Genomic DNA, 57,671 nt, shown 5'->3' with positions numbered 1-57,671 from the left:
ACCCGGCGCTCGCGGACTACTTCGACCGCGGGCAGCAGCGCAGGTGACCGGCGGGGGAGGGGCGCCGGGCCGCCGCCCGCGGCCCGGCCGCGGGGCTCACCCCTGCGGCCGGACGGCCCCGGTCAGGAATCCGGTGATGCTCCGGTGCAGCGAGGCGGCGTCCAGGCCGTGCGCGGCGACATGCTCCTCGATCTGTCCGTACCGCCGCAGCTCCTTCCTGCCCACCCCGAGGCCGAGCACCCGGTGCGGCCGGTCGGCCAGGGCGTCGTTCGCCGCGGCTGTCGACGTACCCGCCAGACACGGCTCGACCAGCACCACGTCGGCCCGGTCGGGGGCCTCGGTGGCCCAGCGGAGGGCGGCGCCGTCGAAGGGCCGCACGGTCGTCGCGTACAGCACGGTGACGTCCATGCCCTCCGTCGCCTCCAGAACTGCGTCCAGCATCGGCCCGACCGCCGCCACCACCCCGCCGTGACCCTCCCGGACCGTGTGGAATCCGCCCCCGGTGACCGGCTGCGGCCGCCGGTTGGCCTGCGCCGACAGCCGTACGTACACCCGGTCGTCCCCGCGCACGGCCCGGCGCAGCAGGGCCTCCGCCTCGTCGGGATGGCCCGGTACGTGCACGGTCCACCCGTCGAGCGTGTCGAGGAGCGCCACATCGCCTGGCGACATATGGGTGAAACCGCCGGCCGGCCAGTCGTATGATCCACCGGCGCTGACCAGCACGGCTCCCACACCCTGGTGCCCGAGGTCCAGCTTGACCTGCTCGAAGGGGCGCTCGACCAGGAAGCTGGCGAAGGTGTGCACGACCGGGCGCATCCCGGTCAGCGCCATCCCGGCGCCCGCACCGATCAGCAGCTGCTCCCGGATCCCCACATTGATCACCCGGCCGGGGTGGGCGCGTGCCGCGTCGGCGAAACCGTCGCGGGTGATCTCGGCCAGTACGACGGCGAGCCGCGGGTCCTCGTCCAGCAGCCGCGACGTGGTGGCGGCGAAGCGCTCACGCATGTTGTCCATGACAAATCCCTCTCGGATGGTCCCGCTCAGGCGTTCTTGGGCTCGACCCGGGCGACCACGGCGTGCGGCCGGCCCGGATGCGGTGCGGTGAAGGCGGCGTACAGCTGCTCGTGGTCCCGCCCGTCGACGGTCTCGACGGACCACCCGGCCGCCGCGAAACGGGCCGCGATCCCACCGGGGGTGCCGTAGCTGGCGGACGCGTTGTCGATCACGACGGTGTGCAGCTGATCGAGGCCGGCGGGCCCCGCGTAGGCGATGGCCTCGTGCACCGAGCCCTCGTCCATCTCGGCGTCCCCGATCAGCACCCACACCCTGGGCTCGGTGAGCCGCTGCGCCCGCAGCCCGAGCACCGTTCCCACGCCGAGCGGCAGCCCGTGCCCGAGCGAGCCGCTGCCGATCTCGGCACCGGGCACGAGCAGCCGGTCGGGGTGGTGGCCGAGCGGCGAGTCGTACGAGCCGAATCCCGTCAGCAGCTCGTCGGGGAAGAACCCCTTCGCGGCGAGGACCGCGTAGTACGCCATGGGGCCGTGCCCCTTCGACAGCAGGAAGCGGTCCCGGCCCGGCGCCGAGACGGTCTGCGGCGTGACCCGCAGCACCCGGTCGTACAGCACCCAGAGCGCGTCCAGGGTCGAGGTCGCCGCAGGCCCGTGCTTTTCGTCGCCCGTCATGAGGGCCATCAGCCGGTTCAGGTCTGTGTCCGTGTCCATGCGGCCGACGATCCAACATCAAGCGCACTTGAGGTCAAGCGGAACGGCCGGGGAATCGAGTTCGTGACCACCGGCTGAAGTGCGGTATCGTTTCGGTGCACGTTCGGCCGGGCAAGCCCGCGCCGGATAGGGCATCGGGACGTGGCGCAGCTTGGTAGCGCACTTGACTGGGGGTCAAGGGGTCGCAGGTTCAAATCCTGTCGTCCCGACTCGAAAGAGTCGCAAGGCAGGGCTGGTTTCGGAGGTATCCGAAACCAGCCCTTGGTCATTTCCGGGGTCCAGTCGCCTTGTCCGGCGTCAGCGGGTCATGGCCCCAGGTCGGGCATGGCGGAGCCACTTGGGCTCGGGGGTAACCCGAGCATGGGCTGCATCATCGCGAGCGTGAGCAGTTCGGCATCGCTCAGACGCGGTGCGATAGCAACGGCCGGGCGGTCGGGTGCCAAGTGGCCGTCTTGCCCCGCGGACGCATGAGCCAGAGCCTCCCGCCCACCGGCTTGCCGCGGATCCCGGCCCGCCACCAGCGCCGCCACCGCCCACAGCCGCGAATCAGCCAGAGCCGAACTGCACGTTCAGGCCGGTGGCGGTACGGCGTGGTCGTGGATGTGGGTGATCACGGCGTCCAGGGCCGCTTCGAGGGCGTCGGTGGTGTGCTGGGCTTGTGCGAGGACAAGCCCGCCCTGCACTGCCGCCAGCAGGGCGAGGGACAGTGTGGTGGCATCGGTCTCCGGCCGCAGGGCGCCGTTGTCGACCATGGCGTCCAGGCCGGCGTGAATCGCCTCGGACCACACGGTGAAGCTGGCGGCCAGGGCTTCGCGCGCCCACGGATGGTCGTCGGACAGCTCGCTGGACAGGCTGCCCAGCGGGCAACCCCCGGCCCCGTTCTGCCGGCGGGCGGCGTCGACCACTACTTCGCGCCACGACCGCAACGCCTCGATGCTGTCGAGCCTGGCCAGCAACGGTGCCTGGTGGGACAGGATCGCCTCGGACTGGAATGCGATGACCGCGCGGGTGAGGTCGTCCTTGTCGGTGAAGTAGTGATAGATCTGCGATGAGCTGACCCCGGCGGCATCGCGGACTGCGGGGGTGCTGGTGCCCGCCACGCCGTGGCGGTACATGAGGTCGGCCGCGGCAGCGACGATCCGCTCGCGCGTGGCGCGCCCCTTCCGTGTGCTGGGCTCCTCCTGCGGCGCTGCACGTGTCGGCATTGAACCTCCTCAAGGCTGGACTTGACTATCCAATCTACCCTCCCTTAGATTGGATAGGTCGATCCAATTTAAGGGAGGTGGTGAGTGAGTACTGAGTCGACAACGATTGCTGATCAAGGGTGGAACCGTGGAACCTCGGGCATCGGGCGGGCGACCGCGCAACTGTTCTGCCGACGCGGCCACGTTGATCGTCGGCCGCGACGAGGGCCGGGGCAAGGAGGTCGCCGCCGGGACCGGCGGGCGCTTCACCCGCGCCTATCCACGCGCTGACCGTCCGCTGCTGACCGTTCGTCACTGTCCTTCCGCAGTCGACCAAATGTGAGGGAAACAGCATGATTCTGGTTACCGGCGCGACCGGCACGGTCGGGTCAGAAGCCGTGCGGCTGCTGTCCGAACGGCACCAGCCCGCCCGGGCATTGGTCCGCGACCCGGACCGTGTGACGAACCGCACCGACCTCGCCGACGAAGTCGAGATCGTCACTGGCGACTTCGACCGCCCGGACACGCTGGACGCGGCCCTGCACGGCATCGACACCGTCGTGCTGGTGAGCCCGGCCGTGCCGGCCCAGGAGATCGCGGTCATCGACAGCGCGGTCCGGCAGGGCGTATCGCACATCGTCAAGATCACCAGCAAGGCGTCAGTCGATTCCCCGGTCGACCGGCGGCGTGGACAGGCGCGGATCGAGGCGTACCTCGCGGCCACGGGCGTGGCGCACACGCTGCTGCGCTCGAACGCGTACCTGCAGAACCTGCTCGCGCTGGCCCCGGTGATCCGCCAGACGCGGGGTTTTGTGATGTCGGCGGGCGACGGACAGGTCGGGATGATCGACGCCCGGGACGTCGCCGCCGCCGCGACGGCCATCGCCACCGCGCCGGGCGGGCACGCGGGCCGCACCTACTGGCTCACCGGCTCTGCTCTGATCACCTACTCCGACATCGCCAAAGAACTCTCCGCGACACTGGGACACGAGATCGAGTACCGCCAGATCCATCCGGACGAACACCGGGCGGCGATGATCGAGGCGGGCGTCCCGGAGCCCGTCGCGACCTCCAATACCCAGGCGTTCGGGCTGATCGCCGACGGCGACGCGGCCTGGCTGAGCGGCGACGTGGCGACCCTCACCGGCACTGCGCCGCGCAGCCTGCACGCCTTCACCACCGAGCACGCCGCGGCCTTCGCCTGAGGCGGGAAAGCAGCGAGATCCACGACTCCCGGGAGTGAGATGACTTCCCGGCTCCTCACCGGCCCGCCGCAGGCGTTCGGGCCTGAGTTGATCAGGCAACTGCTGGCTCGCGGGGCCGAGTCGCGGCCATCACCGACCTCTCATGCAGGTGTCGAGCATGGCGCGGCGTGGTCCGGGCGGCGGTCGGCCGGTCGGCGAGTCCCGGCAGGGAGGGGGCGAGACGGGTGGCGAGCGCGTGCCCGGTGCCAGTAGGGCCACTGGATCGCTCTGTCAGACGTTGTCGTTCATGCCTCACTCCTTGTTTGAAAGATGTGTTGCGTGGCAGCCACGCAACTATCGTCAGGGTAACTGACGAACAAGTCGATAAAGCTGACTACATCAAGGTGGAGTCGAAGCTTGCTGGCGCCCGCAGGACCCCCTGCGGCTCGGGGTGGACGGGAATCGAGGTCCGGCTCGGAGCGGTCGGGTCTACCGTGCGTAGGGGTCGGTGATCTCGCGGAGTTGCTCCAGGATCTGGTGCAGCAACGTGAAGTTGCGGGTGCCCAGGTAGGCCTTCCACTCCGAGAGGATCTCGTCGAGTGTCGCCGAGGCCACCTCGACCGCCCGCTTGCCGCGTTCCTCGATCACGATCAGCCGGGCGCGGCCGTCGGTGGGATCGGGGACCCGGCGGACGTAGCCCAGGCGTTCCAGCTGGTCGACCAGCACGCCGGCGCTCTGCTTGCTCATTTGTGCCTGGTCGGCGAGGTCCGTGAGGCGCGAGCCGTCCGGGGCGACGCGCTGGAACACCCGGCACTGGGCGAGGGTCCAGTCGTCGAACCCGGCATCCTGCAGGGCCTGGAACATCCGGTCCTCGGTGTACCGGTACGGGATGAACAACGACACCCCTAGATCAACCCGCTGCTCGTCGTTCATACCGCTCTCGGCTCCATTGCCCGCTTGATGCCACGAGGTTCACACCCTACGGCAGCCGCCGCCGGGCCGGATCGCCGCAGACTCCGGCCCCTGCCCCGTCCCCCGCCCCTGCCCCGGCCGTGGCGGCGCGTGCGCGGCTCAGTGCTCGCCGCGTTCCGCACACGTCGCCCACTCCTCGGTCATCTCGCCCGGGTTGCGGTTGCCGTCGGCGTTGCCGTATGACTACAGTAGTAAATGTTCCTGACTAAATCAGCTGGCGGCTCCATGAAGGGACGGCCGATGCGACCCCAGGGCTGTTCACATCCCGACAAGACAGAGAGGGCGCGGGTAGCGCGATGACATCGACATCAAGCCTGGCAGGCAAGCGAGTCCTGGTCACCGGAGGCAGCAGCGGAATCGGCGCCGCGATCGTGCGTCGGCTCGCTGCCCAGGGAGCCACGGTGGCGGTCAACTATCGATCCGATCAAGAGGCGGCCGAGGCGCTCGTCGGCGAACTCCGCGACAGCGGGTGTGCCGCGTCGGCCTTCCTGGCCGATATCGGTGACAGGGCGCAGACCCACGAGCTCGTCGGCGCGGTGGTGTCCGAGTTCGGCGGCCTGGACCTGCTGGTCAGCAATGCCGGGGTCGAGCACTTCGGAGCGCTGGAATCCATCACGCAGGCCGACTTCGACCGCCTCTTCCAGACCAATGTGGCCGGACAGCTGTTCGTCACCCAGGCGGCGGCAGCCGCGATGACCGACGGTGGCCGTATCGTGCTCAGCTCCTCGGTCAGTGCGCGCCTGGCGGTCCAGCAACACGCCCTGTACGCGGCGAGCAAGGCCGCCATTCCGGCCATGGTGCGCAATCTCGCCCCCGAGCTGGCCGAGCGGAACATCGCCATCAACGCGATCGCCCCAGGCGCCACCGCCACCCGCATGGCCGGCTATGCCCCCAACTACGTCCACCCCGCCCTCGCCGATGTGCCGTTTCCCGCGCTTATCCGCTCCATGAGCGCACTCGGCCGGTTGGCCCAACCTGACGAAATCGCCGCCGTGGTCGCGTTTCTGCTCTCCCCGGACGCATCCTTCATCACCGGCGTCACCATCGAAGCCGACGGCGGCTGGAACTGACTGACACACCGGCACTCGGCCGTCACGCAGGATTTTGAGCGTCGGAGCCGGTCGTATCGGCCGCCGGTAGGGCGGGCGGGGCGCCTCTGGCGCGGCGGGTCTGCCACTCGCCGCGCGGCACCGGTGATTCGCCCACGCCGCAGTGCACTCACACCGAACACTTGTCGAAGGGAAATACCATGTCCACTGTCATCACCGGAGCCTCGGGTCACCTCGGCCGGCTCATCGTCGATCAACTCCTCGCCGGCGGAACGCCGCCGGAGCAGATCGTGGCCACCGGCCGGGACACCGGCAAGCTCGCCGACCTCGCACGGAACGGGGTCATAGTGCGACGCGCGGACTTCGCCGACCCGGGCACCCTCGACGACGCTTTCGCGGGTGCCGACGCGATGGTGCTGGTTTCCACGACGACGGTGGGGGAGCGGTTCGACAACGCCCGCAACGCCATCGACGCGGCGCGCCGGGCGGGTGTCTCCCGCATCGTTTACACCAGCATCCTCAACGCCTCGACCGCGCAGATGATGCTCGCTGACGCCCATCGCCGCACCGAGGAGTACCTGCGTGACAGTGGGTCGCCGTTCGTCATCCTGCGCAACGGATGGTACCTGGAGAACTACACCGACCAGCTCCCGGTGATCACCCAGTACCACGCACTGCTGGGCAGCGCGCAGGACGGGCGTGTCAGTGCGGCCGGCCGACGTGACCTGGCCGCGGCCGCGGCCAGGGTGCTGACGCAGGACGGGCACCTCGGAGCGACCTACGAACTCGGCGGAACGCCGTTCACACTGACCGAACTCGCCGCCACGTTCAGCGATGTCCTGGACACTCACATCGCCTACCGGGACATGCCGGCCGCCGACTACACCGCGACTTTGACGGGCGCCGGGCTGCCTCCGGAGATGGCCGCCGCGGTGGCTGACGCCGACGCCGGGCTGGCCCGCGGAGAGCTGTTCACTGACAGCGACGACCTGGTCAAGCTCATCGGCCGGCCGGCGATCACGGCCTACGAAGCCGTCCGGAACGCGGCCGTCGAGGAGTCACGATGAGTGCTTCCGGGCCAGGCGTCGACACCCACGAGATGGTGCTGATCCACCGCGTCCTCCGGCGCGAGTTCGGTCAGCTTCCACGGTTGTTTCGCGCCGCGGCCGGTGACCGTGCGCGATCCAAGGTCCTCGGTGCGCACGCCCGGGAGATGCTGACTTTCCTCCGCACACACCACACCGGCGAGGACGAACTGCTCTTTCCGCTGCTGCGCGAGCGCGCAGCCCTCGATCCGGAACTCATGGACCGGATGGATGCGCAGCACGCCCAGGTCGACGACGCGGTCATGGCCATCGACGCGGAGTTGCCGGCGTGGACGGCGAGCGCGGACGCTGCCGCGGGCGAGCGGATGGCCGCGCGCATCGACGCCATGATGCCGGCACTGATCGAGCACCTGGCCGAGGAGGAGCAGGAAATACTGCCGATCGTCTCCGTCACACTGACACAGAGCGAATGGGACGCACTCGGCAAGCACGGCATGAGCGCGATCCCCCTCACGCGGCGGCTGGTCATCCTCGGCCACATCACCGAGGAAACCGATGACGCGGAACGGCGAAGGTTCATGAAGGTCCTCCCGGCCCCGGCTCGTGTCGCCTACAAGCTGATCGGCCACCGCCAGTTCACCCGCGAAACCAGCTTGATCCGCGGCTGACCCGCCCCACCACGCGACACCACACCACCGAACGCCCGCACTGACCGTGGTGCCGAGCCCGCAACACCACCAGCGGACCAGCAAACCGACGCGTCGAACACAGGGAACACCCTCAAGACCAAAACACAAACGCCCACCAGCACACCCGACATCAACGGCACCAACAAGGAGAGTCAATGGCAGAGCAGGATCTCGCGGGGCGCACGGCACTCGTGACCGGTTCGACCAGTGGAATCGGCGAGGCCACGGCCAAGCAACTCGCCGAACACGGGGCACACGTGATCGTGGTCGGCCGTCGCCGGGAACTCGGAGACGGTGTCGTCGCCGCGATCCGCGCGGCCGGCGGCAAGGCCGATTACGTTCGCGCTGAACTCAGCGACGCGGCGTCGGCCCGCGACCTGGCCCAACGGGCACTGGAGACTTCCGGGGGCCAGATCGACATCCTGATCAACAACGCCGGGACGGGGGTGTTCGGTCCGACGGCGGAGACGCTGGAGGAGAACTGGGAGATGATGTTCAACACGAACCTCAAGGGTCACTTCTTCCTCGTCGCTGAACTCGCGCCGAAGATGGCCGCTCGCGGCAAGGGCGTGATCGTCAACACCTCGACGATGGTCGGCCAGCTCGCCGTTCCGGGCATGGGGGTCTACGGCGCGACCAAGGCCGGACTGAACCTGCTCACCAAGTCCTGGGCCGCGGAGTTCGGCCCGGCCGGTGTCCGCGTCAACGCGGTCAGCCCCGGAACCACCAGCACCCGGAAAGTCGTCGACGTCATGGGCGACGGACTCGACGAGCTCGGAAAGCAGGCCCCGCTCGGCTACGTCGCCGACGCCGACGAGATCGCCGACGCCATCGTGTACCTGACCACGGACAAGTCCAGCTACATCACCGGCGCGATCCTCAACGTCGACGGCGGCCGTACCGCCATCTGACGACGGCGCCTCCGGACGGCGGGGCTGTCAAGGGGCCGTCCCGGTCCAGCGAATCCCTCCCCGCGTGCCCTGGCCGCTCCGGACTGGTACACCCCACTCCATCACGCCGGCACGATCAAGCAGGGAACGCGCGTACTCGTGCCCCTCGCACGATGACTTGCCTGCAGGCCGCGGACGCCGCATTCTTTCTCGACGTCCATGCGGCGTACCGATTGCACGACATCATTCGGCGACTCGACGGCAGGAGCGGAATAACCGACCGATCTCTCCGTGGTGATCACCCGCCTGGAGAGCTGGCGGACTGGCAGCCGCTCGATGAGGAACAGAGGTGCAGCAGTGATTCCTGGCAATGGCAGGACACCAGGACACCATCCGCGAACTCAGGTGCAAGGTTCCCAGTCTTGCGCCGTGGCAGGCCCTGGCGGGCCAGTCACGCGACCCGGCTGCGGCCCTTGGACGCACGCGTCACGGACATGCCCCGCGGGGACCAGTTGGGGGCCAGGCGCCAGCGCCCGCGACGCTTCTTGACCCAGTCAAGGTTGCGCTACCCGTCACAAGTCGGCAGCGTGGACGGAGCTTCTGCCGATAGGTGGATTCGGCCTGGTAGACAGCGGCAGCCTTGTCGTGGAGGCTTCGAGGCCGGTCAGTACTGGGCAGACGGTCCTGAGTCGGCTCCGAGTTGTTCCCTCGAGGCGTTGGGCCGCGTTTCCGCGTCGAGCGCCGAGCGGAGGCGATCTGCGTACGGTAGGTCTCCGTGCCGGGTCAACCAACCGGCTGCCAGGCGCATCACGTGGATTCTCTGGCTCGGCGAGAGCGCCGGGAGAGACAGCAGATCCTCGATGACCAGACGTACCTTCGGCCCCATGTCGTGCTCCTCGAGCCAGCTCAGGGCGCTGTCGACGGCGCGGGATCGTCGGTCCTCGTCAAGGGCCGGGTGGCGCAGGACACCGGAGAGCAGGGAGCGGGACTTCATCGACCGGTCGGTGCTCAGACGGTCCAGAGCGATGTCGATGCCGGTGTGTGCCTGCTCGACGGACAGGTCTGGGCGTGTGAGGAAGGAGGCGAGCACCGGACGCTGGACCTTGCCTCCGTGGCAGTCGAGCCACCGCAGGCTGACGTCCGCGAGGGACCGTGCCTGATCGCGCGTCAGCCCATCGAGCTGGCTGAGCATGACGGCCATGAGCACGTGATTATCTGGGTGTGCGAGGAGCGCGGCGCATCCGAGACGGATGGCACGCTGTAGCTGGGCGGACGGTAGGTCCGGCACGCGCAGGAGGGCGCTTAGAACGGAACCGAACGCCTCTTGCTCCGGGTGGCTGGCGAGCCACGTGAAGGCAAGCGTGACGGCGGTCCGAGCCTGGTCCTGGGTGAGTTCCTCGCAATGGATGAGGAGACGAAGGAGTATAGCCGGGACGGACCGGGCGTCAGGTTGCAACCTCAGCCGGTGCAGGAGAAGGGCGGCGGCGTCCGCCACGCTATCGGCGGACAGCAATGTACCCAGGACGCGGGAGCCTGTCGGGTGGTCGGCAGGGCCCTCAGCCGCCCACCAACGGGCGACGGCGATCATCCTGGGACGCAGCTCTGCCGGGCACCCGTCCGTGGACAGGAGTCTTTGCACGACCCGGCCCGTGCTCGGGTAAACCTGTCCCGTCTCCAGCCAGTCAATTGCGCTTCGGATCAATGTCGCGCGGTCCGGGTCCGGGAGGTGGTCCACTTCGAGCAGAGCGCACAGTTCCGGACCGATGTTCAAACCCGGGCGCAGACCAGAACGCAGCCACACGAGGCCGTGGTCCACGAGCTTCCGGCGGGCGATCGTGTCGATGTCCGCACGCTGCAGGAACGCACGGATCACGGATGCGACTCCGAGGGACCGGTACGGAGTGAGCCACGCCAGTACGCCCGCGACCACTCTCTCCAATCGATCCCCGGAGTGGTCCATGCCGAGCAGGCGTTTCAACAGTGCGGGCGTATGGCGCCAGTCGGGCCGGGAAGGCACCCAGGCTAGGGTGCAGTCGACCACCAGATCCTCGGTCCTCGGCGAAAGGCCGGGGCGCTCGACCAGTGCGAGCAGAAGATGTTCCGTGTCGGTCTGTCCGCCCCGGCGAACGAGCCATCCTACGGAAGCCTCGACAAGGAACGCGGGAGCGGGATCCATGCCTCTCAGGGCGGCGGTAAGGAACGGCTGTGCGGTGTGGTCGGCCTCGGCGCGGGAGAGCCAGGGAGCAACCAGCCTGTTCCACGCAGAGCGGTCGAACCCTTGCCACGGCCGGCTCGTCACCATCGTCAGCAGCGCCTGGCCGCCGGCGTCACCGGCGCCCGCCAAGAGGTGGCTGAGTGGATCCACCTGGGCCGTGAGCCATTCCCCGCAAAAGCGTTCCAGGGCAGCGATGCGATGGGCGGGGCCATGCGCTGCCATGTCGACGGCCAGCCGTCGGAGATGGCCGGTGAATACGGAGAACGTACGTGCATGCCGCGTGAACGCGTCAAAGAGGGCACCTGCAGCGGCTGCGTCGATGCTCCATCCGGGAGAAGGCATCAGTGACTGCAGTAGGAGTTCGTCGGTGACGATGTCGTGCACCACGACCAGCTGACCGCCAACCTCATCGAGCCACCCAAGAGAGATCAGCGTGTCGACGACCCGCCGCCCTCCGAACGGAACGGCCAGCCCACAAGCCACCGTGAGGAACGTGTCGATGGCCTGTTCGACGACCATCCGGGGCTGTGGGCTCGCCGCGACCGCCACGGTAAAGGCCAGCTGCTCGATGGCAGGGGTGGTGATACCCAACGGGGAGGGACTGAGTGCGGGGCTCTCGGCGAGCGCGTCCCGGCGCATGCCCTCGCGCAGCCAGTCCAGCAGCTCGCCGGGCCGGACCGATGCCGCCACCCCCGGCGTGTGCTGGGCCAGCCCCTGCTCCTCGATCGCCCGCGCGATCAACAGCGCGATCACCGGGCGTCGGCCGCAGATCTGGGACAGCGCCCCGTTCCCCCATCGGCGCACGGTTTCAGGTGCCGCGTGGCGGACTACCTGGTCGATGATCGCGGATTGGTGCGGCCAGTCCTCTCGTACATAGATCTCGTCGAGTACTCGGCTGCTGCCGCGGAGCTTAACCGTGTGCAGGGATCCGGGCCGCACGGAGGCCAGGCATGCCACAGTCACGCCGTGTCGCTTGGTCTCCGGGATCAGCACTTCGGCGAGGACACGCAGGTCGACCTGTGGGCAGGCGTCGAGGTAGTCCAGTATCAGCAGCACCCGTCGGCGGGCGCACGAGAAGATAAATGCGGCCACGTCGTCGACCGTCACGGCGCTGTCGGGCTGGACGTGCAGGACTTGCCAGCCCGCGCGGTCCGCCCGGTGCGCGACCTCGAAGCACGTTCGCGTCTTGCCCGATCCGGCTGGTCCGATCAGCAGTGCCCCTCGTGAACGGCCAGTGCTCAGCCGGGCGAACAGGTTGTCCGGATGCGATGTGTGGTCCCTCCCCGGATGGATGAAGGGCAGATGCTCCTCGTCGAGATAGCTGCGTCGTCCGAGAAGGCGCCGCATGACCTCGGCATGGGTGCGTACGCGGCCGCGCAGGGCTGGGGCGAACGGTGTCGGTACGATGTCCCCTGACCGTATCGGCTCTACCTTGTGCTCGGCCAGCAGCCGCACGAATTCAGGATCTCGGGATACCTGGGAGAGGTCGGTCGCGGTGAGGCTCGCCGCGCCGGATGGAACGTGGTGGCTCGTGCACACCCCGACGAGAACGCCGTCTTGCGTGATGACCCCTGCCCCGGACACCCCCTGCCAGGGAGATCCGCTCGACTCTAGCGGCGCAGGGCTGCTGAGGGACAGCTCCATCTCGTGGCCCCCCAGGAAGGAGCCCAGAAGGATCGACCCGGTCAACTGACGGGTTTTCGGCACAGCCTGACGCGACGCATGGTCGGGGAACCCGATCGCGATGAACGGTACCGACTCCACGCTTCGGGGCAGGACGCCCCACCGGGCGGGAGGGATGACGGGCCCGCCCTCCATGAGAACGAGGAGGGCGAGGTCCACCTCGTCGATCCGGTGCCGCAGTACCGCGGTGACCTGAAGCCTCTGCGTCGACTGCCCGGGAAGTCTCACCTCATAGCTGTCACCGAGCTGGGTAAAGCCGTGGCCAGCGCAGATGGCCAGTCGTGAGGCGAGCATGAAACCGGAAGCAGTGAAACGAGGGGCGCCGTCAGATCCGCGGCGCACCACCATGGCCACACGCTCCAGGGGCTGCTGCGAGGCGATCAGATCAGCCACAGCGGACACCACTCTCGGGGGACCGACTCATCCATGAGGTCAGTCCTCCAGAACGGCTCCACGCCCAGAGTCTGTCAGGACCGAGCCGCCGCTGGCCGTCTCGGCCGCGAGTTCCAAAGACACCGTGTGCGTGGCGGAGACGCCGCCGGCCGTCTTACCGCCAGCCGACAGCACCCAGAACTTGACCCCGCCCTGGGCCTCCGCCGATGCCGTCACCGCGACCTGTACGTCTAGCTTCACCGACTGCACTCGAAGCCGGACCGGTTGGCCCTCGCTGTCCGCCATCGCCTGCGCTAACTCACAACGCAGTGCCTTGATGGTCTCCGCCAGGCCGATCTCCACCAGTCCCCCTCTTCTGGACCGTTGCCGTCGCCATCGTGCCCGTGCGGTGATGGTGGCGGATCGGCCTACGTGATCACCGATCATGATAAACGGTCGAGCCGAAGATGTTCGAGCTCTGCTTGATGCGGTCTGCATCCGGATGCCGCTAGGAATCCGCATTGGACGCGCCCGGCGCCACGACGAGTCCCGAACGCGAGCACGTCGCAGTACGTCTCCAGGTCGTGTCCGGAGTCGAGCCGATCGATCAGCTTGCCTAGCCCTTCCATGCGTGAGATCGGACGGCGGGCCTGCGTGTGTTTGGGAGACCGGTCTGTAAGCCCGTGGCGTGCGCGGCGCGGTCGATCCGTCCGGGCCCCGGGTAGAACCTTGGGGTGACGACCTTGGTGACCAGTTGGGGACCAGCGCTGGTGCCCACAGGTGCGCGACAAGCGCATTCACGCACGTTGCTAGCCCTCAAATGGCATCACATGGACTCATTGTGGGCCTGGGATAGCTATCTAGGGGCCAAGGGGGCGCAGGTTCAACTCCTGTCGTCCGACGGGAGTTTGCTCCACTGTCGCAGGGCAGGGCCTTATTTCACGAGAGTGGAGCGGGGCCACGCCCTTTTTCAGGGCTTGCCTCTTCACAACTTCTCACCACGACGGTGATCATAGGCGTCGGGCTAAGCAGGTACGGGCGTTGAGTTCAGCGGCCCCCGAGTGGTCCCGTGATCAACCGTAGGCACCGTGGAAAACCGGATGCGGCGCCCGGACCGGCTGGCTACAGTCCGGGCGTGGCCCATACCTATCCCCCGCTGAACGTCGAAGTCCGCACGCCGCGCCTGACGCTGGCCGGCGCGTCCGACGAACTGCTGGAACGTCTCGTGCCGCTCGTACAGGCCGGGGTGGCCGACGCCGAGCCGTGGCCGTTCGACGACCCGATCTCCTTCTACGCCGACAGCCCCGAACGCGAATGGCAATGGCTGCGCGCCATCTGGGCCGGGCGCGCCCGGGTGAGCCCGGATTCCTGGCGGCTGTACTTCGCCGTGCTCGTCGACGGAGAACCGGTCGGCATGCAGGATCTCATCGGCAGGAACTTCACGCGGTTCGGCACGGTGTCCAGCTTCTCGTGGCTGACGCCGGGCAGCCGAGGACAGGGGCTCGGCAAGGAAATGCGGGCGGCGGTCCTGCAGTTGGCCTTCGTCGGGCTGGGCGCACGCGAAGCCGGCAGCGACGCCTTCGTCGACAACGAAGCGTCCAACCGCGTTTCCCGTGGCCTGGGTTACACACCGAACGGCACGGACTGGGACACCCGCCGCGGTGAGCCCGCGCGGATCCAGCAGTGGCGGCTCACTCGGGACGCCTGGGAACGGGTCCGCCGGGACGACATCGAGCTGACCGGCGTCGAGGAATGCCTGCCCGTCCTGGGCATTGGCCGGGGCGTACCGTCCTGATCATCCAGGGCGACGCCTGCGCCGCCGCCGTCGGCGGTGCGCGTACGGGTCGTCCTCCGCATCGAACTGCGGCTTCATCCCCAATACGTCCCGGTAGAAGCGGTAGCAACTGGTGAAGTCCGCAACAAGAAGGCGGATCTGGGCAAGTTCCATCAACGTCCCTTCGGAGAGCGGCAGCGCGAGCTCAGCTGACGGAGAGCAGGACCACCTCCAATCTACGTGGGCCATGCACGCCTTCGACACGGTCCAGTTCGATATCGCTGGTGGCCGATGGACCTGAGATCCAGGTGAGTGGCCGTGCCGGATCGAGCCTTGGCATGGCCTGCGGAACGGACGCGACGACCTGGTCCGGTGCCCGTACGACACAGATGTGGAGGTCGGGCACGAGGGTCAGTGCGCGCCGGCCCTGGCCGGGTCCGGTATCGAGAACGATCGTCCCGGTCTCGGCGATGGCCAGGGCGCACCCGGTGATGACGGCGTCGATGGCGTCGAGCTGCTTCGGAGGGAGTCGGCAGCCGACGCTGTCATGGTGCTGTTCGACATGTGTCATGGAGAGCCAGGGCGCGGGCAGACCCTCAGGGACAGCGACGCTGCGAGCACCGTGGCGTCCGAGCAGCTCTCCGATCACACCTGGAAGCTCGGTGGCCGCACAGCGCCGGACGACGGCCCGGTAGTCGACAAGGTTCTCGTGCAGCAGGTCGAGCACGGTGGCCGGCTCGTCGGCCGTGTGGGAGGTGAGGTAGTCGCATTCGATGCCGGCGGAGGCCGAAGCGTTGTGGGCGTCGGCGTTGTGGGCGTCGGCGTTGTGGGAGAGAGCGCTGCGGACCCGGGCAAGGATGCGTTCGCGGGAGTCGGGCTCGGTCGTCATGGGCGGTTCTTTCTCCACCAGTCGCGGAACGGTTCGGCCGGCATGGGCGGCAGGTCACGGCTGTTCGTCCACTGACCGGCACCTGGCCCGGGTAGCTTCTTGGGGTGAAACCTGCGTGTCTTCGCGGCGACGCGCTCGCCGGCGGCGAGTGCGCCCGGATGGTTGAGGACCCATCCGGCTGCTCTGATCGCAGCCTTTTCCAGGCGGTGTCCCCGACCGCCCTCATCGGCTACTCGTTCCCGCAGATGGACCAGCACCTCCGGGATGTCGATGGCGACCGGGCACACCTCGTAACAGGCTCCGCAGAGGGACGACGCATAGGGCAGAGAGGCGTCGATCTCGCTTGTAGTGCCCCGCAGTTGCGGAGTCAGGATGGCGCCGATCGGGCCCGGGTACACCGACCCGTAGGCGTGGCCGCCGGCCCGCTCGTACACCGGGCAGACGTTCAGGCAGGCCGAGCAGCGGATGCAGCGCAGTGCCTGGCGGCCGACCTCGTCGGCGAGGGTGTCGGTGCGGCCGTTGTCCAGCAGGACGAGGTGGAAGGCGCGCGGGCCGTCCTCGTCGGTGGTGCCGGTCCAGGTGGAGGTGTACGGATTCATGCGCTCGGCGGTCGAGGAGCGGGGGAGGGTCTGCAGGAAGACCTCCAGGTCCTGCCAGGCCGGCACGATCTTCTCGATGCCCACGACCGAGATCAGGGTCTCGGGCAGGGTGAGGCACATCCGCCCGTTGCCCTCGGACTCCACCACCACCAGTGTGCCGGTCTCTGCGACCACGAAGTTGGCACCCGAGATGCCGACCTTGGCGCGCAGAAACTTCTCCCGCAGGTGCAGCCGCGCCGCCTCCGCGAGCTCGGCTGGCGTGTCGGTCAGTCCGTCGGGCGCCGGCCGGCCCCACTCGCCCATCTCGGCACGGAAGATGTCCCGGATCTCGGCGCGGTTGCGGTGGATCGCCGGCACCAGGATGTGCGACGGCCGGTCCTTGCCCAACTGCACGATCAATTCGGCGAGATCGGTCTCGTAGGCGGCGATACCCTCCGCTTCGAGGGCCTCGTTGAGGCCGATCTCCTGCGTGGCCATCGACTTGACCTTGACGACCTCCGACTCGCCGGTCTCCTTCACCAGCCGCGTCACGATGCGGTTGGCCTCGTCCGCGTCGGCGGCCCAGTGGACGATGCCACCCGCCGCCGTGACCGTCTCCTCCACCTGCACGAGATAGCGGTCGAGATGCCGGAGTGTGTGGTCTTTGATGCGCTTGCCGGCCTCGCGCAGGGCCGCCCAGTCGGAGAGCTCCGACACTGCCTTCTCCCGCTTGGCACGAATGGTGTGAGTGGCATGGCGCAGATTGGCGCGCAGCGTCACATCGTGGACCGCCCCGCGGGCGGCCTGCGGGAAGGTCGGCATACCGATGAATGTTCCACTCATACCAGCGGCTCCTCTTCCGTGCTGGCAAGGATCTCCGCGATATGAATGGCACGCTGCGGAGCGTCCTGGCGGCGGAGGATGCCGCCGATGTGCATCAGACAGGAATTGTCGGCGCCGCACAGCACGTCTGCGGCGGTGGACCGGGCATTGCGTACCTTGTCCGCGCCCATTGCCGCGGAGACATCGGGATTCTTCACGGCAAAGGTGCCGCCAAAGCCACAGCATTCGTCGGCCGCGGGCAGCTCCACGAGCTCCAGCCCCTCGACGTTGCGCAGCAACCGGTAGGGCCTGTCACCCAGGGCCAGCATGCGCAGGCCGTGACAGGACGGGTGGTAGGTCACCTTGTGCGGGTAGTAGGCGCCGGTGTCTGTCACACCCAGTACGTCCACCAGGAATTCGGTCAGCTCGTACGTTCTCGGAACCAGCGACCGTGCGGCCCGGGTCAGTTCCTCGTTTCCGCTCCTGCGCGCGACGCGAGGATAATTGTCCCGGACCATTGCCACACAGGACCCTGAGGGGGTCACGATGTAGTCGTATCCCTCAAAGGCCCGGCCCATGCGGCGCACCAGGGGCTCAGTTTCGCGGCGGTAGCCCGTATTGAATTGCGGTTGTCCGCAGCACGTCTGGGCAGCGGGGAAGTCCACGCTCACTCCCAGTCGTTCGAGTACTTTCACCGTGGCGATGGCCGTGGACGGGTAGATCGCGTCATTGACGCACGTGGCGAACAGGGCTACACGCATCACAGCTCCTTTCCCGGCTGGGCGATACGAGCTTCTGCCGCGTTCCAGGCCGCCTGTTTCCCGCGGGGCGTGTAGTGGCGCAGCTCCTGTGTGCGGGCGACGAGTTGACGCATGTCGTGCAGGTCGCCGACACGGTGTGCGGCGCGGGCCTGGACGAGGATGTTGCCCAGTGCGGTGGCCTCAGTGGGACCGGCGATCACGGGCAACCCGGTGGCGTCTGCGGTGAACTGGCACAGCAGTTCGTTGCGGGAGCCACCGCCGACCAGGTGGATCTGACTGATGTCGCGGTTGGCGAGCTCCGCGGCTTGGCGCAGGGTGCGCCGGTGAGCCAGCGCCAGGCTTTCCAGGATGCAGCGGACCATGGGGCCCTCACCCCGGGGGACGGGCTGTCCTGTGCGGCGGCAGTATGCCGCGATCCGTTCCGGCATGTCACCGGGCGGCAGGAACTCCGGCGCGTCGGGGTCGATGATGCAGGCGAACGGCTGGGCCCGGGCGGCGTCGGCGAGCAGCGCCGGGAGGTGCGTCGGCCGGCCATGGGCCGCCCAGGTGCGCCGGCACTCCTCCAACAGCCACATTCCCATGACGTTGCGCAGGTAACGGATGGTCCCGTCGATGCCGCGCTCGTTGGTGAAGTTCGCCTCGCGGGACGCCTCGTTGACTACGGGTGTTTCCAGTTCGAGCCCGGCCAGCGACCAGGTGCCGCAGGAGATGTATGCGAAGTGGGGCTCGGTGGCGGGGACCGCGGCCACCGCGGACGCCGTGTCGTGGGAAGCGACCGTCGTCACGGGGGTGGCGGGGTCCAGACCGGTGTACTCGGCCACGTGGGGCAGCAGGGTTCCGGCCGGATCACCGGGGGAGCGCAGCGGCGGCAGCAGTGAGGGGTCCAGAGACAGGGCGTTGAGTACGTCGCCCGACCAGGTCCCGGTGTGAACGTCGAAGAGTCCGGTGGTGGAGGCGTTGGTCTCCTCGGTGCCCATGGACCCGGTAAGCCAGTGCGTCAGCAGGTCAGGGATGAGCAGCAGGGTGCGTGCGGCGTGGAGCTGGGGCCTGCCTGCGGCAGAGGCGAGCTGGAAGACGGTGTTGAAGGGCAGATGCTGCAGCCCGGTGATCCGGTACAGCTCCTCCGGCCCGATCTTGGACCAGACACTCTCGGCTGCGGTGTCCGTACGGCTGTCCCGGTAGTGGAAAGGGGGGCCCAACAGGCCACCGTCGGCAGCGAGAAGTCCGTAGTCCACGGCCCAGCTGTCCACACCGATCGAGGTCAGGCATCCGTCAGTGGCGCGGGAGGCTGCGCGCAGCCCGTCGACCACGCCCTGATAGAGGGCGAGTGCGTCCCAGTGCAACCCGTCGGGGAGCCGTACCGGTGTGTTCTCGAATCGGTTCAGCTCGGTGAGTTCGAGGCGGCCCGGTGAGAGATCACCGAGGATGACGCGCCCGCTGGTAGCGCCCAGATCGGCCGCAGCGAAGCAGGCGGGGGGCGCAAAGCCGGGTGTGCCGATGGACATGTGGTGGCTCCTGCGCGGATGCGGTGGTGAGGTCGGAACGAGGGAGAGGGAGCGAGACGTGTGATCGTCGTTGGCCGGATGTGGATGCCTCGGGTCAGCAGAGGGATGAATGGCCGGGCCGGAGCGGCACGCCACCGCGAGGTGGCCTGGCATTGCTCTCGTACGGGCCACGCTCGCCGCGGTCCTGCGCAGTCGCACCCCTGGGGCCGACGCCCGTGGCAGCCGGCCCCAGGGGCGTTGCGAGGGCGTCGCCCCGCCCGGAGGGACGATAACGAGCAGACGTCCCGCCGGGGGGCGTCAGCGGAGGAAGGCAGCCGCGACACCGGCGTCGACCGGGACGTGCAGGCCCGTGGTGTGGGTCAGATCTCCGCCGGTCAGCGCGAATACTGCGTTGGCGACGTGCTCCGGCAGCACCTCCCGCTTGAGCAGGGTCCGCTGGGCGTAGAACTCGCCGAGCTTCTCCTCGTCGACGCCGTACGTGGCGGCGCGCTGGGCGCCCCAGCCGCCTGCGAAGATTCCCGAGCCGCGTACCACTCCGTCCGGGTTGACCCCGTTGACCCGGATTCCGTGTGTACCCAACTCGGCTGCCAGCAGCCGCACTTGATGGGCCTGGTCCGCCTTGGTGGCGGAGTAGGCGATGTTGTTCGGGCCGGCGAAGACGGCGTTCTTCGAGGTGATGTAGACGATGTCGCCGCCCAGCCCCTGCGCGGTCATCACCCGCGCCGCCTCGCGCGAGACGAGGAAGGAACCGCGGGCCATGATGTCGTGCTGGAGATCCCAGTCCTCGGCGGAGGTCTCCAGCAGCGGCTTGGAGATGGAGATGCCGGCGTTGTTGACGACGAGGTCGACGCCGCCGAAGGCGAGCACGGCGGCCCTGAATGCCTCCGCGATCTGTTCCTCGGACGTCACGTCGACCGTGACAGCGACGGCCTTGTCGGACCCGCCGAGCTCCTCGGCCACGGCGGCGGCGTTCTCGGTGTTCAGGTCGGCGACGACGACGCACGCACCCTCAGCGGCCAGGCGCCGGGCGATGGCCTTTCCGATTCCGCTGCCCGCGCCGGTCACCAGGGCCACCCGCGTCGCCAGCGGCTTCGGCTTGGGCATCCGCTGGAGCTTGGCCTCCTCCAGCGCCCAGTACTCGATGCGGAACTTCTCCGACTCCTCGATCGGCGCGTACGCCGACACCGCCTCCGCGCCACGCATGACGTTGATGGCGTTGATGTAGAACTCGCCGGCCACCCGGGCGGTCTGCTTGTCCTTGCCGAAGGAGAACATGCCCACGCCGGGCACGAGCACGATCGCCGGGTCGGCGCCGCGCATGGCGGGTGTGCCGGCCCCGGCATGCCGCTGGTAGTAAGCGGCGTACTCCTCGCGGTAGGCGGTGTGCAGTTCCTTCAGCCTGGCCACAGCCTCCTCCACCGGGGCCGCCGGCGGCAGGTCGAGGACAAGCGGCCGGACCTTGGTGCGCAGGAAGTGGTCGGGGCAGGAGGTGCCGAGTGCGGCGAGCCGCGGGTGCTCGGTGCGGGCCAGGAAGTCCAGGACTGTGTCCGAGCTGGTGAAGTGCCCCACCTGCGGCCGGTCCTGGGAGGCGATCGCCCGGACGTACGGTGCGAGAGCCGCGGCCCGCTCCTGCCGCTCGGCCTCGGGCAGCGCACCGTACCCCTCGATCACCGGACCGAACGGCTCGGGCCTGCCGCACTCGGTGAGGAAGGCCTGGGCCGTGCGGATGATGTGCAGCGAGTTGCGCTCGCACTCCTGGCCGGTGTCGCCCCAGGCGGTGATCCCGTGGCCTCCCAGGACGCACCCGATGGCCTGCGGGTTGGCCTCCTTGATCGCGGCGATGTCGAGACCGAGCTGGAATCCGGGCCGCCGCCACGGAACCCACACCACGCTGCTGCCGAAACAGTCCTCGGTCAGCTTCTCCCCGTCGGCGGCGCAGGCGAGCGCGATCCCCGAGTCGGGGTGCAGGTGGTCCACGTGCGGGGCGTCGACCAGTGCGTGCATCGCCGTGTCGATGGAGGGCGCGGCACCGCCCTTGCCGTGCAGACAGTAGTCGAAAGCGGCGACCATCTCGTCCTCGCGCTCGACGCCGGGATACACGTCGACGAGTGCCCGCAGCCGGTCCAGCCGCAGCACGGCGAGCCCGGCCTCGGTGAGCGTCCCGAGGTCACCGCCGGACCCCTTCACCCACATCAGCTCGGCAGGTCCGCCGGTCACGGGGTCGGTTCCGGAGCCCTTCGCAGACGTATTGCCGCCGGCGTAGTTGGTGTTACGGGCATCGGATCCGAGGCGGTTGGAGCGCTCCAGGAGCGTGGAGACTTCGGGATGGGCGGTGGCCATGTCGGTGTTCCTTCGGCTGAGGGGCGGTTGTGCTGATCGGAAGGTGAGCGTCGGGGAGTCAGGCTCCCCAGCCGGCCTGTTCGCCGCCCACACGCTCGGCCGCGATCCGCTCCTGCCAGCCGGAGGCCCGGTAGGCGGCGACGGGGTCCGGACGCAGGCCCTGCTCCTCGCGCAGATCACGGAGCAGGGGACGCACGTCGGTGTTGTACGCGTCCATCAGGACGGCGTTCGAAGTGAGCACATCACCGGTGCGCTGGGCCGCGGCGAGCGCATCGCGGTCGACCAGCAGTGCCTTGGCGGTGGCTTCCTGGACGTTCATCACCGAGCGGATGACCGCCGGGATCTTCGCCTCGATGTTGTGGCACTGGTCGAGCATGAACGCCACGTTCGTCTCCTTCTCGAAGCCGCCGTTCTTGGCTACCTCGTGCAGGATCCGGAAAAGCTGGAAGGGGTCCGCGGAGCCCACCATCAGGTCGTCGTCCGCGTAGAAGCGCGAGTTGAAGTCGAAGCCGCCGAGCTTCCCCTCCCGCAGCAGGAGGGCGACGATGAACTCGATGTTCGTGCCCGGGGCATGATGACCGGTGTCCACGACGACCTGCGCCTTGTCGCCCAGCTTCAGACACTGGACGTACGAGGTGCCCCAGTCCGGGACGTCAGTGGTGTAGAAGGCCGGCTCGAAGAACTTGTACTCCAGCAGCATCCGCTGGTCGTCGCCCAGCCGCTGGTACACCGTGGCGAGGGACTCCGCCAGGCGGTCCTGACGGGCCACGATGTCGTCCTGACCGGGATAGTTGGTGCCGTCGGCGAACCAGAGTTTCAGATCTTTCGACCCGGTCGCGTCCATGATGTCGACGCACTCCAGCAGGTGCTCGACGGCCTTGCGCCGCACCCTGGGGTCCGGATGACAGACGCTGCCGAGCTTGTAGTCGTCATCCTGGAAGGTGTTGGAGTTGACGGCTCCCAGTTCCAGGCCGCGCTCCTTGGCGTGCGTGGCCAGAGCCGCGTAGTCCTCGACCTTGTCCCAGGGAATGTGCAACGAGACCTTGGGCGCGACGCCGGTGAACTCGTGCACGCGCGCGGCGTCGTCCAACTTCTCGAACGGTGTGCGGGGCACGCCGTCCTGAGCGAATACCTTGAATCGGGTGCCGGAGTTGCCGTAGCCCCAGGACGGCGTCTCGATCCGCTGCTCGGTGAGTGCGGCCTTCACCGCGTCGATGTCAGGCATGTCAACCTCAAGTCGCGTGTGCAGCCCGCGGAGGAGGGCTGACTGGGAAAAGCTCCGTAAAGGATGAATCGATTCACTCCCGCTCTGAAGGTAGCCACGGGCTGTAGCGACGTCAAGGGTCGGCGGGACGCTTCGGGCGCGTTATGTAATCGTGCTCCATTCGCGCCACGGGGCTTCGCGCTCAACGTCCTAGCACTTCAAGGCAGTTGTCATGGGTGACGGAACTTCCTGGACCGGTGTCGCCGACCGGATTCCGCTTCAACCTCTTGACCTGTAACGGCGGATGGGGCTAGCTTCCGGGCAGCTCGTTGAATCAATTCACATATGGCGGCCGGAGTACACCGGCCACGCCCCCGGACTTCTCCTGTCGGGCACCCCTTCGGCACACCTATGGAGCCATGCAAATGACGCACCCTGAACCGGAGACACCTCCGGTGCTCGCGCTGGAGGGGGTGAGCAAGTCCTTCGGCGCGGTGCGGGCTCTCCGTGGAGTCAGCCTGCGGCTGTACGCCGGCGAAGCACATGCCCTGGCTGGCGAGAACGGCGCGGGCAAGTCGACGCTGATCAAGACACTCGCCGGCGTGCACCGGCCCGACACGGGCACCGTCCTTCTCGACGACGAGCCGGTCGAGTTCCACGGCCCCGCCGATGCCCGCGACGCCGGTGTCGCTGTGATCTATCAGGAGCCGACGCTCTTCCCCGACCTGTCCGTCGCCGAGAACATCTTCGTGGGACGGCAGCCGTCCCGTTCGCTCGGCCGGGTCGACCACCGGGCGGTCAAGAAGGCCGCCGCGGATCTGTTCGCCCGTCTCGGAGTGGACCTCGACCCCGACCAGCCGGCTCGCGGCCTGTCCATCGCCGATCAGCAACTGGTCGAGATCGCCAAGGCACTGTCCTTCGACGCCCGTGTCCTGATCATGGACGAGCCGACCGCAGCACTCACCGGCAGTGAGGTCGCCCGTCTCTTCGGCGTGGTCAAGACGCTGCGCGAACAAGGCGCGGCCGTGCTGTTCATCTCCCACCGCCTGGAGGAGATCTTCGAGCTGTGCCAGCGGGTCACCACCCTGCGCGACGGCGCCTTGATCAGCAGCGAGCCGCTGGAGGGGCTCACCGAGGACGACTTGGTGCGCCGGATGGTCGGCCGGGACCTCGACGAGCTGTACCCCAAGCAAGCCACCGAGGTCGGGGAGGTGGCACTCACCGTGCGACGGCTGACCCGGGAGGGCGTCTTCACCGACGTCTCCTTCGAGGTACGACGCGGCGAGATCGTCGGCCTGGCCGGCCTGGTCGGTGCGGGACGCAGTGAAGTGGCACGGGCGGTCTTCGGCGTCGACCGGTTCGACGGCGGCGAGGTGGAGGTGCTCGGCAGGAAGTTGAAGCCCGGGGCGCCCAGTCTCGCGATGGGCGCGGGCCTCGCTCTCGTCCCGGAGGACCGCAGGGCCCAGGGGCTGGTGATGGACATGTCCATCGAGCGGAACATCGGGCTCACCGGCTTCGCCGACACCACGCGCGGCGGCCTGATGAGCCGCACGGCCGAGCGCAGCCGAGCCGTCGACTGGGCTGTGAAGCTCCAGGTCAAGTACGCGCGCCTGGCCGATGTCGTGGGCACACTCTCCGGCGGCAATCAGCAGAAGGTGGTCCTTGCCAAGTGGCTCGCGACCGCCCCACAGGTGCTGATCGTCGACGAACCGACACGCGGCATCGACGTCGGCACCAAGGCCGAGGTGCACCGGCTGCTGTCCTCGCTCGCGGCCGGGGGCGTGGCCGTACTGATGATCTCGTCCGACCTGCCGGAAATCCTCGGCATGGCCGACCGTGTGCTCGTCATGTACGAGGGCCGACTGGCCGCCGAGATCCCCCGGGCCGAGGCCACCGAGGAAACCGTGATGGCGGCGGCCACCGGCCGTGTGATCCGAGGAAGGAACGCGGCATGACCGTGACCGCCTCGCCGACGCGCGAAGAGACCGCGCCCAGCCCCGCAGCGGGACGGCGACTGATCGACAAGGTGTTCAAGGCCCGCGAACTGGCCGTCGCCGCCGTACTCGTGGTGATGCTCCTCGTCACCCAGCTGTCGAACTCCGAGTTCCTGTCCGCGCAGGGCATCAAGGACCTGCTGCTCAATGCCACGATGCTGGTACTGGTCGCGACCGGCCAGGCCGTCGTGGTGATCACCCGCAACGTCGACCTGTCCGTCGGCTCCGTGCTCGGCATCAGCGCCTTCGCCGCCGGCAACTACCTTCAGGGCGGAGGCAGTCCGCTCACGGCGGTGCTCGTCGCGGTCGCTCTCGGCGCCCTCTTCGGCCTGCTCAACGGTGCCCTGGTCAGCTTCGGGAAGGTCCCCGCGCTCGTCGTGACACTCGGCACGCTCTACATCGTCCGGGGCATCGACTCGATCTGGGTCGGCTCCCGGCAGATCACCGCCGACGCCCTGCCCGACGGCTTCGTCGGCTTCGGCCACAACGGCATCCAGGTGGTGCCCTATCTGGCCCTGCTCGCTGTCGCCGTCCTGCTTGTCGTCGGTTACTACCTGCGCAGCTACCGCAGCGGACGCGACATGTACGCCCTCGGCTCCAGTCCCGAGGCCGCCTCCCTGGCGGGCATCCCTGTCCGTCGGCGGATCATGACGGCCTACATCCTGTGCGGTGCGCTGGCGGGACTGGCCGGGGCCCTGTACCTGGCCCGCTTCGGCAACGTCGATTCCGCTACGGGCAACGGCTACGAACTCACGGTCGTCAGCGCGGTCGTGGTCGGTGGCGTCGCCTTTACCGGCGGCTCGGGCAGCGTCTACGGCGCCGCACTCGGCGCTCTGCTGCTGACCTCCATCAACAGCGTCCTGCCCGCGCTCGGGGTCAGTTCCGTCTGGGTCACCGCGATCAACGGAATTCTGCTGCTTCTCGCCATCGCCGTCGACCGGATCCTGGCACTGCGGGTGGCCTCAGTGCTTCGCAAGCAGGCCGCACAGATGAGGAGCGCCCGCCATGCCTGACGTCAACACGAAGACCTCCCCCTGGGCGCGGCTCGGCGGCGCGGTGCGCTGGGACACCGTGGTCGGCGCACTGTTGCTCACCCTGCTGATCTGCTCGTTCTCGTTCGTGGGCAACTTCGGCAACGCGCTGAACGTCTCCTTCCTGATCGGCAACACCCTGCCCATCGCACTGATCGCCCTGCCGATGACCATGCTGGTGATCTCAGGCGAGGTGGACCTGTCCGTCGGCTCCACCGCCGGGCTGTCCGGGGCGGTCATGGGCGCCCTGTGGGACCAGGGCATGGCGATCGAGACGATCATTCCGGTGTGTCTGCTGCTCGGGATGGTGTGCGGACTTGTCAACGGTCTGCTCGTCACCCGACTCGGTCTGCCTTCCCTCGCCGTCACCATCGGCACCATGGCGGCCTACCGGGGCATAGCCCAGATCGTGCTGGGTTCCGATTCCGTCACCGACTTCCCCATGCGGTACCTGGACTTCGGGGCGGGCCGGATCGGTAACACCTTCATCCCCTATGCGGCCGTTCCCTTCGCCGTGCTGCTCGTCATCGCCGTCGTGGTACTGCACGCCACCCCCGTCGGCCGCTCCCTGTTCGCCATCGGGGCGAGCGAAGAGGCCGCGCGGTTCGCCGGCCTCCGGGTCAAGCGGCTGAAACTGTCGATGTTCGTCACCACGGGTCTGCTCTCCGCGCTCACCGGGGTCTTCTGGGCGCTGCACTACGCCAGCGCCCGCTACGACAACGCCACCGGGCTCGAACTCTCCGTCATCGCAGCGGTACTGCTCGGCGGTATCGATTTCGACGGCGGCAAGGGAACCCTGGGCGGCGCGATCGCCGGTGTCTTTCTGCTCGGCGCGCTGCAGAACGTGATGAGTCTGCTGAACGTCTCCGCCCAGTCGCAGATCGTCGTCACGGGCGTCCTGCTCGTCGTCTCGGTCCTCGCCCCGCGCGTCAGCCGTGAGATCGTCCGGGCCAGAGCTCGCAAGAGGGCAGTGGTCGCGTCCCTGGCAGCACCGACTGCCGTCTCCTGAGCCACGCACCGTCCCGCACACCCACCGTCCTGAACCACGCACCGTCCCGCACACACCCGTCCCGCACACCCCCTGAAAAGGAACCACCGTGTCTCTGCTCACCACCAGAACCCGTCGGCTGACCATCGCCGTCTCAGTGACGGCCGCCCTCGCCCTCGGTGCCACCGCCTGCGGGGGCACCACCAAGAGCGACGCCCAGAAGGAAGGCGGTGCTGCCACGGCAGGCAAGGCGGACCCGAACGCCGCGATGAAGAGGGGCCTGACCGTCGGCTATCTGCCCAAGCAGGTCAACAACCCCTACTTCACCTCCGCCGACAACGGCGGCAAGAAGGTCCTGGAGGAGTTGGGCGAGAAGTACAAGGAGGTCGGCCCGTCCAGCGGTACGGACACCTCCGGCCAGGTCTCCTACGTCAACACCCTCACCCAGCAGCAGGTGAACGCGATGGCTGTGTCCGCGCAGGATCCGGGCGCCCTGTGCACCGCGTTGAAGCAGGCCATGCAGAACGGCATCAAGGTCGTCACCTACGACTCCGACACCAAGCCCGAGTGCCGCAACGCCTTCGTATCGCAGGCGTCCGCCGAGGACCTCGGACGCACCCAGGTGCAACTGCTCGCCAAGCAGATCGGCTACAAGGGCGAGATCGCGATCCTGTCCGCCGCGCAGACTGCCACCAACCAGAACACCTGGATCGGCTACATGAAGGAGGAGCTGAAGGACCCGAAGTACAAGGACGTCAAGCTGGTCAAGGTCGCCTACGGCAACGACGACGCCCAGCAGTCCTTCCAGCAGACCCAGGGCCTCCTCCAGGAGTACCCGAACCTGAAGGGGATCATCTCCCCGACCACTGTCGGCATCAAGGCCGCCGCCCAGTACCTGTCCGGCTCCAAGTACAAGGGCAAGGTCAAGCTGTCCGGCCTGGGCACCCCCAACGACATGCGCAAGTACGTCAAGAACGGCACCGTCGACGCCTTCGAGCTGTGGGACCCGGCCAAGCTGGGCGAGCTCGCCGCACGCACCGCCGTCGCCCTGTCCTCCGGGCAGATCAGCGGGAAGGAGGGCGAGACCTTCAAGGCCGGCGCGATGGGGTCGTACACCATAGGCAAGGACGGGGTGATCAACCTCGGCAAGCCGACGGTCTTCAACGCCAGGAACATCGACCAGTTCAACTTCTAGTCCGGGGAGCGGTACCGCATGCAGCGCGTCTGTTTTCTCCTCCAGGTCCGCGAGGACCGGATCGCCGAGTACCGCGAACGCCACGCCGCCGTGTGGCCCGAGATGCGTGCCGCGCTCTCGGCCACCGGCTGGCACAACTACTCGCTCTTCCTGCGCGACGACGGGCTGCTCGTCGGCTATCTGGAGACCGGTGACTTCGAGGCCGCCAAGGCGGCCATGGAGGCCACCGACGTCAACTCCCGCTGGCAGGCCGAGATGGCGCCGTTCTGCGAAGCACTGGACGGCGGCCGGCCCGACCAGGGGATGAAACCCCTGACCGAGGTGTTTCACCTTGCGTGACCCCGGGGCGCTCCACGTGACGAGAGGTGCCGTGGCGGTCCCCACGTGGCAGCCGCCTTCGTCTCCCCGGAGGTTCAGGGGAAGTTGAGAGCGGTGTGGCCGCTAACATGCAGGGTTTCCGTTCTCCCGTATCGATCAGGAGGTTTCGTCTGATGGCCCAGTCGGTGGGGATCAAGGACGTCGCCCGCGCCGCCAGAGTCTCGGTCGGCACAGTCTCGAACGTGATCAACCGTCCGGACACGGTCGCCGCCGACACCCGGGCGCGGGTACTGTCCACGATCGACCGGCTCGGTTACGTCCGCAGCGAGTCCGCCCGCCAGCTGCGTGCGGGCCGCAGCCGGATCATGGGACTGCTCGTCCTCGACATGGGCAACCCCTTCTTCGTCGATGTGGCCCGCGGCGCCGAACGGGCCGCGCGTGAGGCCGGACTCGGCGTGATGGTCTGCAACAGCGCCCAGAACCCGAACGAGGAATCCGAGTACCTCTCGCTCTTCGCCGAGCAGCGGGTGCGGGGCGTCCTCCTCACTCCCGCCGACGCCACCGGGCGCAACATCGAGACGTTCCGCCGCCATGACATCCCCTTTGTGCTGGTCGACCGGGTCGCGGACGGACCAGCGGGATGCTCGGTTTCGGTCGACGACGTCGCGGGCGGCGCCCTGGCGGTCCGCCACCTGGTGGACGCCGGGCACCGCTCCATCGCGTACGTCACCGGCCCGCCCGGCCTGAACCAGGTCCTCGACCGCCGCGCGGGCGCCCTGAAGGCCCTGGCCGAGGCCGGTCTCGGCCCCGGCGCTCTGCGCGAACTGCCCACCGAGCGCCTCGACGTGGCGGCCGGCCGGGACGCCGGTGCCCGCCTGCTCGGCCTCACCGACCGCCCGACCGCCGTCTTCTGCGCCAACGACCTCCTCGCCCTCGGCCTCCTGCAGTCCATGTACGCGGCCGGGGTCAGCGTCCCCGAGGACCTGGCCATCGTCGGCTACGACGACATCGAGTTCGCCGCTGCCGCTGTCGTCCCGCTCACCTCCGTCCGCCAGCCCGCCGCCACCATGGGCGCCCTCGCCGCCGGACTCCTCCTGGAGGAAACCGAGGATCGGTCCGGCGCGGCAGCGCACGAGCACCGACAGGTGGTACTGCAGCCCGAGTTGGTGGTCCGGCACTCCAGCCTGCGGACCCGCTGACCCAGGCCTTCCGGTTGGATCGGGCCGGATCAGGGAGCGGGGTCATCAGTGAGCGGGCGCCGACGCGCGCTTCTCACGGGCAGAGCCTCAACCGACGCGGGCCTGACCGTACGGCACCAGTCGGACCGGGCCGGTCAGCCCGTACTGCTGACGAGCGAGCCCGCCGTAGACATCGGGATCGCTCACCCGCAGCCGGTTGGCGAGGGTGGTTGCCACCTCCACCTCGATCGTGTTGTCACCCCGCTTCAGCCATGGGCCGACGTCCACCACCGGGTTGATCTGGTCCACGGGGTCGAGCCGGCTGCCGTTGACGGTCACCCGGCAGGTGCCGTTCAGTGTGCCCAGTTCCAGGCAGGCGCCGTATCCGCCGGTCCATGGCCGTTCCAGGGTGACGGTGGTGCGGTAATGGCCCACTCCGGAGACGTCCTCCAGGCCGTCCAGCTGTGACCAGGGCGCAAGGGCGTCCAGCTTCAGGTCGTGGCCTGTCACGGTGGTCGTGGTCGGGGCACCGCCCGGGCGCCAGTCCTCCACGTGCAGTTGCCAGGCCGACAGCACCCTGGGGGCGGGCACCTCGCCGATCGTGGTGCGGACGGTCCGGCCCTGGGACAGCACGGTGTCGACGGTGCCTGCGGCCGAGTGGCGGACCGTCAGTTCACCGTCCACGAAGTCCACGGATTCGGCCTGGCTGCTGACGGCGTGCGGCTGCTTGCCGGCGCGGTCGCCGAACAGGCCCGGCCGGCCGATGGCCACGACGGCGGTCTCGGCGGGCTGGAGGGTCACGCGCAGCCGGATGGAGTCGCCGTCTTCCGCATACCGGCCGATACGCCGGGCCTCTCCCGTCCACAGGTCGAGCAGATAGGGGACGCCATCGGGCCCGGTCCGGCGGAGAGTCACCTCGTGGTCAATGGGGGCGACCGGTGGCTTCACGCTCTCGGCGTGCTTGCCGTTGCACAGGTAGTAGTAGTCGACGCCGTCGGCGACGCGATGGGCGTTGAGCAGGGTGGAGGCAGTCGCGTACCGGACGGCCGGCTGGACACCCAGGTCGGCCAGCGCCGCCCCTACATCGGCTTTGTCCGACACCCTGCGCACCCGGGGCTGGGCGAGCAGCTTACTGACGACCGTCCTCAGTCGCTCGTTCTCGCCGTCAGCGGGTACGCCGGGCACCGTCGCGGTCTCCCAGGCGCCCAGCATGACGATGGGAAGTCCGTCCATGGTGAACTCCAGCAGCCGTTCGGCGTCCTTTACCCGGAGGGTGCAGGTGGAACCCGCGAAGAAGTCTCCCTCGATGAACAGCGCCCTGTAGTCGGGGCCGTGGGGAGCGAGCCGGCCGCCCGAGACCTGTGCGTTGGGCACTTCCAGTAGCGGGCCGCTGATGAACTGGTGGGTCCAGCCGAGCGGAACGCCGCTGGCGGTGAACCATGAGGCGCCGATCCCGGTCGCGGTGTACCCGGTCTGGCGAAACACCGCGACGTCGGCTCGGGCGGTGCCGGACTGCATAACCTGGTGGATGCGGCTGAGATACCCCGACACGTCCGGGGTGTGCTGCCAGGTTGGTTGGCGGGGTCCCCAGGACTCCCCGTAGCCGACCTTGCCGTGGTACGGGGTGAACGCGGCGTAGCCCGGCCATTTGACGCCGGGCACCGTGGCGTACGAGAAGCCGTGCACCACGGTCTGGTTCACGCCGGCCGCGTAGGCCCCGCCCATCGTGGTCAGGAACTTCTGCCATGTGGTGTTGTAGGCGCCTCCCGTGTAGGCGCCGGACTCGCAGGACATGATGGTCCGGCCGGCCATGTCGCGTCCGCCCGCCAGGCACCGGTAGTCGTCGAGGTTCTTGAACCCCAGTGATTCGCCTTCGGGTATGTCCAGGATCGAAGCGGTGGCGATCGCGTCGGTCTGCAGTCCGTACGGCTGCATCCGCAGCTTCAGCCCGAGGGAGTGCGCCCACTTCTTCAGCACGCTGACGTGGTGGTCGTTGAACAGTCGGGAGACGGTGTCCCAGAAGTCGTGCCGTACCTGGCGGGTCAGTTCGGCGTCGAAGGCGAAGACCTGGTTGCTCTTGCTGAGGATCACCGCGGGCAGGTACGGCTCCAGCGCGTAACCGCAGTTCTTCTCGAAGGCGGCGGGCAGGCCGGGCGTCCACTGGAGTGAGTCGGACTCGATCTCCAGCGAATCCTCGAAGAGGGCGCCGCCGGCCTTCTTGAGCAGCCTCCGTACCGGGGCGGTCAGGATATGCGCTTCCCAGAAGTCGATGACCGCCTGGATGCCGGCCTCACTGAAGTGGTCGACGACGTACGCGGCGGGGGAGGTGTGGGGGCCCGACTCCGGAGTCTGACCCGAGCCGCGCAGCCAGTAGGCGATGAGGACCCATTCACCGTCCGGCGGCGCGGTCCAGCTGATGGTTCCTCCGGTGACCCGGTCGGTCAGATCGCGCACCGAGGAGAAGCTGAGTCCGGTCTCCTTGCGGGTGGAGTTGGCGGTGTCGATCTGCGCAGCTTGTACGAGCACCAACTGCTGCCGGGAGACGCCGGGCGCTGCGGCTATCACGGGCGCCGGAACCGGTCCCGTGTAGGTCGTTCCTCCCGCCATCTGCACCGAACCGTGGGCGAGTTCCTTGACGGCTGCCTCGCTGTCCGCAGTGATGGAGGGGACTGCCGTCGGCCAGCTCGGACCGACTGTGAGGTCAACGGTGATTCCACGCCTGGCGGCTTGGTCCAGAGCGGCCTCGACACGGGCCGTCCACACCGGGGTGCCCCAGCCGTTATCGGCCACCTGGAGCACCGTCTTGTCGTCCAGGCTGTGGGTGACGGCGGCGATCTCCACGCCGCCGAACCCGGCGTCGGCGATCTGGTCCACCTCGCGTCTGATCTCGCGCGGGTCCACCAGACCGTCCGGCCACCACCAGCGGAACTTCGGCTGGACCGGCCGTCCGGGATGCGCGAGCCAGCCGGCACGGCCGGTTCGAGCCGCCGTGGACCCGGGAGCGGCGGCCAGTGCGGTGCCGGCCGGGGCGCCCCAGGCCAGGGCGGTACCGGCCCCGGCGACAGCCGCGGTCCGCAGTAGCAGTCGGCGCGTGAACCCGTGATCGTCCTGGGCGTCGGTATCACTCATCGTGGTCTGTCTCCTTGCTGCATGTGCCGCGCCGACGAGTGGGGCACCCGCATGAGCGAAGCCGCTACGGAGGGGCCGCCGACGTATTCTGATGGGCAGTCTGAACGCTCCCTGAAACGTTTTAACCCTGCAGGACGCTAAGGCGACGCGGCTTGGGAGGCAAGGGTTCTGTGACCACTCATCGAAATTTCCGGGTTACTTGCAGGTAGAAAGCTCACGCTTCGGTGATCGGCTCAGTACTCCCCGTTGACTGTCTCGGTGGAGGGTGTTGAGAATGGGGCCGTCAGTGAAACATTTCACATCTGCCCTGTCGGGTCGCCGTCCTGCGTACCCCGCGCCCCGCGGGTGCTTCCTCATGCCCGGACGCCGACCTGTACTTGTTGAGGAAGTGAGAGGCGATATGACGCACGGTCACCTTCCCAGACGTAACTTTCTCCGGACAGTGGGCGCCACCGGTCTCGGCGCATCGGCGGCCGCTTTGACGGCCGGCTCCGGCACAGCCCATGCCGCAACGCCGTACGCGGCGCCCGGCGAGCGAACTGCACAAGGTCACCGGACGGCTCTGCCGTATCCCACTGTGCGGCGACCGTTCGCGATGCCGGGCATCAAGGACCAGGACTGGACCGGGGCACTCTTCGTCGGCGAGGGGGAGTCCAGATTCGCGCTCCGCGTCGGCCTCCTCACCGAGGCCGGCAAGGTCATTCGCGAGAAAATGACGAACAACCTCTGGCGGATCGGGCCGATGGCACCCGACGGTGCCTACAAGGAGGTCCGGGTCAGCACCGACGAACGTAAGGTCACGCCGGCCCATCTCCAGGCCCTGCGCGAGGTGATGGCGCACCCGGAGCAGTGGTCCGACGACGAGGTCTCCGACGCGACCGCGAAACTGCCCTCACTGCAGAAGCAGTACGACGACGCGCAGAGCCAGAAGCACACCATCCGGGCCCGCTATGCCCGCACCGGCGACGGCAGTTCGGTGATCGGGGCCGTCACCGCGCTCGACGACGACACGACCATATTCCTGGAGGTCGCGACGCCCTGGGGCGAGGCCGCGGCCTTCGCGCTGGACGGCCAGGATGTCACCGGCAGCGCGCCGGGACTGCTGGATACATCCCGGACCGGTCACTTCCGGCTGGCGCCCGCCGACCCCGCCGACAGCAGTGGCTGCTACGCGTCGGTCGCGGACATGACCGCCGCCATGACCGGGGCCACCGGTGCACCCGGTACCACGGCGGCCGCACTCCGGTACCGCCTGCGCAAGGGCCAGACCCTCACCTTCGCCGCCGCTGTCGGCGGGCGGCCGCCCCGGCTCGACCAGCCGGAGCCGCACGAGGCGGAGCACATACTGGCCACCGCCGAGGCATCGGTCCGCGAGGACAACCTGACGGGCTCCGGTCCGGCGGGGCGGGCGGCGGACGCGGTGCGGGACGCACTGTCCCTCAACACCAACTACGACAAGGACCACCGACGTGCCTTCGTGATGTGGGGGTGGGGCGGCGGAGGCGGCCTCTTCACCGGGTGGGACTCGGCCTTCGACGCCATCGACGCCGCACTCGTGAGCCGGCCACTGGCCACCCAGCACGAGACGGACATCTTCGACGCGGACGCACCACCCAACCAGGTCCCGCTGAAAGGGCCGCGCTACGACCAGCAGAACTCCGGCCCGATGCACGCGTACGCCGTCTGGCGCCTGTACACCAAGTTCGGCGACGTCACCGTACTGAAGAAGGCGTACCCCACCCTCGTCGCCTACTACGACCTGCTGCCGGAGTGGGACGCCGACGGCGACGGGCTGCTGGAGACCCCGTACTTCGGCGACCGGGTCGGCGGCCGCGGCAACCACCTGGGACTTGACGACAGTCCCGTCTACGCCGACTACCAGCGCATTCACAAGCAGGGCGGCAGCGGGGACCCTCGCGACAACACCGACCTCACCGACGTGGCGCTCAACTCGTACTACGCGCTGATGGCCGAGACCCTGGCCAAGATGGCCCGCGTGCTGGGCAGAACAGCGGAAGCGGGGCGGTTCGCCGCGCAGCACGCAGAGATCCACCGGCTGCTCAACGACCGGCTGTGGCATCCGCAGCGGCGCCTCTACCTGAGCCGCTACCTCGACGGAAGCTGGAACGAGGTCGTCACACCAACCGTCTTCTACCCGCTGTTCGCCGGCATCGCGACACCCGACCGGGCGAAGACCCTGGTACGGGAGCACCTGCTCGACCCCAAGAAGTTCTGGGGCGAGTACGTGGTCCCCAGCGTCGCACGCGACGACCCGTCCTACTGCAGCGGCGGCCCGGTGCACCCCGGCTCCGAACACTTCAAGTTCTTCGACCGATACGGCGAGGGCACCGCCCCCGAGCAGTGGAAGGGCGCGGTGTGGCCACCCATGAACGCCACCGTGTACGACGGCGTCAAACGGTATGGCTTCGACGACGTGGCCGGTGAGTTCGCGGCCCGGAGCACCGCCATGTACCTCGACGCCTGGGACAAGGACAACTGGTTCCCCGAGTCCTTCGACCCCGAGCCCGGCCAGTCGATCATGGACTCCGCCGTCGACACCGCCTGGCGGACCTACTCCTGGTCCAACGCCATGGCCGTGCAGAGCCTGCACGAGCTGATCTCCGACAACCCCTGGGAGGGCGACCCGTCGGGCATCATGTTCGGAACCCTCTCGCTGCCCGGCACCAACAGCATCGCCAACGTCCGCCTGCGTGAGCACACGTATTCCGTCTCTGCCGGACCGAACCGGACCACACTCGCCCGGGATGGCAAGGTCGTATTCCGGGCCACCGGTGCGCGAGTCGCGGTCCGCAACTTCCTGCTGAACACCTCCGGGGCCTCCTTCGACCTCAACGCGGGCGGCCCCGCCCGTATCGAGGTGACCCCGGAGCGCGGCCGGCCGCGCCGGACACAGGTACGAGCGGGCCGGACCCATGTGGAGCTGTGAAACCGGGACCCATCGGAAGGAGAGGAGAGACTTCGTGCTCAGCACCAGACCACCGTCCGCCGGCCAATGGCGGCGGCCCGCGCGCCGTTCCCTGTGGGCGGTAGGAATGCTCCTCATCGCCTGCGTGGCGGCGCTCGTCACGCCCATGGCCAGTGCCGACCCCGGCTCCGGCACACCCCCGGTCCAGTCGATCGGCGTCGACAGCCGTGACACCGGACGGGTCTTCGACGGCATCGGGGCGATCAGCGGGGGCGGCGGCACCTCCAGGCTGCTCGTCGACTACCCGAAGCGCCGGCGCGACCAGATCCTCGACTACCTCTTCAAACCCGGATACGGCGCCTCGCTGCAGATCCTGAAGGTGGAGATCGGCTCCGACACCAACTCCAGCAACGGCGCAGAACCCAGCCACATGCGCACACCGACCGACGTCAACTGCAACCGGGGATACGAGTGGTGGCTGATGGAGCAGGCGCAGCGGCGCAACCCGCAGATCCAGTTCTACGGACTCGAATGGGGAGCGCCCGGTTGGTTCAACGGCGGCTTCTGGTCGACTGACAACGTCGACTACCTGATGCAGTGGCTGGGTTGCGCGAAAAAGCACCACCTGGACATCAACTACCTCGGTGGCTGGAACGAGAAGGGCTGGGACGCCGCCTGGTACGGCAAGCTGAAGGCCGCGCTCGTGAAGAACGGCTACGACGGTGTCAAGGTGGTCGCCGCCGACAACGCGGGCTGGCAGGTGGCCACCGACATGAAGAACGATCAGGCCTTCGCGAAGGCCGTGGACGTGGTCGGCATCCACTACCCCTGCTCGGAGATCCACTGCTCGAGCTCGCCGGACGCCCTCGGCCTGGACAAACCGCTGTTCGCCAGTGAATCCGGCTGGAACAACTACCTCACCGGCGCGCCCCGGCTCGCCGCGGAGATGAACCACGAGTACGTCGACTCGCGCATCACGGGATTCATCAACTGGCCGGTGGCCTACGCCTGGTACCCCACCGTCCAGATGCAGGGCAGTGGCCTGTTGCGCGCCAATGAACCGTGGAGCGGCCACTACGAACTCGGCCCGACGCTGTGGACCATCGCCCAGACCGCGCAGTTCGCACGTCCGGGCTGGCGCTACACCGACTCGGCCAGCGGGTACCTCGACGGTGGTGGCACCTATGTGACACTGCAGTCTCCGGGCAAGCGGCCGGCCTACACGACAGTGTTCGAGACGACCGCTGCGACGGCCCCGCAGACGGTCGCCGTCACACCGGCCGGGCACCTTCCCCGTGGCGCGCTCCACCGGTGGTCGACCACACTGCGGTCCACCGACCCGGCGGACTGGTTCGTCCACGGCGCCGACGTGGACCCGGGCGCCCGGGGCAGTCACACCGTCACGCTGCAGCCCGGCACCGTCACCACGCTCACCACGATGCCCGGCGGGAAGGGGCCGGCTGTGAAGACGGCGCCCCCGTCGAAGACGATGGCGCTGCCCTACCGCGACACCTTCGACGGATACCGGGACGGCGTCACACCCCGCTACCTCTCCGACATGGAGGGCGCGTTCGAGACGGCGCCCTGCTCCGTCGCGCCTGAGGCCGCGCCCGGCAGCAGGGGAACCGGCAGGTGCCTGCAGCAGGCCATCACGGCCCAGCCGATCAAGTGGTCGAAGGTGCCCAGCCCGCTGACCCTGGCCGGGGACAGCCAGTGGACCGACTACACGGTGTCCGCCAAGGTGATGATCCGCCGGTCCGGCACTGCGTCGCTGCTCGGGCGGGTGGTGAACCAGCTCAACTCGGTCGGGCCCGGCCACGACAACGTGTGGGAGGGCTACTACCTGAAGTTGTCGGACGCCGGCACCTGGTCCCTGGAGGCCGTCATGCCGGACAAGACCACGCGGATCCTGGCCCACGGTGACCTGCCGTCCGCCGCAACGGACACCTGGCACCGGTTCGCCCTCGGCTTCTCGGGCGAGCGGATCACCGCGACCGTTGACGGCACCCGGGTCGCCGAGGTCACCGACACCACATACGACCATGGCCAGGTCGGCCTGGGACTCGGCTCGTACAGCGCCTCCCAGTTCGACGACATCGCGGTCGCGCCGGAGGTGAGCCGGTAGGGCGGGGCCCAACACCGGCCCGGGCCCGGCACCACAGCGCCGCCGACTCCCCCGCAGGGGTCGGCGGCGCCGTGTCGTTCACCGGCCCGGTGGCGGGGTCAGTTCCCTGCCGGGGCGTAGGTGGAGCTGAAGGACCAGTCGCCGGAGCCGACTTCGTACACCGCTGTGCCGCCCTCGGTGCGCAGCAGGCGGGCACCATCGTCGGCGCGGACGCTCCCTGAGGTGACCGGCACATGGACCTCTGCCCGGGTCCCCGCGGGCACGGTCACCCGCAGGCGGTAGGCCGAGCCATCGCGGTGCCAGGATGTGGAGACCTTGCCGTAGGGCGTGGCGTAGGAGCCGGACGCGGAGGCCAGGTCCCCCACGACGGCGGGTGCGACGAGCAACTTCTCGTAGCCGACCGAGCCGGGCGCCTGCTGGATCCCGGCGAGGCGGCTGGTGAACCACGAGTCGATCGCACCGAGCATGAAGTGATCCTGCGACTGGCCGGAGCCGCCGTCCCAGGACTCGCCCAGCGCGGTGTTGCCGTGCACCACCTGGTAGCCGTAGCTGGGACTGCTCGTCTGCGTGGCGATCTTGTACACGACATCGTCACGGCCCGCTGCGGACAGGACCCGGAACGCCGCGGGCAGCGAGATCTCACCGAGGTTCAGGTGGTAGCCCGCGTCCCTGATGCTGCCCACGAGGTGGTCGAGCAGCCGCTGCCGCTGGTCTTCGGGGTACGCGCCCATGTCGAGTGCGAGCGCCTCGGCGCCCTGGCCGCCACCGCCGAAGGTCCCCGTCGCCGCGTCGTAGTACTTGTCGGTGACCGCCTTGGCGCTCGCGTCGGCTTCGTCGCGGTAGGACGCAGCGCCGGCGCTGTCGCCGAGTACGCCGGCGATCCGGCTGAGCGCGTCCACCACCCGCCAGTAGCCGTAGGTACCCGCGACCGCACGCGGGAAGGTACGGTCCGGGGTGAACCAGTCGCCGAGCCCGTAGTCGAGGATGCCGTCGGAGACCTGGGTCTTCAGGAACGCCGCGTACCTCCTCATGGCCGGGTAGTAGGTGCGCAGCGTGTCGGTGTCGCCGTACGTGGTGTAGAGCTGCCAGGGCACGAGGACGAAGGCGCCGCCCCAGTTGGAGTCGTTGCGGTAGGCGCCCGGCAGGCTGGTGTACTCGGGCACGGTGCTCGGGACCAGGCCCTCGGGGGTCTGTGCGTCGGCCATGTCCCGCACGATCTTGCGGAGGTAGGCCTCCATGTCGTAGTTGGCGGCCAGGGCCGGGAAGACGAGTTGGTCCTGCTCCAGCCAGCCGAGCTTCTCCCGGCTCGGACAGTCGGTGAGCACGCTCATCATGTTGTTCCCGATGGCGTTGCGGATGATCGTGTGGATGCCGTTGACCAGGCCGTCGGAGCTCTTGAAGTCACCCGCGGAGGCGTTGTCGGTGTGCAGCGCCTTTCCGCGTACGGAGATGGTGGCGCCGGCCGGCAGGCCCTTGACCTCCAGGTAGCGGAAGCCGTGGTACGAGAACTGCGGGTGCCAGGTCTCGCTCTGCGCGCCGCGTGCGGTGTAGCTGTCCCACAGGGGGGCGCCCACGTTGCTGATGGACTGGAAGGCGTGGCCGTCCTTGAGGCTTTCCGCGGGGTAGACGCGTACGGTCGTCCCGGCCGGTGCGCGCAGTGTGATCTCAGGCCAGCCGGCGATGTTGCGGCCCAGGTCGAAGATGCGGCTGCCCGGGGCGGCGCCGGAGACCTCGGTGCCCTTGAGGGTCTCCGCTACGCGGACCGGTTCGGTCTCGCGGGCACTCAGCTGCGCCGGGTGGCCGGGGGTGCCGGGGCCGTCAACGGTGACCGCCTGCGACCAGTCCGAGCGGTTCTGCCGCGGTTCGTCCCAGTGCGGTATCTCGCGGCGGGCGTCGTAGTCCTCGCCGCCGTACCAGTTCGAGGACGTGGTCGGTCCCAGTGCCGTATGCCAGTCCGAGCCACTGGCGATGCGCTTGACGGTCCCGTCGGCGAGGGTCACCTCCAGCTGGGCGATCAGCTTGGGGTCGCTGAGGTTCCCGTAGAGCTTGCGGTAGCGGTCGGCGGTGCTGACCACGTTGGACATGCCGTTGCCGAGGGCGAAGCCGATGGTGTTGTCGCCGTGCCGCAGCAGATCGGTGACGTCGTACGTGGCGTACTGCACCCGGTCCGCGAACGTGGTGTTCGCGGGCTCCAGCACAGCATCGCCGGCCGGCCGGCCGTTGACGTCGGCCGTGTAGATGCCCAGGCCGGCCACGTGGAGGCGGGCGCTGCGCACCTTCTCGCCGAGCACGAAGTCCTTGGTGAACAGCGGGAGACCGGAGGGCAGGTACGGCTTCGGAGGCTGCTGGCCGGTGACCTTCGCGGCCGGTGTGAACGGCCCGGTGGCCGAGTCCCCGGTGGAGAGGGCGTAGTCGACCGGGAAGTCCGGCACGCGGCCGTCGTCGGTGAGGACGTCGGCGCGCGGATAGAGCACCACCTGGTCGAAGGTCCGGGCGGACTTGAGGTCGAGTGTGAGGGTCACCGGCGAGGACGACACGTCGGCGTCGGAGTGGGCCTGGCTGGAGTACCCGGCCGCGGTCTGCAGGGCGCTGTTCGTCAGCCCGTCGACGGCGAGACCGGGTTCCCAGGTCTTGCGCAGAGTGTTGGACTCCGAGGCGGTGACGGCCGCGCCCTGGGCAAGGTCCGTGTCCGGTGCGGCGGAGTCGCGCACCTCGACCTCCCCGAGCTGCAGCCGCCAGGACCGGTTCGGGAAGTCCTCGGCCAGCGGCAGGCCGAGCTTGGTGACGTCGAGCCGGACGTAGCGGGCGGTGGTCTTCGGCAGCCGGACGACGACCGGCTCCACCTTCCGGGTGCTCAGCTTCCAGTCGGGGCTGGTGATCCAGTGCGCGGACCAGTCCTGCGGGTTCGTCAGACCGGTCTCGAAGACGGCGCCGTCGCTCCAGCGGGGCGGGCGGTTCGTGGTGCTCGTCCACACCATCACGCGCCAGTAGACACGGGCACGCGATCCGGGCTTCTTGCCGGCGTAGGTCGTGCGCGGCGCGCCGGAGCCGACCCGGCCCGAGTCCCACAGATCGGGACGGCCGCTGGTGAGCAGAGCGCGGCTGGTGGCCGCCTGGACGCGGTACGCCTGCTGGACGACGTCAGTGCCGCTGCCGCTGAGCTGCCAGCTCAGGTCCGGGGCGGTCTCGTCGATGCCGAGTGCCTGGCTCAGGTGCTGGGTGCGCAGTGTGGTGGCGGTGACGCCGGCGGGCACCGCCTGGGCGGTCATGGCCGGGGGCAGGACGGTGACCAGTGCGGTCAGGGCGGAGGCGGTGACGAGGACCGGGCGGCGCCGGACACGTCGGGGGAGGGCTGCGGACACGGGGTCTCCTGGACAGTGCGGTGGACGGGTGTGGTGTGAAGGTGCGGGATCAGGCGTCCGCGCGGAACAGCGCGGCGACGTCCGTGGCGGACAGCATCCGGTTGTGGACCCGGAAGCCGTCGACGGCGCCCTGCAGGTACGGGTGCTTGGAGTTCTGCGAGCGGCCGAGGTAGTTCCGCGTGGTGGCGCCCAGAAGCAGCGGACTGCTCACCATCGCGTCGTTGCGCCCGGACTCCACGCCGTCGACGTACAGCACGCCGGTACCGCCGCCGACGGTCAGGGCGACATGCGTCCAACGGCTCTGCGGCAGGGCGTCGGAGGCGTCGATGAAGTCCTCGGCCTCCATACCCGCGATCTTCAGGGCGGCGCGGGCCTTCCCGGTACCGGTGCGCACGGCGAGGAAGAGGTAGGTGTCCTTGTGGTACCCGAGGTCGAACACCCGGGCGGAGTCGCTGAGCGAGTCGGCACGCACCCAGGCGCTGAGGGTCAGCGCCTCCAGTCCGGTGAGCAGACCGGGCGGCAGGACCACGTGGCCGCCGGCGCCGTCCAGGGCGACGCCGGCGCCGGTGCGGCCCGCCGTCCAGCCGGCGCCCGCGGCCAGTTGACCGTCGGGGAAGGAACGCAGGGAGTCCGCGGTGGTGCTTCCGCGGCCTTCATCGAAGGCGTAGTGGGCGATCTCGCGCTCGCGGCCCGTCCTGGGCGAGACGGCCCAGTACACGTTGTAGTGCTGGTGCTGGATCCGGTGGAAGGGCAGCAGCGACACGGCGGCGCCGTCGGCGGTGGCGGTGAAGGCCGTCGAACGCCCCGGCAGCCGCCGCACCGACGCGGGATCGACGTTCGGGATGGTCGGGGACAGGGTGCTGCCGTACGCGCCGGCCAGGACCACCGGGCCGTGGGACAGGGAGCGCACCTGCGGGTTGTCCGGCGCCGGACGCCAGACCGGCTCCATCGGCAGCGTCACCTCGACCACGTCTCCGGAGCGCCAGTTCCCGGTCAGCGTGGCGTACGTACCCGGTTCGGCGTGGGCGCCGGCCGGGTGACCGTTGACCCGTACCAGGGCGGGCGAGCGATGGTCGGCCAGCCAGCCGGGTATCCGTACCTTCAGGGTGAACCGGCCGCCTCCGGATGTGACCGTGAGCCTGGTGGTGTCCGCGTCGGGATAGCGGGTCTCCTGGCGCAGCGTCACCCCTCGCTCGGCCCATGTCACCTGGGACGGGATGAACAGGTTGACCCACAGGGCGTCCGCCGAGCGGAAGTAGATGCTGTCGGCGAACTTGGTGTGGGTCTCCATGCCCGTGCCGTGGTCGCAGGAGAAGTTGTCGTAGTCGCTGCTGTAACTTCCGGGCGCGGCCCCGAGCCCGCCCTTGACCTGGCGCTGCGAGCCCGCCCACAGCCCCGTGTAGTACGTCACGAAGCCGTGCTCGGATTCGGGGTCCTGCTCGCCGAGCATCTGGTTGTAGAGGGTCCACTCGTAGTGGTCCATGTACGCGGCCTTGCCCGGGTCCTGCAGGAAGAGCTGCCGGCCCAGCTTGAGCATGTTGTAGGAGTTGCAGTTCTCGCAGCTCACCTCGGAGAGCCGGCTGACGATCTCGCCTGGCGGGCCGAAGAACTCCTGATTGGAGTTGCCGCCGATGGCGTACGAGTGGTGATGTACGACGGTGTCCCAGAAGTAGGTGGCGATGTCGCGGTAGCGCTGCTCACCGGTGGCCTCGTACTCGCGCGCGGCGCCGACGATCTTGGCGATCTCGGTGTTGGCGTGACGGCCGTCCAGTTCGTCGCGGCCCGCGGCCAGCGGCCCGTACAGGTCCTCGTGGTCGAACCGGCGGGCGGTGCGCAGATGTGCCGGGTCACCGGTAACCAGGTACAGGTTCGACAGGACGTCGTTCATACCGCCGAACTCCACCCGGAGGACCAGCGTCTGCATCTGGTCGGCCGTCAGACGCGAGGTGCGGGCCTCAGCCCAGGCGGCCATCGAACGCACCACGTCCAGGGCCTGTTCGTTGCCGCTCAGCAGATACTGGTCGAGCAGCCCGGCCATGATCTTGTGGATCGTGTAGTACGGGGCCCAGGGCCGGCCGCCGGCCTCCAGCTGGTCGAAGACCTGCTCGGGGAAGGCGGAGAGGTAGCCGGGCGTGTAACCGGCGCCGGGTGCGGCGGCCTGGCAGGCCGCGAGGGCGTCGACGATGATGCGCCCCCTGTCGGCGTAGGCGTCGTCCCGGGTGTTGGCGTGGGCCTGGGCGAGTCCGGAGAGCAGATGGCCGGTGCTGTGACCGCGCAGTTGGACCGCCGGGTCCTCCCAGCCGCCGCAGGGTTCGGCGGACGACGGCAGGCCGGCGTTGAGACGGAAGGTGTGCAGCAGCCGGTCCGGATCGACGAACAGCAGGTAGGCGCAGGTGCGCCGCATGTTCTCGCGGAAGGGGCTGTCCAGGAGAGCGACCGATGACAGGGGGAACGGGGTGAGCCGCGGCGGTACCGTACCGGCGGGAGCCGGGCGGCCCAGGTCGGCCGGGCGGGCCGCGGCCCGGGCGGGGGCCCCGAGGCTCACCGCGATGGCGGCGGCGCCCGCGGCTGCGATGAAGTGACGGCGGTTCGGGCGTGCGGGATGGTGCGATGCGTTCATGACGGCAGGGCTCCTGGTGGATGCGGGGAATCCGCCGAGCGAGAAGGAGGGGGACGGGGTGTCGCTCGGCGGCACGGAGCGCGAACGGGCCCGTGGCGGCCGGCCACGGTGGCCCGCTCGCCGCGAAACGGGGGCGGCGTGTACCGGGCAGCCGCAGCGCGCTCTGTGCGACGGGGAGTGGGGACGGGCTGTCCGGCGGGCGGCGCACGCCTCACGCGGGCCGGCGTGAGGCGTGCGCGGTGGATCGTCTCAGCTGACGTGCTGGTGGCTGTCGATCACGTGATGTCCGGCGACTGATTCCAGGTAGACGTACTCGCCGTCGGCGTGCGCGTCGTAGGCCTTGGCCTTCGTGCCGTTCCAGGCCAACTTGCCGTCGACGAAGACCGAGATCTGCTTTCCGAAGGTCGGCACCGCGACTCGCCCTTCACTGCTCTTGGGCGCGGTGAGCTCCGCGTGGTACTTGCCCTCCTTCCGGTTGACGCGCCACGAGGCGTCGACCGGGCCCAGCGTGGTGGTGATCCGACCCTGGGCGAAGGTGAGGTCGGCGGTGTGCGGGACGAAGTCGAAGGCCCGGCCGCCCGCGCTGGTCGGCTGGAGCCCCAGCACCGAGAACGTCAGCGCCGTGGTCGGCCCGGTCGCCCAGGCGTGCGCCAGGCTGACGTAGGTGCTGCAGATGCAGCCGTCCGGGCGCGACGACTCCCAGAACGTGCTCCCGGTGCCGAGCGGGTCGTCGAGCATGGCGCCCCACTGGCGCCGGATCAGATCGACTCCCGCCTGGTCGGCGGCTGTTCCGCCCGCGGCGAAGTGGGCGTTGACCTCCATGGACCCGGCGAAGACCCCCAGGTTCCCCTTGTTCTCCGGGGAGGTCGACCCGCGGTCGTTCCAGTTGGTCGTGAGGTACGAGCTGATGCGGCGAGCCTTGCTCTGGTCGGCCAGGCCGTACCAGACCGCGAGCGCGTTGCCGTCCTGGGCGTAGACGTCGGAGTCGGGGTAGAACCGGTACGCCCCCTTCTTCCCGTCCCACAGATGACCGTCGATCGCGGTATGCAGCGCGACCGCCCGGTGCGCGTAGGACTGCGCGAGCGTGGTGTCGCCCTCGGCCCTCGCCAGCTGCGAGCCGGTCGTGAGCACGCGCCACATCAGGACGTTGGCGATCAGGTTCTCGCCCTTCGGCAGGCTCCGCACCGAGTCGGCGGTCTGGTCGATCGACAGCAGGCCCTGGTCGTCCATCTTCGCGCCGATGTAGTCGACGCCCCGCTTGTACTGGTCCCAGATGCCGTCGACCCATTTCCGGTCGCCGGTGTACTGGTAGTAGTCCCAGGACGCCGCCAGGGTCCACATATGGTAGGTGTCGGACCCGTACTTGTTCATCATGGGCCCGGAATAAGGCAGTTCGCCCGTTGCCTTCTGGTGCTGGTAGAGCGTCGTGAGGGCGTTGCGGGCCGACTCGGTGTCGCCGAAGGCCGCGTAGGCGGAGGGGATCTCGACCCCGAGGTCACCCGGCCAGACCGTGCGGTCCCGCTTCGCGCCGTCCACCAGAATGGTGTCGCCCACGCCCACGTCGCCGGTGTTGTCCCATGTCTCGGCGGGAGCCTCCCAGACCCGTCCGGTCTTCGGGTCGATGGTGTTGAGCTGGATCGTGTAGGCCCCGGCGTACCAGATCCTGTTGAGCAGGTCGTCACTGGAGTAGAAGTAGTTCGCGTAGGCGCGCGGGTCCCGCATCTTCGGTGCGGCCGTGAAGTGCGCGGTGACCGCGTCGAGACCGGCACTCCCGGCGGAGTCCATGAAGACGGTCAGGTACCGGAACCCGCCGCGCAGGTTCTTCGCCAGCATGGTGTAGGTCGTCGGGCCGTCGACGTCCGCGTAGAGCGCTCCGTCCCGGCTGCGCGGACCACCGGTGGAGGCGTCGCTCGTGGGACCCACGTACTGCGAGGACTCGTTGAAGGCCAGCCCCACGCGTTGCGGGCCGTCGGAAGCTGCGAAGTGCAGCGTGACCAGACCGCTGACGTCCTTGCCGAAGTCGAAGGTGACGGCGGATCCGGTGCCGCTCAGCCGGGTGGACTTGCCCGAGAGCACTCCGGAGGCGTCCGTCACCGAGCCCACGGTGCTCTGGACCGCCACCGGCTTCAGCGTCCGGGACTGCGGTGAGTAGTTGTAGGCGTCCCAGGGATGCCCGGTGGCTGAAGGCGGAGCAGCGGAGAACGCGGCGACGGGGGCCCCGTCTGCCGCCTGTGGTGCGAGCATCGCCATCGCCACCAGCGCCGCTGACGTCGCGCTGATGAGGGCGGTCCGGTGTCTTCTCTTCCGGGTGATCACACATGCCTCGCAAAGCTGGATGGATGCGGAGAACGAGGGTGGAACGGGTGCCGCGGTCCGGGGCGGGCCGCTCCGAATGCCGAGCGGCCGGCACGACAAGCCAGTTACCGCCTTGGCATGGCTGACAGCGGGTGCCGCCCCGATTGGCGTCTCCCTTTGGCGATCTCACAGATGAATCGTTTTAACGAGATGGGACGGTATAGTCAGGTCTTGGCGGCGGTCAAGGGTGGTGACGGGGCATATTGGCCTAGTTGCGCGGCGTCCAGCCGGAGATCGGCGGTTATTACGATTCAATGCCGACCCTCGGTTCCTGGTCGGCTCGGTTCCTGGTCGGCTCGTGGCCTGGTCGGCGCCCGGGTCGCGAAGTCGTCGCAGTACGGCTGGTTCAGCTCGGCCGGCGCCTTCGCGCTCGGCCCGTCATCACACCAGGGATGTGAGACGGGCGCCGCCCCTCTGATGTCCAGGGAAGTGCCAGGTCGCGGCGGAAAAGACAGATATCGGCCCGGGGGCGTCCGGCGTCCTGGCTGCCAATTCGTAACACGCAGCGGTGTTCTCTTCTCGTTCGCTTTGTTGGTATTCCTAGGGCCGATACCGCGCCCGGCCGGGGGCGCTGTACGCCTCACCGGAAGGACAACGCAGTCTTGACGAGCGACTTAATGCAGGACGGCAGAGCCGCCCCGCCAAGTCCGGCGACCACCGGCGAGCCAGGGCCCCGGACCCGCGCACAGCGCCGGCGGCGCGAGTACCTGCTGTTCGCTGCCTTCGCCGCGCCGAACTTCTTCTTCCTGCTGGTTTTCGCCTACTGGCCGGTGATCTACAACGCCTATCTGAGCCTCACCGACTGGGACATGGTTTCCTCGTCGTGGCATCTGATCGGTCTGGACAACTACACGTCGCTCTTCGCCGACCCCGAGTTCCGGGGCAGCCTGTGGACGACCGTGCTGTTCGTCGTCGGAGTCGTCGCGGGCGGCCTGGTACTCGGCCTCGCCACCGCCCTGCTGCTCAACCAGCGGCTGCGCGGGCGGGATGTCGTGCGGACGCTGGCCTTCGCCCCGTACGTGCTCTCCGGAGCCGCTGTCGGCACCCTGTGGCTGTTCCTCTTCGATCCCAACTACGGACTGATACGCCCCTTGCTCGCCCCCCTCGGTCTGGCCGCGCCGGCGATGATGACCGACTCCAAGTGGGCGCTGTCCGGGCTCGTCCTGGTCTACCTCTGGAAGAACACCGGCTTTGTCGCCGTGGTCTACCTCGCCGGCCTGCAGGGCTTGCCCAGGGACGTGTTCGAGGCGGCGGCCCTGGACGGCGCGGGAGCGTGGACGCGGCTGCGCCGCGTCATCCTGCCGCTGCTCTCGCCCGTCACCTTCTTCCTGCTGGTGACCTGCACCATCAGCACCTTCCAGGCCTTCGATGTGATCGCCGTGATGACCAACGGCGGCCCCGGCACCTCCACTTCGATCCTCAGCTGGTTCATCTACGACCAGGGCTTCCGCACCTTCGACGCGGGCCGGGCCTCGGCCGGGGCGGTGATCATGTTCGTGCTGCTGCTGCTGATCACTGGATTCCAGGCGCGTTTCCTCCAGCGAAAGGTGCACTACCAGTGACAGTCGCCGACTCCCTGCCGGGTGCACGCCCGGTCGCCACTGGCAGCCGCTCCGGTGCCCGCCGCGCCCAGCGCTTCGGTCTGTACGCGCTGCTCGTCCTGGTAGCCGTCATCGCGGGTGGCCCGCTGTACTGGCTGATCTCCTCAGCGCTGAAGGCCAACCCGCAGATTTACAGCTACCCCCCACACTGGGTCCCCACGGACCTGCGGTGGTCCAACTTCTCCGACGCCTGGAGCGCCGCGCCGTTCGGCCGGTTCTTCCTCAACTCTCTGATCGTGTCCGTGACCGGCACCGTGATCGAGCTGATCGCCGCGCTGCTGTGTGCGTACGCGTTCGTGTTCCTGCCGTTCCCCGGCAAGAAGATCCTTTTCCTGTTCCTGCTGGGTGCGATGATGGTGCCCGGCCACGTCACGCTGCTGCCGAACTTCCTGACCATCGCCCAGCTCGGCTGGGTCAACTCCTATGCGGGCCTGATAGCGCCGGGCCTCGGCTCGGTCTTCGGCACCTTCCTGCTGCGCCAGCACATGCTGACACTGCCTCAGGAGGTCACGGACGCCGCGAAGATCGACGGGGCGGGGCATCTGCGCATTCTGTTCCGGGTGGTGCTGCCGATGTCTCGTCCGATGGTGATCACCGTCGCGCTGGTAGTGATGGTCGGCAAGTGGAACGACTTCATCTGGCCTCTGATCATCACCAGCAGCGCGGACATGCGAACCCTCCCGATCGGTCTGCTCTTCCTCAAGAACACCGAGACCTTCGCCAACTGGGGAGTGATCCTCGCCGGTGCCGTCATGGTGATCGTGCCGGTCCTCGTCGTGTTCTTCTTCGCCCAGCGCTACATCATCGCGGGGCTGACGCAGGGAGCCGGAAAATGACGCGTACTTCGCTGCGGGAGCTCGCGGGCCCCGTGCTCGGCCGGCGCAGGGCGCTCGGGGCAGGCGCGGGGCTGGGCCTGGCCGCGGTGCTGAGCGCCTGTGGCCAGACCACGGGGACCGTCGTACAGCCCGGCGGTTCGGTGCCCGACGCGTTCCGGGGGCGCACCAGGGTGGTGCTCTGGTCGACGTTCGCAGATCCGGTGGGCCCGGCCCTGCAGAAGCTCGTCGACGCCTTCAACCGCGAGCAGCGGGACGTGTACGTGGAGGTGCAGTTCCAGGGCACCTACGACGAGTGCGCCCAGAAAGCGGTCATCAGCCTGCTCGGCGCCCAGGCCCCCGACTTGTGCGTGCTGTCCGACGTGAAGTGGTACAAGTTCTACTTCGGCGACGCCCTGGAGCCCTGGGACAGTTACTTCGCACGGGGCGAGCTGGAGCGGACCTACAATCCGCGGCTGCTCAGCGAGGGCACCCGCAGGGGACACACCTGGTGGCTGCCGCTGGCGCGCTCCACGCCGCTTTTCTACTACAACAAGACCCTCTTCAAGAAGGCCGGCGTACCGGTGCGCCCCCCGGAGAGTTATGACGAGCTCTACGACTGGTCACGCCACATCACCCGGCTGAGAGTGGGCGGCAAGCGGGTAGCCCTGGAGGCGTACCAGGCAGTCGACGGGGACTGGCAGTTCCAGTGCAGTGCCTGGCAGTGGGGCGGGGCGTACTCCAAGGGCCTGGACGTCACCATCGACGAGGGCGGCGCCGTGGCGGCGGGCGAGTGGCAGCGCAAGCTGATCTTCAACGACAAGATCGCTTACATGGCGACCGAGCCCACCGCCGACTTGGGCAACCAGCTGATCGCCACGCTCGTCACCTCCACCGGTGGCCTGAAGAAGATCAATGAGTTGGCGAAGGCGAACGGCTGGGAGGTGGGCACCGGCTTCCTGCCGAAGAAGGAGAAGTTCGCGGTCAACACGGGCGGCGGCGGCCTGGGCATATTCAAGCGCGTTCCACGGGAACGCAAGGAGGCCGCAGCCCAGTTCGTGCGCTTTCTGGCCCGCCCTGAGAACGCCGCGCAGTGGGCCGTCGAGACCGGCTACCTGCCCGTGGTGCCCGCGGCGGTCAAGGAGCCCTCCCTCGTCGAGCTGATGAAGAACGACCCGAACTTCGCGACGGCCGTCAGGCAGTTGGACCTCACGCGCGCCTGCGACCAGGTGCGTATGACGATTCCGAATGCGAATGTGCGGATCTACACCGCTCTGCAGCGCATATGGTCGGCCAACGCCCCCGCTCAGCAGGCCTTTTCGGAGGTCGCCGACCAGCTGCGCAAGGGTGTCGACCGTTACGGCCCCATGATTGAGGAGCACTTGTGAACCGCCCGGCGGCGTACCTGGTCTGCCCCGCCGGAATCAGTGAGCAGACGTTGCATCGAGGGGGCGAGGGCCGGTTGCTGTCGCCTGGTCAGTTCTGGAACGTGGTCGCGGTGTTGGGGTCGGTGGTTGGACGCCGGAGGCCGGCCCGCAGCAGGGGAGCTCAGTAGATGTTGGCCTCGACCCGGGGGCCGTCCCCGCGTGCCGCGTTGATCTGGGCGCGCAGCGAGATCTCGTCGTAGACGCGGAACTCCTTCACGATGCGGCCCTCCTGGATCAAAAACTGCGAGACGCCGAGCAACGTGACCGGTCGGCCGGTGAGAGGGCCGAAGGCCGGGGCACCGCGGTAGTTGCCGTGCATGGTCCACAGGACGGCCACACGCAGGCCCGCGTAGCGCGGGGAGTAGTTCGTCTGGATGTCGCGGACGGTGAACCGCGCGTCGGGGAAGGGGCCGACCATGGCGAGGATGTCGCTCTGATAACGCTCGGGACGGATGACGGTCCGGTCGCCGACGGTGTGCAGGAACAGGTCGCGATCCATGAAGTCGTTGACCTTGTGCAGCCGGCGCTGCGTCCACACCTCGTCGATGAACTCGAGCACCATCTCGCACTCGGGACGGAACTCGTCCGGACGGGCGCCGCTGACCCCGTTCAGCAGCACGTCTTCCGGCGGCTCATCGAGCATGGAGCCGCTGTACCCCTGAAAGGTCAGCTCGCGGGCCGCATCGGCCGGGTCCAGGCCGCTCTGCAGGCAGTCTGCCAGATCGTCGCGCACCACCCACTCCTCGACCATCCGGCCGCGTCGGTACAGGCAGTTGGCCACCGTGCGCTTGCGAATGCGGATATTGCGGCCGTCCACGAGGTGCTCGTCGGCGGAGAAGACCAGGTGGGAGCTGAGGAAAGCGTCGTCGCCGCGCGCCTCCCACACCACGTCCTCCGCCTGGCCGATGTGCCCCGGTGTGCTGCCCATGCGGATCGTGCTGCCTTCGATGACACCGTCACGGCCGACGACGGTGCCGAGGCTGGTGTGCACGATCGAGTCGGGCTCGTAGTTGTCGACGATGTAGGCGATGTCACGGCCGACCCAAATGCGGTCGGTCACCTCGCGGATGAAGTCGTCCGGGTCCTTGTAGGGGAGGTACGCGACGGGGTTCAGCGACATGGTGCTTCCTTTCCAGGGATGTGAATGCGTATGTAGATGGATGGTCAGGAGGGTAGCCCGGAAGGGCCCCTTGCCGGGTTCGCGGAGGCGGGCCCCCGTGCTAGCGGGTGAACTTGTCCGCACCCAGTTGGCTCCGGTACGTCTCCTTCATGAAGACGCTCACGACGAACAGGGCCAGGAGAGCGGCCACCGCGAGGTAGCCCCAGACGGCGTAGATGGTGTCGAAGGTACTGACCAGCAGCGTCGCGACGAACGGCGTGATGCCCATGAAGATGGAGAACGAGCTGTTGTACGCGATGGCGCTGGCGCTGAACCGGGTGCGGGTGGCGAAGAGTTCGGCCGCGCAGACGGTGATGATGCCGGTGAGAAAGAACTCTGGGATGATGTAGATGAGTTGGCTGGCCACGGCCGTCCCGAAGGTGCCGTACTCGCCGACCCGGAAGGCGACCGGGACCAGCACGATGCACGCGAGAGCGCCGGTGACCAGCATCGGCTTGCGCCCGATGCGGTCCGACAGCATGCCGGCCAGTGGCAGGGCCGGGATGAGGACGGCGATCGAGATGGCGTTCGAGGTCAGGCCCATCCAGCGCGGCAGGCCGAGCGTGCCCGTCAGGTACTGCGGATAGAATGTGACCCAGCTGTAGGAGAGGATCGCGCACATGATCGAGATTCCGCAGTAGACCAGGATCGGTCGCCACTGCGAGCGCAACGCCTCACGGATCGGTGCCTTGACGACGTCCGTCCCTTCGTTGGTCGCGCGAATGAACTCCGGGGACTCCTCGACGTGGCGCCGCAGCCACACCCCGACCAGGCTGAGCGGGATCGCCAGCAGGAACGGGATGCGCCAGCCGTACGAGTCCAGGGCCGCACCCTGGAACACCCAGCTGGTCAGAGCCGCCGTACCGGCGCCCGCGAGAATGCCGAGGAAGCAACTGTTGGAGGCGTACGACGTGTAGTAGGCTCGCCGGTTCGGTTCCGCCCACTCCACGATGAACGCGACGGCTCCGACGTACTCGCCACCGGAGACCACGCCCTGGGCGACGCGGAGCAGCAGAAGCAGGACCGGCGCGCCGATGCCGATCTGCTGGTAGGTGGGCAGGACCGCGATCAGGGCGGTGGTGACACCCATGACCGCGATGGTCCACAGCAGCGCCTTCTTGCGGCCGACCCGGTCCCCCCAGCGGCCCACGAGGGTCCCACCGAGCGGGCGGAACAGGCAGGCGACGGCGATGATCGCGTACGTGCCCAGCACCGCCACGGTCCTGTCGCTCTCGGGGAAGAACGCCGGGGCCATGATCGGCGCCATGTAGCCGTAGAGGCCGTAGTCGAACTGCTCGACGAAATTACCGATACTTCCGGCGCCGATGGCCCGGCGTATCGCGTTCCGCTTGTCCAGGTCGACCTGGGCTGGACCGATGGCTGGGCTCGGTGGGGCTGCGGCGGACATGCCTTCTCCGATCGAGCGGGGGAATGGGGTATGCATACGTATGAACTGGTCGTGAACACTAAGGACCCCGGATGAGGGGCGTCAAGGGTTTCCGCGGGAGGAAGTGACAGCCCTGGAAGGCGGCAGCTGAAAGCTCGGCACCGCGTCCCTCAAGGGTGCCCGACGCCTCCGCCCCCCGCGGCCCCGCCGACGGAGGAGGCACCCCCCAACCGGTCGGAAGGGGTCTCAGGCCCCGCCCGGCGTCCCGGACACGGCCAAGGAGCGCAGGGTGTCCATGAGCACATGGGCCATGTTGTAGAGGACCAGCTGAGCCCCCTGGCGCTCGGCGGCCCGGGCGGCGTCGAGGCTCGGCACGATCGTCATCACCGAGCGCTCGTGGGCCCGCGCCGCGTTGTGCGCCAGGGCGGTCAGCCCGTCGACGATGCCGGGCTCCGGGAAGCCACAGTCCGCGGCGAGGTCGGCCGGGCCCACCAGTACCGCGTCCACCCCGTCGGTGCCGGCGATCGCGTCGGCGTCGTCGCAGGCGCGCCGGGTCTCGATCATCGTCACGACCAGCGTCTCGCGGGACGCGGCCACATGATCGGCCGCAGTGACCGTGCCGAATCGCCCCGCTCTGCTGTAGGTGGCGAAGCCCCGTTCTCCCAGCGGTGGGTAGTGGCTGGCGGCCACTGCCCGCCGGGCGTCCTCCCGGCTGTCCACATGCGGGAAGATCAGCCCGGCCGCGCCCAGGTCGAGGCAGCGCAGCGCGAGCGCCGACTCGGCCGACCCCACCCGGACCAGGACGTCGACGCCCTGCGCCGCCGCGGCCGTGAGGTGCTGCTGGAGCAGCGCCGTGTCGGCCGGCCCGTGCTCGCAGTCGATGACGACATAGTCGAGCCCCGCCACTCCCGCCATCTCCACCAGTGTCTCCGAGGGGAGCCGCAGCAGGGCTCCCCGCAGCTGTTCGCCGTCTGCCAGGCGCTGTTTGATGCTGCGGCGCGATGTGCTGTGCGCGGTCACCGGGCCACCATCCCCGCGGAAAGGTCGATGTCGGCCCCGCACAGTCCGCTCATGCGCAGCATCGTGGTGACGGCCTCGCCCACCTCGTCCTCGGTGACCATCCGTCCCAGGGCTGAGCGTGAGACGAACGCCTGCTCGGCCTGCGCGTGGGTGCCGCCTGTGCGCTCCGCCTCCAGGCGGAAGTTGCGCTCCATGCGAGGCCCCGCAACGGGTCCGGGGGACAGGGAGTTGACCGTGACGCCCAGCGGCCCGACCTCGCCGGCCAGCGTGGTCGTGAGGCCGATGACCGCCATCTTCGACGCGCAGTACGGGGTGCGCCGCAGTAGCGGGCGCTTGCCCGAGACCGAGGCGACATTGACGATGTCGCCCGCGCCCCGCCCGGTCATGGCAGGCAGGAAAGCCCGGCACATCAGGAACACTCCCCGCACGTTCACGTCGAAGACCTCGTCCCATTCGTGTGGCGTGATCTCGGTCAGCGGTGCCACCGGGCCGGCCACGCCGGCGTTGTTGACCAGGATCGATATCTCCTCACCGGCCAGACTCCGGGCGAGCTCCTCGACATCGTCGGGGCGGGAGACGTCGCAGACGCGGTGCGAGACCTGCGAACCGAGCCGCGTCGCGGTGGCCTTGAGCCTGGTCTCGTCGCGGCCTGTGATCACCACCCGGGCCCCGTCGGCGAGCAGTGACCCGGCGATGGCCCGGCCGAGGCCGCTGCCTCCTCCGGTGACGAGCGCGGTGCGGCCGGCCAGCGGTGCGGTGCGGCTGCTCATACGGCGCCCTCCTCGTTCCATGGCAGGGTGCCCTTGCCGTACTTGGCGGCGCGAACGTCACCGGAGCGGGCGTGGCCCTCGAAGAGCTCGACGCGCGCGGCCCGGCCGCACACCTCGCCGAGCAGCGCGGAGGACGCGATGTCGGTGACCTCCTGGTACGTCACCGTCTTGAGGTACTTGCCGACCCACAGGCCACCGGTGTAACGGGCGGCGCCACGGGTGGGCAGGACGTGATTGGTGCCGATGACCTTGTCGCCGTAGGAGACGCAGGTGCCTTCGCCGAGGAAGAGCGCACCGTAGTCCCGCATCTTCTCCAGGGCCTGGCGCGGGTTCTCGGTCAGCACTTCCACGTGCTCACTGGCGTAGGAGTCGGCGATCCGGAAGGCCTCGTCGAGGGTGCCGGCCACCACGATCTCTCCGTGGTCGCGCCAGGCCGGTGCGGCGAAGTCCCGGGTGGGCATGGAGGGCAGCAGGCGCTCGATGTGCCGCTCGACCTCGCGGCCGAGTTCCTCGGAGGTGGTGACCAGCACGGCGGGGGAGTCCGGTCCGTGCTCCGCCTGCGACAGCAGGTCGACGGCCACCACGAACGGGTCCGCATGTTCGTCGGCGATCACCAGGATCTCGGTCGGTCCGGCGAACAGGTCGATGCCGACCTCGCCGAACAGTTGCCGCTTGGCCTCCGCCACGTAAGCGTTGCCCGGGCCCGCGAGCATCGGAACCCGCCCGACGGTCTCGGTTCCCAGGGCCAGCGCCGCGACGGCCTGAACACCGCCCAGCAGGTAGATCTCGTCGGCGCCCGCGAGGTGCATCGCCGCGACCGTCGCGGCGGGGATCTCGCCCCGGATGGGCGGGGTGCAGGCGGCAATGCGGGGAACGCCCGCGACCTTGGCGGTCACGATCGTCATATGGGCCGACGCGGTCAGCGGGTAGCGGCCGCCGGGCACATAGGCGCCGGCACCGGACACCGGGATGTGCCGGTGGCCCAGGTGGACACCGGGCAGCGTCTCGATCTCGACGTCACTCAGTGCGTCACGCTGCGCCTGGGCGAACGTGCGGACCTGCTGCTGCACGAAGCGGATGTCGTCCAGGACGGTGTCGGGCACCTGGGAGATGATCCGCTTGATCTCGTCGGGATCGAGGCGGAACGACTCGGGGCTCCAGTTGTCGAACTTCTCGGAGTACTGGCGGACGGCGTCGTCGCCGCGCCGGCGGATGTCGTCGAGGATGACGTGGACGCGCTCCGCGACATCCGCTCGGGCCGCGCTCACTTGCCCGGCGGGCACGGGGGACTTGAGGTGTCGAGGCATGACGGCTCTCTTTCACTACGGATATACGGGCGAAGGGGGTTCGGAAAGATTCAGGTTGCGGGGCTGTCAGGTGTCGTACGGGCGGCGGATACGACCAGTTCGCGCAGCGCGGCCGTCACCGCGTCGGGTTGTTGCCACGGCAGCAGGTGTCCCGCGTCGGGCAGCAGCGTCAGGACCGCTCCGGGGACCGAGTCCGCGATCGCTCGGTGGAAGGCGGGCGGACACAGCATGTCCTGCGCCCCGGCCAGGACGGCGGTGGGGCAGCGGGCCTTTCGAAGTACGCCGGTCGCGTCCGTGCGGGTCGCCTGCGCGGCGAGCTGGGCGCGGGCGGCGGTGGCTCCCACGGCGTGGGCCATGGCGCGGTAGCGCCGTGCGGCCTCGGGAGTCGGACTCCCGCCGGGGAACATGTCCGGCAGCGTCTCCTCGACGACGTCTGTGAACCGATCGGCCGCGATCAGCGCGTCCATCGCCCGCCAGGCCGCGTACTGCTCGGGGCGAGGCGCGCCCGCGTTGGCAGCCATCACGCACAGGGCTGCGACGCGCGCGGGTGCCCGGCGCAGCACCTCGAAGCCGACGATGGCCCCCAGGCTGAGCCCGACGAGCACGAACGGGCCCACAACCGCTGCGAGCACGTCCTCGGCGAGCGCCTCGATGCCCGCCCGTCGCAGCGCGATGTGGTGGACGTCGTGACCTGCGGGAAAGTCGACGTCGCGCCACAGGCTCGCGTCGCAGAGCATCCCGGGCAGCACGACGAGCGGCAGCGGACCGGCCGTGTTCTCGTCCGGCACGCCGGTCACCAGGCGCGCGCGGAGCGGGGCAGCAACGCGTACGGGGCGACGTACCCGTTGTGGTCGATGCCCAGGCCCGCGTCCGCCGCGCTCTTGAGCACCTCCTCGTCCCACTCCAGACGGACCCGTCCGTCACCGGAGTTGACCACGAGGAGGTCGCCCTGCTCCTCTCCGACGCTGCGCATGGCGCGCCAGGCGTCCTTCGGGACGGAGAGCATGTCGCGGGGGCCGAGACGGACCGAGACGGGGTCGGTGCGGTTGACGGTGACCTCCCACAGACCGTCCTTGACGATCAGGGTCTGGGTCTCGTGCTGGCGGTGCACCGAGACGCCCTGGCCGGGGTCGGCGCGGAGCCAGGCGAGATTGTGCCCGTGCGGATTGAACACGCGGGGCTCCTGATGCGGGTCCTCGGTCATGCCGTAGCCGATGACGCAGCTCAGGCGAGCACCGCCGCCGGGCAGCGTGCTGTCGAGGAAGGGGTGCTCGGAGAACACCAGCTCGCCCGCGGCTGCGATCCGGCGTTTCATCTCCTCGGGGGTGTAGTGGTGCAGCCGGTCGAGTTGCTCCTGGGCCAGCGGGCTGACGAGCTCGGACTCCGGCGGGACGGTGTCGCCGGCGACGGTGTCCACGAGCTCGTTGTCGGCGGTGAGGTACAGGCCGTGGTCCTTCGCCTCCCGCAGGACCGAGGGACCCCAGATGATGCCGCCGGTGTCGTCCATGCCCAGTACGGTGAACAGCCAGCCGTCGTCCGGGCCGGTGTTGGTGAATCCGCGGAAGATCCAGGTCGGGATGGAGGCGATGTCACCGGCCTTGAGCGTGAGTTCGCCCTCGGTGCCGTCGGCGCCCCAGCGCAGCAGATACTCGCCCTCGGTGCAGACGAACACCTCGGCCGTGTAGTGCAGGTGGAGGTTGTTGGTGATCCCGTGCGGCATCGCGGCGGCACCGATGTTGTAGCCGTGCGGCAGCCGGAGGTTGACGTGCTGACCGGCGGCCTGCGAGACGCCCGGCCCGATCATCGCGTAGTTCTCCTTGCGATCCGAACCGGGCGTACGGCAGTCGATGAAGGCCTGGTTGCAGGAGACGAAGTCGCTGCGGCGCACCGTGCGGCGGGCGAGCTCGCTGGGGGATACGACGACATCTGACATGGCTGCTCCTTGCTTGTGAATACGTATGTATTCCATGACAGGCTTCGGATGGGGGGCTGTCAAGGGGTATGGACAATGTCGTTGTGAGTGAGCCCGATATAACATGATGAAGAAGGCGAAATTCAGCGTTCCGCGGGCTGCCGATTGTGGGCATAC

The 57,671-nt window shown here is 68.8% G+C and carries 41 protein-coding genes, 1 tRNA gene and 2 pseudogenes (1 of these 44 only partly in view); 19 read left to right on the top strand and 25 right to left on the bottom strand.

The genetic code is table 11. The features are described from left to right. Positions 1-47, top strand: partial view of a Gfo/Idh/MocA family protein gene (locus OG452_RS03630; protein ID WP_327294147.1) — the final stretch only. The gene continues 1,141 nt to the left of window position 1, outside the view; only the last 47 of its 1,188 coding nucleotides appear in the window; its start codon lies beyond the left edge, outside the window; the stop codon is at positions 45-47. Between the two features lie 49 nt (positions 48-96). Here OG452_RS03630 and OG452_RS03625 read toward each other — a convergent pair whose 3' ends face one another. Both OG452_RS03625 and OG452_RS03620 read right to left on the bottom strand, forming a co-directional pair. Further along, positions 97-1,014, bottom strand: a complete 918-nt coding sequence (locus OG452_RS03625; protein WP_327294146.1) for a transketolase family protein — start codon at positions 1,012-1,014, stop codon at positions 97-99. 26 nt (positions 1,015-1,040) lie between these two features. Then, entirely contained in the window at positions 1,041-1,721 is a 681-nt protein-coding gene (locus OG452_RS03620; RefSeq protein ID WP_327294145.1) for a transketolase, read from the bottom strand. A 135-nt stretch (positions 1,722-1,856) separates the two neighbouring features. Between OG452_RS03620 and OG452_RS03615 the strand changes: the two genes are divergently transcribed. After that, positions 1,857-1,930, top strand: a tRNA-Pro gene (locus OG452_RS03615). A 109-nt stretch (positions 1,931-2,039) separates the two neighbouring features. Here OG452_RS03615 and OG452_RS03610 read toward each other — a convergent pair. Then, positions 2,040-2,164, bottom strand: a pseudogene (locus OG452_RS03610) (IS982 family transposase); the annotation flags it as partial. A gap of 126 nt (positions 2,165-2,290) precedes the next feature. Further along, positions 2,291-2,926 carry a TetR/AcrR family transcriptional regulator gene (locus tag OG452_RS03605; protein ID WP_327294144.1) on the bottom strand — a complete coding sequence of 212 codons (636 nt, stop codon included), beginning with the start codon at positions 2,924-2,926 and terminating at the stop codon, positions 2,291-2,293. Between the two features lie 332 nt (positions 2,927-3,258). On the opposite strand from OG452_RS03605, the gene OG452_RS03600 reads away from it, so the two are divergent. After that, on the top strand, positions 3,259-4,110 hold the full coding sequence (locus tag OG452_RS03600; RefSeq protein ID WP_327294143.1) for an NmrA family NAD(P)-binding protein: 852 nt from the start codon (positions 3,259-3,261) through the stop codon (positions 4,108-4,110). A gap of 468 nt (positions 4,111-4,578) precedes the next feature. On the opposite strand, the gene OG452_RS03595 is transcribed toward OG452_RS03600, so the two are convergent. Then, positions 4,579-5,022, bottom strand: coding sequence for a MarR family winged helix-turn-helix transcriptional regulator (locus OG452_RS03595; protein WP_327294142.1), 444 nt, complete (start codon positions 5,020-5,022; stop codon positions 4,579-4,581). 335 nt (positions 5,023-5,357) lie between these two features. Between OG452_RS03595 and OG452_RS03590 the strand changes: the two genes are divergently transcribed. The 4 genes from OG452_RS03590 (at position 5,358) to OG452_RS03575 (ending at position 8,756) form a co-directional block, all read left to right on the top strand. Then, positions 5,358-6,131, top strand: coding sequence for an SDR family NAD(P)-dependent oxidoreductase (locus OG452_RS03590; protein ID WP_327294141.1), 774 nt, complete (start codon positions 5,358-5,360; stop codon positions 6,129-6,131). A gap of 179 nt (positions 6,132-6,310) precedes the next feature. Next, positions 6,311-7,177, top strand: coding sequence for an NAD(P)H-binding protein (locus OG452_RS03585; protein WP_327294140.1), 867 nt, complete (start codon positions 6,311-6,313; stop codon positions 7,175-7,177). 32 nt (positions 7,178-7,209) lie between these two features. Further along, entirely contained in the window at positions 7,210-7,824 is a 615-nt protein-coding gene (locus OG452_RS03580; RefSeq protein WP_327294139.1) for a hemerythrin domain-containing protein, read from the top strand. Positions 7,825-8,000: 176 nt separating this feature from the next. Then, positions 8,001-8,756, top strand: a complete 756-nt coding sequence (locus tag OG452_RS03575; protein ID WP_327294137.1) for an SDR family NAD(P)-dependent oxidoreductase — start codon at positions 8,001-8,003, stop codon at positions 8,754-8,756. A 643-nt stretch (positions 8,757-9,399) separates the two neighbouring features. Here OG452_RS03575 and OG452_RS03570 read toward each other — a convergent pair. Together OG452_RS03570 and OG452_RS03565 are read right to left on the bottom strand one after the other, a co-directional pair. Then, on the bottom strand, positions 9,400-13,026 hold the full coding sequence (locus OG452_RS03570) for a serine protease (RefSeq protein ID WP_327294136.1): 3,627 nt from the start codon (positions 13,024-13,026) through the stop codon (positions 9,400-9,402). 39 nt (positions 13,027-13,065) lie between these two features. After that, on the bottom strand, positions 13,066-13,368 hold the full coding sequence (locus OG452_RS03565) for a trypco2 family protein (RefSeq protein WP_327294135.1): 303 nt from the start codon (positions 13,366-13,368) through the stop codon (positions 13,066-13,068). A 772-nt stretch (positions 13,369-14,140) separates the two neighbouring features. On the opposite strand from OG452_RS03565, the gene OG452_RS03560 reads away from it, so the two are divergent. Further along, a complete protein-coding gene (locus tag OG452_RS03560; RefSeq protein ID WP_327294134.1) occupies positions 14,141-14,800 on the top strand; it encodes a GNAT family N-acetyltransferase in 660 nt (219 codons plus the stop codon). A 39-nt stretch (positions 14,801-14,839) separates the two neighbouring features. On the opposite strand, the pseudogene OG452_RS03555 reads toward OG452_RS03560, so the two are convergent. From OG452_RS03555 to rhaI, 7 genes and pseudogenes are all read right to left on the bottom strand, one after another. Beyond that, positions 14,840-14,953 (bottom strand): annotated as a pseudogene (locus OG452_RS03555) (VOC family protein); the annotation flags it as partial. 31 nt (positions 14,954-14,984) lie between these two features. Then, positions 14,985-15,668 carry a LutC/YkgG family protein gene (locus OG452_RS03550; RefSeq protein ID WP_327294133.1) on the bottom strand — a complete coding sequence of 228 codons (684 nt, stop codon included), beginning with the start codon at positions 15,666-15,668 and terminating at the stop codon, positions 14,985-14,987. Then, positions 15,665-17,089: a LutB/LldF family L-lactate oxidation iron-sulfur protein gene (locus OG452_RS03545; protein WP_327294132.1), complete on the bottom strand. Its 1,425-nt coding sequence runs from the start codon at positions 17,087-17,089 to the stop codon at positions 15,665-15,667. Before OG452_RS03545 ends, OG452_RS03550 begins: the two co-directional genes overlap by 4 nt. After that, positions 17,086-17,829 carry a (Fe-S)-binding protein gene (locus tag OG452_RS03540; protein ID WP_327294131.1) on the bottom strand — a complete coding sequence of 248 codons (744 nt, stop codon included), beginning with the start codon at positions 17,827-17,829 and terminating at the stop codon, positions 17,086-17,088. The genes OG452_RS03545 and OG452_RS03540 overlap by 4 nt, the downstream gene beginning before the upstream one ends. Next, entirely contained in the window at positions 17,829-19,334 is a 1,506-nt protein-coding gene (locus tag OG452_RS03535; RefSeq protein ID WP_327294130.1) for a rhamnulokinase, read from the bottom strand. The genes OG452_RS03540 and OG452_RS03535 overlap by 1 nt, the downstream gene beginning before the upstream one ends. Positions 19,335-19,631: 297 nt before the next feature. Beyond that, on the bottom strand, positions 19,632-21,674 hold the full coding sequence (locus tag OG452_RS03530) for a bifunctional aldolase/short-chain dehydrogenase (RefSeq protein ID WP_327294129.1): 2,043 nt from the start codon (positions 21,672-21,674) through the stop codon (positions 19,632-19,634). A 58-nt stretch (positions 21,675-21,732) separates the two neighbouring features. Continuing rightward, positions 21,733-22,899, bottom strand: a complete 1,167-nt coding sequence (gene rhaI / locus OG452_RS03525) for an L-rhamnose isomerase (RefSeq protein ID WP_327294128.1) — start codon at positions 22,897-22,899, stop codon at positions 21,733-21,735. A 404-nt stretch (positions 22,900-23,303) separates the two neighbouring features. Here rhaI and OG452_RS03520 point away from each other — a divergent pair, with 404 nt between their 5' ends. The 6 genes from OG452_RS03520 to OG452_RS03495 all read left to right on the top strand — a co-directional run bounded on the left by OG452_RS03520 (position 23,304) and on the right by OG452_RS03495 (position 29,603). After that, the gene (locus OG452_RS03520) at positions 23,304-24,833 is read left to right on the top strand and encodes a sugar ABC transporter ATP-binding protein (protein WP_327294127.1); all 1,530 of its coding nucleotides are present in this window, start codon (positions 23,304-23,306) and stop codon (positions 24,831-24,833) included. After that, complete coding sequence (locus OG452_RS03515; RefSeq protein ID WP_327294126.1) at positions 24,830-25,885, top strand: ABC transporter permease; 1,056 nt, start codon at positions 24,830-24,832, stop codon at positions 25,883-25,885. Before OG452_RS03520 ends, OG452_RS03515 begins: the two co-directional genes overlap by 4 nt. Beyond that, positions 25,878-26,912, top strand: coding sequence for an ABC transporter permease (locus OG452_RS03510; protein ID WP_327294125.1), 1,035 nt, complete (start codon positions 25,878-25,880; stop codon positions 26,910-26,912). Before OG452_RS03515 ends, OG452_RS03510 begins: the two co-directional genes overlap by 8 nt. Positions 26,913-27,006: 94 nt before the next feature. After that, a complete protein-coding gene (gene rhaS, locus OG452_RS03505; RefSeq protein ID WP_327299493.1) occupies positions 27,007-28,086 on the top strand; it encodes a rhamnose ABC transporter substrate-binding protein in 1,080 nt (359 codons plus the stop codon). A gap of 18 nt (positions 28,087-28,104) precedes the next feature. Continuing rightward, positions 28,105-28,425 carry an L-rhamnose mutarotase gene (locus tag OG452_RS03500; protein ID WP_327294124.1) on the top strand — a complete coding sequence of 107 codons (321 nt, stop codon included), beginning with the start codon at positions 28,105-28,107 and terminating at the stop codon, positions 28,423-28,425. A 152-nt stretch (positions 28,426-28,577) separates the two neighbouring features. Then, a complete protein-coding gene (locus tag OG452_RS03495; protein WP_327294123.1) occupies positions 28,578-29,603 on the top strand; it encodes a LacI family DNA-binding transcriptional regulator in 1,026 nt (341 codons plus the stop codon). An 87-nt stretch (positions 29,604-29,690) separates the two neighbouring features. Here OG452_RS03495 and OG452_RS03490 read toward each other — a convergent pair whose 3' ends face one another. Further along, positions 29,691-32,711, bottom strand: coding sequence for a glycosyl hydrolase (locus OG452_RS03490; protein ID WP_327294122.1), 3,021 nt, complete (start codon positions 32,709-32,711; stop codon positions 29,691-29,693). Between the two features lie 595 nt (positions 32,712-33,306). Here OG452_RS03490 and OG452_RS03485 point away from each other — a divergent pair. Together OG452_RS03485 and OG452_RS03480 are read left to right on the top strand one after the other, a co-directional pair. Continuing rightward, positions 33,307-35,658, top strand: a complete 2,352-nt coding sequence (locus tag OG452_RS03485; RefSeq protein ID WP_327294121.1) for an MGH1-like glycoside hydrolase domain-containing protein — start codon at positions 33,307-33,309, stop codon at positions 35,656-35,658. A 34-nt stretch (positions 35,659-35,692) separates the two neighbouring features. Continuing rightward, positions 35,693-37,762 (top strand): galactosylceramidase, encoded by a 2,070-nt coding sequence (locus tag OG452_RS03480; RefSeq protein WP_327294120.1) that lies wholly within the window; start codon positions 35,693-35,695, stop codon positions 37,760-37,762. 98 nt (positions 37,763-37,860) lie between these two features. Here OG452_RS03480 and OG452_RS03475 read toward each other — a convergent pair whose 3' ends face one another. From OG452_RS03475 to OG452_RS03465, 3 genes are all read right to left on the bottom strand, one after another. Continuing rightward, positions 37,861-41,124, bottom strand: coding sequence for a family 78 glycoside hydrolase catalytic domain (locus tag OG452_RS03475; protein WP_327294119.1), 3,264 nt, complete (start codon positions 41,122-41,124; stop codon positions 37,861-37,863). 49 nt (positions 41,125-41,173) lie between these two features. Continuing rightward, positions 41,174-43,744 (bottom strand): beta-L-arabinofuranosidase domain-containing protein, encoded by a 2,571-nt coding sequence (locus OG452_RS03470; protein WP_327294118.1) that lies wholly within the window; start codon positions 43,742-43,744, stop codon positions 41,174-41,176. 249 nt (positions 43,745-43,993) lie between these two features. Next, positions 43,994-46,060 carry an alpha-L-rhamnosidase-related protein gene (locus tag OG452_RS03465; protein WP_327294117.1) on the bottom strand — a complete coding sequence of 689 codons (2,067 nt, stop codon included), beginning with the start codon at positions 46,058-46,060 and terminating at the stop codon, positions 43,994-43,996. A 641-nt stretch (positions 46,061-46,701) separates the two neighbouring features. Here OG452_RS03465 and OG452_RS03460 point away from each other — a divergent pair. From OG452_RS03460 to OG452_RS03450, 3 genes are read left to right on the top strand one after another with little or no spacing between them, the layout of a single operon-like run. Then, complete coding sequence (locus tag OG452_RS03460; protein ID WP_327294116.1) at positions 46,702-47,661, top strand: carbohydrate ABC transporter permease; 960 nt, start codon at positions 46,702-46,704, stop codon at positions 47,659-47,661. After that, the gene (locus OG452_RS03455; protein WP_327294115.1) at positions 47,658-48,536 is read left to right on the top strand and encodes a carbohydrate ABC transporter permease; all 879 of its coding nucleotides are present in this window, start codon (positions 47,658-47,660) and stop codon (positions 48,534-48,536) included. The genes OG452_RS03460 and OG452_RS03455 overlap by 4 nt, the downstream gene beginning before the upstream one ends. Further along, positions 48,533-49,900 carry an ABC transporter substrate-binding protein gene (locus OG452_RS03450; RefSeq protein ID WP_327294114.1) on the top strand — a complete coding sequence of 456 codons (1,368 nt, stop codon included), beginning with the start codon at positions 48,533-48,535 and terminating at the stop codon, positions 49,898-49,900. The genes OG452_RS03455 and OG452_RS03450 overlap by 4 nt, the downstream gene beginning before the upstream one ends. A 160-nt stretch (positions 49,901-50,060) precedes the next feature. On the opposite strand, the gene OG452_RS03445 is transcribed toward OG452_RS03450, so the two are convergent. The 7 genes from OG452_RS03445 to OG452_RS03415 all read right to left on the bottom strand — a co-directional run bounded on the left by OG452_RS03445 (position 50,061) and on the right by OG452_RS03415 (position 57,515). Beyond that, a complete protein-coding gene (locus tag OG452_RS03445) occupies positions 50,061-51,059 on the bottom strand; it encodes a nuclear transport factor 2 family protein (protein ID WP_327294113.1) in 999 nt (332 codons plus the stop codon). Positions 51,060-51,159: 100 nt separating this feature from the next. Next, the gene (locus OG452_RS03440; RefSeq protein ID WP_327294112.1) at positions 51,160-52,506 is read right to left on the bottom strand and encodes an MFS transporter; all 1,347 of its coding nucleotides are present in this window, start codon (positions 52,504-52,506) and stop codon (positions 51,160-51,162) included. A 225-nt stretch (positions 52,507-52,731) separates the two neighbouring features. Further along, positions 52,732-53,505 carry an HpcH/HpaI aldolase family protein gene (locus OG452_RS03435; RefSeq protein WP_327294111.1) on the bottom strand — a complete coding sequence of 258 codons (774 nt, stop codon included), beginning with the start codon at positions 53,503-53,505 and terminating at the stop codon, positions 52,732-52,734. Further along, a complete protein-coding gene (locus OG452_RS03430) occupies positions 53,502-54,275 on the bottom strand; it encodes an SDR family NAD(P)-dependent oxidoreductase (protein ID WP_327294110.1) in 774 nt (257 codons plus the stop codon). Before OG452_RS03430 ends, OG452_RS03435 begins: the two co-directional genes overlap by 4 nt. Continuing rightward, the gene (hisD, locus tag OG452_RS03425; RefSeq protein ID WP_327294109.1) at positions 54,272-55,582 is read right to left on the bottom strand and encodes a histidinol dehydrogenase; all 1,311 of its coding nucleotides are present in this window, start codon (positions 55,580-55,582) and stop codon (positions 54,272-54,274) included. The genes OG452_RS03430 and hisD overlap by 4 nt, the downstream gene beginning before the upstream one ends. A gap of 50 nt (positions 55,583-55,632) precedes the next feature. Next, positions 55,633-56,370, bottom strand: coding sequence for an alpha/beta fold hydrolase (locus tag OG452_RS03420; RefSeq protein ID WP_327294108.1), 738 nt, complete (start codon positions 56,368-56,370; stop codon positions 55,633-55,635). A gap of 5 nt (positions 56,371-56,375) precedes the next feature. Further along, positions 56,376-57,515 carry a hypothetical protein gene (locus tag OG452_RS03415; protein ID WP_327294107.1) on the bottom strand — a complete coding sequence of 380 codons (1,140 nt, stop codon included), beginning with the start codon at positions 57,513-57,515 and terminating at the stop codon, positions 56,376-56,378. Between the last annotated feature and the right edge of the window lie 156 nt (positions 57,516-57,671).

It is taken from the genome of Streptomyces sp. NBC_01197 (assembly GCF_036010505.1).
GTDB lineage: Bacteria > Actinomycetota > Actinomycetes > Streptomycetales > Streptomycetaceae > Streptomyces.
This window is presented reverse-complemented; position numbering and strand designations above follow the sequence as displayed.

Bases quoted from the DNA above. Each gene is read 5' to 3' on its own strand.
- OG452_RS03495 (WP_327294123.1), top strand. From the start codon at position 28,578: ATGGCCCAGTCGGTGGGGATCAAGGACGTCGCCCGCGCCGCCAGAGTC.
- OG452_RS03550 (WP_327294133.1), bottom strand. From the start codon at position 15,668: ATGACGACCGAGCCCGACTCCCGCGAACGCATCCTTGCCCGGGTCCGC.
- OG452_RS03540 (WP_327294131.1), bottom strand. From the start codon at position 17,829: ATGCGTGTAGCCCTGTTCGCCACGTGCGTCAATGACGCGATCTACCCG.
- OG452_RS03520 (WP_327294127.1), top strand. From the start codon at position 23,304: ATGACGCACCCTGAACCGGAGACACCTCCGGTGCTCGCGCTGGAGGGG.
- OG452_RS03620 (WP_327294145.1), bottom strand. From the start codon at position 1,721: ATGGACACGGACACAGACCTGAACCGGCTGATGGCCCTCATGACGGGC.
- OG452_RS03530 (WP_327294129.1), bottom strand. From the start codon at position 21,674: ATGGCCACCGCCCATCCCGAAGTCTCCACGCTCCTGGAGCGCTCCAAC.
- OG452_RS03515 (WP_327294126.1), top strand. From the start codon at position 24,830: ATGACCGTGACCGCCTCGCCGACGCGCGAAGAGACCGCGCCCAGCCCC.
- OG452_RS03545 (WP_327294132.1), bottom strand. From the start codon at position 17,089: ATGAGTGGAACATTCATCGGTATGCCGACCTTCCCGCAGGCCGCCCGC.
- OG452_RS03585 (WP_327294140.1), top strand. From the start codon at position 6,311: ATGTCCACTGTCATCACCGGAGCCTCGGGTCACCTCGGCCGGCTCATC.
- OG452_RS03415 (WP_327294107.1), bottom strand. From the start codon at position 57,515: ATGTCAGATGTCGTCGTATCCCCCAGCGAGCTCGCCCGCCGCACGGTG.
- OG452_RS03430 (WP_327294110.1), bottom strand. From the start codon at position 54,275: ATGAGCAGCCGCACCGCACCGCTGGCCGGCCGCACCGCGCTCGTCACC.
- OG452_RS03500 (WP_327294124.1), top strand. From the start codon at position 28,105: ATGCAGCGCGTCTGTTTTCTCCTCCAGGTCCGCGAGGACCGGATCGCC.
- OG452_RS03605 (WP_327294144.1), bottom strand. From the start codon at position 2,926: ATGCCGACACGTGCAGCGCCGCAGGAGGAGCCCAGCACACGGAAGGGG.
- OG452_RS03600 (WP_327294143.1), top strand. From the start codon at position 3,259: ATGATTCTGGTTACCGGCGCGACCGGCACGGTCGGGTCAGAAGCCGTG.
- OG452_RS03490 (WP_327294122.1), bottom strand. From the start codon at position 32,711: ATGAGTGATACCGACGCCCAGGACGATCACGGGTTCACGCGCCGACTG.
- OG452_RS03590 (WP_327294141.1), top strand. From the start codon at position 5,358: ATGACATCGACATCAAGCCTGGCAGGCAAGCGAGTCCTGGTCACCGGA.
- rhaI (WP_327294128.1), bottom strand. From the start codon at position 22,899: ATGCCTGACATCGACGCGGTGAAGGCCGCACTCACCGAGCAGCGGATC.
- OG452_RS03575 (WP_327294137.1), top strand. From the start codon at position 8,001: ATGGCAGAGCAGGATCTCGCGGGGCGCACGGCACTCGTGACCGGTTCG.
- OG452_RS03580 (WP_327294139.1), top strand. From the start codon at position 7,210: ATGGTGCTGATCCACCGCGTCCTCCGGCGCGAGTTCGGTCAGCTTCCA.
- OG452_RS03445 (WP_327294113.1), bottom strand. From the start codon at position 51,059: ATGTCGCTGAACCCCGTCGCGTACCTCCCCTACAAGGACCCGGACGAC.
- OG452_RS03510 (WP_327294125.1), top strand. From the start codon at position 25,878: ATGCCTGACGTCAACACGAAGACCTCCCCCTGGGCGCGGCTCGGCGGC.
- OG452_RS03450 (WP_327294114.1), top strand. From the start codon at position 48,533: ATGACGCGTACTTCGCTGCGGGAGCTCGCGGGCCCCGTGCTCGGCCGG.
- OG452_RS03595 (WP_327294142.1), bottom strand. From the start codon at position 5,022: ATGAACGACGAGCAGCGGGTTGATCTAGGGGTGTCGTTGTTCATCCCG.
- OG452_RS03470 (WP_327294118.1), bottom strand. From the start codon at position 43,744: ATGAACGCATCGCACCATCCCGCACGCCCGAACCGCCGTCACTTCATC.
- OG452_RS03535 (WP_327294130.1), bottom strand. From the start codon at position 19,334: ATGTCCATCGGCACACCCGGCTTTGCGCCCCCCGCCTGCTTCGCTGCG.
- OG452_RS03440 (WP_327294112.1), bottom strand. From the start codon at position 52,506: ATGTCCGCCGCAGCCCCACCGAGCCCAGCCATCGGTCCAGCCCAGGTC.
- OG452_RS03485 (WP_327294121.1), top strand. From the start codon at position 33,307: ATGCCGGGCATCAAGGACCAGGACTGGACCGGGGCACTCTTCGTCGGC.
- OG452_RS03625 (WP_327294146.1), bottom strand. From the start codon at position 1,014: ATGGACAACATGCGTGAGCGCTTCGCCGCCACCACGTCGCGGCTGCTG.
- hisD (WP_327294109.1), bottom strand. From the start codon at position 55,582: ATGCCTCGACACCTCAAGTCCCCCGTGCCCGCCGGGCAAGTGAGCGCG.